This is a genomic window from Streptomyces sp. NPDC054863 (assembly GCF_053610825.1).
This window is the reverse complement of record NZ_JBSGZD010000022.1, coordinates 1-54489: the sequence shown is the minus strand read 5'-3', so window position 1 is coordinate 54489 and position 54489 is coordinate 1. Positions and strand designations below refer to the sequence as shown.

Annotated in this window: 44 protein-coding genes; 24 read left to right on the top strand and 20 right to left on the bottom strand. The window is 69.7% G+C overall.

Annotated elements, in window-relative coordinates; genetic code table 11:
* Positions 1-1058, bottom strand: a 1058-nt coding sequence (locus ACWGIG_RS07240) for an AMP-binding protein (RefSeq protein WP_453320538.1), incomplete at its 3' end; no start/stop codon positions are given.
* A complete protein-coding gene (locus tag ACWGIG_RS07235) occupies positions 1055-1345 on the bottom strand; it encodes a phosphopantetheine-binding protein (protein ID WP_453320537.1) in 291 nt (96 codons plus the stop codon). The genes ACWGIG_RS07240 and ACWGIG_RS07235, both read right to left, overlap by 4 nt.
* A gap of 406 nt (positions 1346-1751) precedes the next feature.
* On the opposite strand from ACWGIG_RS07235, the gene ACWGIG_RS07230 reads away from it, so the two are divergent.
* Complete coding sequence (locus ACWGIG_RS07230) at positions 1752-2096, top strand: acyl carrier protein (RefSeq protein WP_453320536.1); 345 nt, start codon at positions 1752-1754, stop codon at positions 2094-2096.
* Complete coding sequence (locus tag ACWGIG_RS07225) at positions 2093-3841, top strand: acyl-CoA dehydrogenase family protein (protein ID WP_453320535.1); 1749 nt, start codon at positions 2093-2095, stop codon at positions 3839-3841. The genes ACWGIG_RS07230 and ACWGIG_RS07225 overlap by 4 nt, the downstream gene beginning before the upstream one ends.
* A 75-nt stretch (positions 3842-3916) precedes the next feature.
* Here the strand turns inward: ACWGIG_RS07225 and ACWGIG_RS07220 are convergent, their stop codons facing one another.
* A complete protein-coding gene (locus ACWGIG_RS07220) occupies positions 3917-5281 on the bottom strand; it encodes a helix-turn-helix domain-containing protein (RefSeq protein ID WP_453320534.1) in 1365 nt (454 codons plus the stop codon).
* 927 nt (positions 5282-6208) lie between these two features.
* Here ACWGIG_RS07220 and ACWGIG_RS07215 point away from each other — a divergent pair.
* From ACWGIG_RS07215 to ACWGIG_RS07205, 3 genes are all read left to right on the top strand, one after another.
* A protein-coding gene (locus tag ACWGIG_RS07215) for an IS5 family transposase (RefSeq protein WP_453320533.1) occupies positions 6209-7017 on the top strand; the annotation gives its coding sequence in 2 pieces (ribosomal slippage) (positions 6209-6557 and positions 6557-7017; 810 coding nt in all).
* A gap of 1072 nt (positions 7018-8089) precedes the next feature.
* Positions 8090-11608, top strand: coding sequence for an AAA family ATPase (locus ACWGIG_RS07210; protein WP_453320532.1), 3519 nt, complete (start codon positions 8090-8092; stop codon positions 11606-11608).
* A gap of 278 nt (positions 11609-11886) precedes the next feature.
* Positions 11887-12132: a UDP-N-acetylmuramoylalanyl-D-glutamate--2,6-diaminopimelate ligase gene (locus tag ACWGIG_RS07205; protein WP_453320531.1), complete on the top strand. Its 246-nt coding sequence runs from the start codon at positions 11887-11889 to the stop codon at positions 12130-12132.
* 52 nt (positions 12133-12184) lie between these two features.
* Here the strand turns inward: ACWGIG_RS07205 and ACWGIG_RS07200 are convergent, their stop codons facing one another.
* Together ACWGIG_RS07200 and ACWGIG_RS07195 are read right to left on the bottom strand one after the other, a co-directional pair.
* Entirely contained in the window at positions 12185-12676 is a 492-nt protein-coding gene (locus ACWGIG_RS07200; protein ID WP_453320530.1) for a hypothetical protein, read from the bottom strand.
* Positions 12677-12687: 11 nt separating this feature from the next.
* Positions 12688-12963 (bottom strand): hypothetical protein, encoded by a 276-nt coding sequence (locus tag ACWGIG_RS07195; RefSeq protein WP_453320529.1) that lies wholly within the window; start codon positions 12961-12963, stop codon positions 12688-12690.
* A gap of 307 nt (positions 12964-13270) precedes the next feature.
* Here ACWGIG_RS07195 and ACWGIG_RS07190 point away from each other — a divergent pair, with 307 nt between their 5' ends.
* On the top strand, positions 13271-14947 hold the full coding sequence (locus ACWGIG_RS07190) for an Eco57I restriction-modification methylase domain-containing protein (RefSeq protein WP_453320528.1): 1677 nt from the start codon (positions 13271-13273) through the stop codon (positions 14945-14947).
* 13 nt (positions 14948-14960) lie between these two features.
* Positions 14961-15710, top strand: coding sequence for a PaeR7I family type II restriction endonuclease (locus ACWGIG_RS07185; protein ID WP_453320527.1), 750 nt, complete (start codon positions 14961-14963; stop codon positions 15708-15710).
* Positions 15711-15798: 88 nt separating this feature from the next.
* Here ACWGIG_RS07185 and ACWGIG_RS07180 read toward each other — a convergent pair whose 3' ends face one another.
* On the bottom strand, positions 15799-16305 hold the full coding sequence (locus tag ACWGIG_RS07180; protein ID WP_453320526.1) for a hypothetical protein: 507 nt from the start codon (positions 16303-16305) through the stop codon (positions 15799-15801).
* Between the two features lie 431 nt (positions 16306-16736).
* Between ACWGIG_RS07180 and ACWGIG_RS07175 the strand changes: the two genes are divergently transcribed.
* Entirely contained in the window at positions 16737-16877 is a 141-nt protein-coding gene (locus tag ACWGIG_RS07175) for a hypothetical protein (RefSeq protein WP_158740469.1), read from the top strand.
* A gap of 383 nt (positions 16878-17260) precedes the next feature.
* Here the strand turns inward: ACWGIG_RS07175 and ACWGIG_RS07170 are convergent, their stop codons facing one another.
* Both ACWGIG_RS07170 and ACWGIG_RS07165 read right to left on the bottom strand, forming a co-directional pair.
* A complete protein-coding gene (locus tag ACWGIG_RS07170; protein ID WP_453320525.1) occupies positions 17261-17497 on the bottom strand; it encodes a hypothetical protein in 237 nt (78 codons plus the stop codon).
* A 1580-nt stretch (positions 17498-19077) separates the two neighbouring features.
* Positions 19078-19563, bottom strand: coding sequence for an ATP-binding protein (locus ACWGIG_RS07165; RefSeq protein ID WP_453320524.1), 486 nt, complete (start codon positions 19561-19563; stop codon positions 19078-19080).
* 384 nt (positions 19564-19947) lie between these two features.
* Here ACWGIG_RS07165 and ACWGIG_RS07160 point away from each other — a divergent pair, with 384 nt between their 5' ends.
* A complete protein-coding gene (locus ACWGIG_RS07160) occupies positions 19948-20727 on the top strand; it encodes a helix-turn-helix domain-containing protein (RefSeq protein WP_453320523.1) in 780 nt (259 codons plus the stop codon).
* A 41-nt stretch (positions 20728-20768) separates the two neighbouring features.
* Entirely contained in the window at positions 20769-20984 is a 216-nt protein-coding gene (locus tag ACWGIG_RS07155; protein WP_453320522.1) for a DUF397 domain-containing protein, read from the top strand.
* A 209-nt stretch (positions 20985-21193) separates the two neighbouring features.
* Here the strand turns inward: ACWGIG_RS07155 and ychF are convergent, their stop codons facing one another.
* A complete protein-coding gene (gene ychF, locus ACWGIG_RS07150) occupies positions 21194-22282 on the bottom strand; it encodes a redox-regulated ATPase YchF (protein WP_453320521.1) in 1089 nt (362 codons plus the stop codon).
* A 443-nt stretch (positions 22283-22725) separates the two neighbouring features.
* Between ychF and ACWGIG_RS07145 the strand changes: the two genes are divergently transcribed.
* Positions 22726-23310 (top strand): DUF6542 domain-containing protein, encoded by a 585-nt coding sequence (locus ACWGIG_RS07145; protein WP_453320520.1) that lies wholly within the window; start codon positions 22726-22728, stop codon positions 23308-23310.
* 104 nt (positions 23311-23414) lie between these two features.
* Here the strand turns inward: ACWGIG_RS07145 and ppgK are convergent, their stop codons facing one another.
* Both ppgK and ACWGIG_RS07135 read right to left on the bottom strand, forming a co-directional pair.
* Positions 23415-24152 (bottom strand): polyphosphate--glucose phosphotransferase, encoded by a 738-nt coding sequence (gene ppgK / locus ACWGIG_RS07140; RefSeq protein WP_453320519.1) that lies wholly within the window; start codon positions 24150-24152, stop codon positions 23415-23417.
* A 45-nt stretch (positions 24153-24197) separates the two neighbouring features.
* Complete coding sequence (locus ACWGIG_RS07135; protein WP_453320518.1) at positions 24198-25178, bottom strand: 4-hydroxy-3-methylbut-2-enyl diphosphate reductase; 981 nt, start codon at positions 25176-25178, stop codon at positions 24198-24200.
* A gap of 101 nt (positions 25179-25279) precedes the next feature.
* Here ACWGIG_RS07135 and ACWGIG_RS07130 point away from each other — a divergent pair, with 101 nt between their 5' ends.
* The 3 genes from ACWGIG_RS07130 to ACWGIG_RS07120 all read left to right on the top strand — a co-directional run bounded on the left by ACWGIG_RS07130 (position 25280) and on the right by ACWGIG_RS07120 (position 28437).
* Complete coding sequence (locus tag ACWGIG_RS07130) at positions 25280-26701, top strand: APC family permease (RefSeq protein ID WP_453320517.1); 1422 nt, start codon at positions 25280-25282, stop codon at positions 26699-26701.
* A gap of 182 nt (positions 26702-26883) precedes the next feature.
* Positions 26884-28092: an exodeoxyribonuclease VII large subunit gene (gene xseA, locus ACWGIG_RS07125; RefSeq protein WP_453320516.1), complete on the top strand. Its 1209-nt coding sequence runs from the start codon at positions 26884-26886 to the stop codon at positions 28090-28092.
* A 99-nt stretch (positions 28093-28191) separates the two neighbouring features.
* Positions 28192-28437 carry an exodeoxyribonuclease VII small subunit gene (locus ACWGIG_RS07120; RefSeq protein WP_453320515.1) on the top strand — a complete coding sequence of 82 codons (246 nt, stop codon included), beginning with the start codon at positions 28192-28194 and terminating at the stop codon, positions 28435-28437.
* A 12-nt stretch (positions 28438-28449) separates the two neighbouring features.
* On the opposite strand, the gene ACWGIG_RS07115 is transcribed toward ACWGIG_RS07120, so the two are convergent.
* Positions 28450-29577 carry a methyltransferase gene (locus tag ACWGIG_RS07115; protein WP_453320514.1) on the bottom strand — a complete coding sequence of 376 codons (1128 nt, stop codon included), beginning with the start codon at positions 29575-29577 and terminating at the stop codon, positions 28450-28452.
* Positions 29578-29821: 244 nt separating this feature from the next.
* Here ACWGIG_RS07115 and ACWGIG_RS07110 point away from each other — a divergent pair, with 244 nt between their 5' ends.
* Positions 29822-31546, top strand: coding sequence for a sigma-70 family RNA polymerase sigma factor (locus ACWGIG_RS07110; RefSeq protein WP_453320513.1), 1725 nt, complete (start codon positions 29822-29824; stop codon positions 31544-31546).
* Between the two features lie 27 nt (positions 31547-31573).
* Here the strand turns inward: ACWGIG_RS07110 and ACWGIG_RS07105 are convergent, their stop codons facing one another.
* On the bottom strand, positions 31574-32389 hold the full coding sequence (locus tag ACWGIG_RS07105; RefSeq protein ID WP_453320512.1) for an isocitrate lyase/PEP mutase family protein: 816 nt from the start codon (positions 32387-32389) through the stop codon (positions 31574-31576).
* Positions 32390-32614: 225 nt separating this feature from the next.
* Here ACWGIG_RS07105 and ACWGIG_RS07100 point away from each other — a divergent pair, with 225 nt between their 5' ends.
* From ACWGIG_RS07100 to ACWGIG_RS07075, 6 genes are all read left to right on the top strand, one after another.
* A complete protein-coding gene (locus ACWGIG_RS07100) occupies positions 32615-33544 on the top strand; it encodes a DUF4190 domain-containing protein (RefSeq protein ID WP_453320511.1) in 930 nt (309 codons plus the stop codon).
* A 139-nt stretch (positions 33545-33683) separates the two neighbouring features.
* Positions 33684-34436, top strand: a complete 753-nt coding sequence (locus tag ACWGIG_RS07095; RefSeq protein WP_453320510.1) for a GntR family transcriptional regulator — start codon at positions 33684-33686, stop codon at positions 34434-34436.
* Positions 34437-34671: 235 nt separating this feature from the next.
* Entirely contained in the window at positions 34672-34851 is a 180-nt protein-coding gene (locus ACWGIG_RS07090) for an SPOR domain-containing protein (RefSeq protein WP_453320509.1), read from the top strand.
* Positions 34852-34933: 82 nt separating this feature from the next.
* A complete protein-coding gene (locus tag ACWGIG_RS07085) occupies positions 34934-35332 on the top strand; it encodes a (deoxy)nucleoside triphosphate pyrophosphohydrolase (RefSeq protein WP_453320508.1) in 399 nt (132 codons plus the stop codon).
* A gap of 318 nt (positions 35333-35650) precedes the next feature.
* Complete coding sequence (locus ACWGIG_RS07080; RefSeq protein WP_453320540.1) at positions 35651-36088, top strand: ATP-binding protein; 438 nt, start codon at positions 35651-35653, stop codon at positions 36086-36088.
* 532 nt (positions 36089-36620) lie between these two features.
* A complete protein-coding gene (locus tag ACWGIG_RS07075; RefSeq protein WP_453320539.1) occupies positions 36621-39206 on the top strand; it encodes a SpoIIE family protein phosphatase in 2586 nt (861 codons plus the stop codon).
* 42 nt (positions 39207-39248) lie between these two features.
* Here ACWGIG_RS07075 and ACWGIG_RS07070 read toward each other — a convergent pair whose 3' ends face one another.
* The 7 genes from ACWGIG_RS07070 to ACWGIG_RS07040 all read right to left on the bottom strand — a co-directional run bounded on the left by ACWGIG_RS07070 (position 39249) and on the right by ACWGIG_RS07040 (position 47485).
* Positions 39249-39962 carry a PspA/IM30 family protein gene (locus ACWGIG_RS07070; RefSeq protein WP_453320507.1) on the bottom strand — a complete coding sequence of 238 codons (714 nt, stop codon included), beginning with the start codon at positions 39960-39962 and terminating at the stop codon, positions 39249-39251.
* Positions 39963-40021: 59 nt separating this feature from the next.
* Positions 40022-42139, bottom strand: coding sequence for a TPM domain-containing protein (locus ACWGIG_RS07065; RefSeq protein ID WP_453320506.1), 2118 nt, complete (start codon positions 42137-42139; stop codon positions 40022-40024).
* Positions 42140-42532: 393 nt separating this feature from the next.
* Positions 42533-43393, bottom strand: coding sequence for an arylamine N-acetyltransferase family protein (locus ACWGIG_RS07060; RefSeq protein ID WP_453320505.1), 861 nt, complete (start codon positions 43391-43393; stop codon positions 42533-42535).
* Between the two features lie 28 nt (positions 43394-43421).
* On the bottom strand, positions 43422-44222 hold the full coding sequence (locus ACWGIG_RS07055) for a succinate dehydrogenase/fumarate reductase iron-sulfur subunit (RefSeq protein ID WP_453320504.1): 801 nt from the start codon (positions 44220-44222) through the stop codon (positions 43422-43424).
* On the bottom strand, positions 44219-46180 hold the full coding sequence (locus tag ACWGIG_RS07050; RefSeq protein WP_453320503.1) for a fumarate reductase/succinate dehydrogenase flavoprotein subunit: 1962 nt from the start codon (positions 46178-46180) through the stop codon (positions 44219-44221). Before ACWGIG_RS07050 ends, ACWGIG_RS07055 begins: the two co-directional genes overlap by 4 nt.
* Before the next feature lie 19 nt (positions 46181-46199).
* On the bottom strand, positions 46200-47030 hold the full coding sequence (locus tag ACWGIG_RS07045) for a hypothetical protein (protein ID WP_453320502.1): 831 nt from the start codon (positions 47028-47030) through the stop codon (positions 46200-46202).
* Positions 47031-47179: 149 nt separating this feature from the next.
* Entirely contained in the window at positions 47180-47485 is a 306-nt protein-coding gene (locus ACWGIG_RS07040; protein ID WP_453320501.1) for a hypothetical protein, read from the bottom strand.
* 315 nt (positions 47486-47800) lie between these two features.
* Here ACWGIG_RS07040 and ACWGIG_RS07035 point away from each other — a divergent pair, with 315 nt between their 5' ends.
* The 3 genes from ACWGIG_RS07035 to ACWGIG_RS07025 all read left to right on the top strand — a co-directional run bounded on the left by ACWGIG_RS07035 (position 47801) and on the right by ACWGIG_RS07025 (position 54477).
* A complete protein-coding gene (locus tag ACWGIG_RS07035; protein WP_453320500.1) occupies positions 47801-50170 on the top strand; it encodes an ABC transporter family substrate-binding protein in 2370 nt (789 codons plus the stop codon).
* Positions 50171-50460: 290 nt separating this feature from the next.
* The gene (typA, locus tag ACWGIG_RS07030; RefSeq protein WP_453320499.1) at positions 50461-52332 is read left to right on the top strand and encodes a translational GTPase TypA; all 1872 of its coding nucleotides are present in this window, start codon (positions 50461-50463) and stop codon (positions 52330-52332) included.
* Between the two features lie 516 nt (positions 52333-52848).
* Positions 52849-54477, top strand: coding sequence for a peptide ABC transporter substrate-binding protein (locus ACWGIG_RS07025; RefSeq protein WP_453320498.1), 1629 nt, complete (start codon positions 52849-52851; stop codon positions 54475-54477).
* Positions 54478-54489: the final 12 nt, after the last annotated feature.

Sequence of the window (54489 nt, the reverse complement as noted above, 5' to 3'; positions counted from 1 at the left end):
CCACGGGAGTTGGTGTCCGCGCCCGGGGCGGCGGGCGCCGGGGCGGCGGGCGCCGCGCCGTCGCCCCGCCCGGGAGCCAACCGGACCTCGATCCCGTCCAGGATCCTGCCGCAGCCCTTCGGCCGGGCAGGGGTGGCGAAGGAGACGTTGCCCAGCTCGGTACTCCCGTAGCCGTCCAGCAGCGGGACGCCCACCACGGACCGGAACCGTTCCGTCAGCCCCTGGTCCAGCGGGGCACCCCCGGTGCACCAGAGCCGTACGCCCTCCAGCCCTTCGAGCAGAGCCGGGTTCCGCCGGGCCAGATTGAGCAGACTCCGGTACGTCGACGGGGTGGCGTCGACGATGGTGGCGCCGTGCGCCGCACCCGCCCGGATCGCCAGGTCGACGCGGTGGAACGGCGAGACCAGCAGGGAGGCGCCGGAGAGGTGGGCGAGGAAGATCAGCGAGAGCCCGTACTGGTGGGAGAAGGGCAGCAGCGGAAGGAAGGTGTCGGTGTCGCGGTAGCCCAGGTGGGCCACGGTCCGCTCCAGGTTGGTGAGGAACCCGTCGCCCGACTTGACGATCCCCTTGGCCCTGCCCGTCGAGCCGGTGGACCAGGCCACCAGGGCGTCGGTGCGACGCCGCCACCGGGAGAAGTCCAGCACGGCGCCGGCCGGGCCCGCAGCGCCCACCGGGTCCGCCGTGCCGCCCGCGTCCGCCGGAGCGCCGGAGGCCGCGACGAGTGCGTCCAGGGCCAGGAAGCGGGGCGCTCCTGGCCCGGGGAACAGCAGGCCTTCCGGTACGTCACCGATCCCCCAGCGGACCCTGCACTGCTCGATGACCGCCCGGGTGTCGTCGCCGGTCTGGCGGTGGTCCAGGACGACCAGGGACGCGTCGAGGTGCGCGAGGGCCAGCATCGTGTACGCGTACGCGGCGGAGTTCTCCGCCTTGAGCACCACCCGGTCACCGGCCCTGAACCCGTGCCGTGTGATTTCCTCCGCGATCGCGAGGCCCGCGGCCGCCATGGCGGACCGGCTCGGGACCTCGACCCCGTCCGCGACGTCGGCCGGCACACTCATCGCTTCTCCTGAGCGCCACGCTCCGCCGTCTCGCGGATCGCGCGCACCGAGCGGAAGTTGCGCAGGGACAGCGCCCCGGTGGGGACGGTCACGCCGTACCGGTTCTCCAGCCAGGCCACCACGTGCAGCACACCGAGGCTGTCCATCCACCCCTCGGCGAGCAGGTCCTGCTCCGGATCGAGGTCCGTCACGTCGTCGTCGAGGAAGTGGTCGACGACGAACCGGGCGATCTCGTCCTCGGAGACGGCGGGCGTCGTGGCGGGTGCGGCGGGAGGCTCAATGGGCATGGACGTTCCTCTCGAAGGGTGTGGGCCGGTGGGCCACAGAGCTGCGGTCCGCAGCGAGGCATCCGCCGGCGTCCGGGCCGGCGACCGCGCTCGTTGCCACGTACTCCCCGTCCGTCGACTGCCCGACCGGTCACGCCACTTGGCGTGAACCCCGTGATGGATGTTCGGGGATGCCTCACCGCTCGACCAGGCAGAGCACCGGCAATACGGGGGGGCATAGCACCGGCAATTCGGAGGAGGCCGAAAAGGCGGCGTCCGGGCGTCGCGGCTGCCGCTTCCGAGCCCGCCCGATGGCCGGATCCGGCCGCTCACGCGTACGTCACCCCCACGCGGCACCTGGAGTTGCCGTGCTTTTGCCGGGCGCTTTGCCTGGGTGCCGGGCGCGCCCCGCCCTAGCGTCGGCGCCATGACTCAGACCCCTGCCGCCATCGGCAACGAAGCCGTCGCTCCCGTGGTGAGCGGACTGGTGCGGCTGATCGCACCGCGCAATCTCGACGTGATCGAGGCGGACCACCGCCTCGTCGGTGACCTCGGCTTCCACTCGCTCGTCCTCGCGGAACTCGGCTACAACCTTGAGGAGTTGTACGGCCTGCGGTCGCTCAACCCCGAGGAGGCCATGCGGCTGGAGCGCGTCAGCGACGTGATCGAACTGGTCAGCACCGAGGTGGCCGAAGGCAGGGCGGCCCTGCCCGACGACGACGACGTCGCCGGCATGTTCGCCCGCTACGGCTTCGAGGAACCCGCCGCATGACGGACCGCGCCTTCGACCGCCCGGCCTACGCACTGGCCGCCGATCTGGACCGGGCGCTCGGCGACCCGACCGCGGACACCGGCCCGTTCAGCTACGCCGAGATGGTCGCGTACGAGGAGAACGGCGAACTGCCGCCCGGCGCGGTGGACCTCATCAAGTCCTGGGGATTCGCCGAGTACCTGGTGCCCGAGGAGTTCGGTGGCCGGCTGCGGAACCTGGAGCAGCTCTTCCTGCTGACCCGGACCCTCTCGCGCCGCAACCTGACCGTCGCGGTGATGTTCGGCTCGGCGATCCTCGGCGTCAACCCGGTGTGGCTGTGGGGCGACGAGGAGCAGCGCGCGAAGGTCGCACGGGGCATCCTCGACGGCGACCTCGCGTGCTTCGCGGTGTCCGAACCGGACCACGGCAGCGACCTGGGCACCAACGAGACCGCGGCGGTGCCCCACGGCGACGGATATCTGCTGACCGGCGAGAAGTGGCCCGTCGGCAACGCCACCCGGGGCCGCTTCGTCACCGTCTACGCCGCCGTCGACGGCGCGGGTTCCTCGCTGCTGCTGCTCGACAAGGAGCAGCTGGACGAGGGCAGTTGGGACAACCACCCCTTCGTGAAGACCGTGGGCCTGCGCGGACACGACCTCAGCGGCATCACCTTCCAGGACACCCGGGTGCCCGCCGGGTCGCTGCTCGGCCGCCCGGGCGCGGGCCTGGTCGGGATCCTCCAGGTCCTGCAGATCACCCGCACGGCGATCGGCGGACTGTCGCTCGGCACCATGGACTCCGTCCTGCGGATCGCACTGCGCCATGCGCGGGAGCGGGTCCTGTACGGGCAGGAGATCTACCAACTGCCGGTGATCCGGCGGCACCTGGTGAACTCCTACCTCGACCTGCTGATCGCCGAGTGCACGGCGCTCCCGGTGGCCCGCTCGCTGTCCGTCGCGCCGTCCCGGCTCAGCCTGTGGTCCTCGGTGGTCAAGTACCTCGTCCCGACGCTCGGCGAGGAGGTCGTCCAGGAGTGCGCCAGGGTCCTGGGCGCCCGCAGCTACCTGCGCGAGGGCGTGGCCTCGGGCGTCTTCCAGAAGCTCCAGCGCGACCATGCGATCGCGAGCATCTTCGAGGGCACCACCCACGTCAACCTGCACAGCATCGCTTCCCAGCTCCCGGCCGTGGCCCGGGTCGCCGACCGGCCTTCGCCGCGCGGCGACGACGTGCTGCGGCAGCTCTTCGACTGGTCCGAGGAAGCGCCCGTGTGGCACCCCTCGGGACGGGAGATGCGGCTGACCAGCGCCGCCGAGGACGAGATCACCCGCGGTTGGAACCCGGCCGTCGAGGAGACCCTGCGGATCGCGGAGCACGAGCTCGCGGCGCCCGAGGGTGCGGCGCTCGCCAAGGTCGTCGGCGAACTCTCCGCGCGCCGGGCGGTGTTCTACGCACAGATCGCCGCCGCATCGCTCGACGCGGGGACGACGGAGGGCCAGGACCGGGCGGCCGAGCACTGCGTGCACCACGCCGCCGCCTCCTGCCTCTACACCTGGCTGCACAGCTTCGGGCAGGAGCGTGCGGCGGAGGGCGGCAGCGGCTGGCTGGTGCTGGTGCTCCAACGGCTGCTGCAGCGGCTGCAGCCCGACGCCGTACTGGACGAGGCCTCGCTGCCGTGGCTGGAGGAGCAGATCATGTCGAGTCTCGACGCGGCGGACTACTTCTCGCTGCGCACGGTCAAGGAGGCAGCCGGGCGGTCCGGGGCCTGAGCGGCACTCCGGGTGGGGTGCCGGAGCTCTCCCACCCCACCCGGCCCGGGGACCGCCCGGGATCGGCCAGGGCTCCTAGCAGCCCTGGCCGAGCGACGCACCGGTTTTCGCCGGGCCCGGCCGCCGCGCGTGGGTGAGCAGCCAGTGCCGTACGAGCGCGTGGACCCGGTACTTGTAGTGCAGTTGCCGTTCGATGTGGACCAGCGAGGCATCCGCGAGGTCCGCGAGGAGGTGAGCGACCTGAGTCGCGTCCAGATGTCCCTGCTGGACCCTGAGCACGTCCTCCAGGGAGAACGGGCTCTGCACCGTGGCGAGTTCGTGCAGCAGGTCCTGGTGCGGCGCGGGGAGCAGTTCGTAACTCCACCGCACGCTGTCCGAGAGGGTGCGGTGCCGGGACAGGCGGCCCGCGTCGACCTGGTCCAGGAGGGGGAAGAGGTTGCCGCCCTGCAGGAGCGAAGTGAGCGGAAGCGATCTGAGCCGTTGGGCCGCCACCTCCAGGGCCAGCGGTATCCCGTCGAGGAGTCTGCACAGCCGGGTGACCAGGGGCAGTTGGTTGCCCAGGTCGAGGGTCGGCAGGCCGGCCTGCACCCGGCGCAGGAAGTGTTCCACCGCGCTCGGTACGGTCGCCTCGCCGCCGTCCGGCCCCTCCACCCGCAGTGGCTCGACGGCCCAGGTCTCCGTGGCGCCGATGGACGGCGTGCGACGGGAGGTGATGATCAGATGAAGTCCGGGATGCTCGCTGAGCAGGTTCCTCGCGATCCGTGCCGCATGCTGAAGGACGTGCTCCGCGTTGTCCAGCACCAGCAGCCGGTGCCCGGTCCGGGAGCCCCCGCGCAGGAAACCGCACTCGCCGTCCAACTCGCGTACGACACGCGTCAGTTCGCTGCCCGCGAGCGAGGAATCAAGGTGTTCGGGCGGGCAGCTGTGCAGATCGGCGACAGCCACCCCGTTCCGGAAGAGCGGGCGCAGTCGAACCGCCGCCGCATGTGCCAGCCGGGACTTGCCCACACCGCCGGCTCCGGTGAGTACCACGATCGGACTGCGCTGTACGGCGGCCATGACGTGCCGCAGGTCCGTCTGCCGGCCCACCAGCGGATCGTTCAGCGGCCAGGGACCGTGCCAGGGCGGCAGTTCCGGAGCCTGCGAGAAGTGCGGCTCGGCACGCTGCTCGGGCAGTACCGGCCAGCCTTCGCTTCCCCAGGGTGTCGCCGTCTCGGCGATGGTCGCACCGAAGGCGGAGAGCAGCAGGTCCACCGAGGTGCGGCGCGGGTTGGTGTTGGAGCCCGTCTCCAGATTGCGGATCGTGCGGACGCTGACGCCGGAGCGCTCGGAGAGCTCCTCCTGGGTCCATCCGGAGATCTTGCGCTGGTTGGTTAGAAATTCCCGCAGCTGATGGATGTCTTTTCTGTCGAGCAGAAAAAGGCCGTTCGGAACCAGCATGTATGAATCCTCCCCCAAGAATATATATACAGCGCCCGGCATGCCTCACAGCATGCAATTGGACCCCCAAGTACCCGCCCCGTTGGTCGACGGGGCAGTCCTGGGGAGCCGACAAGAGGAATCGCCGAGCTGGGCACCAATCAAAAGCCCCTCGCGGGACGGTTTGCCGAGTGCCAATCCGGATCTTACTCGATCAAACGTGTGGGTCCATAGTTCTCAGTTCCGCAACCCGGGTGCCGATCGCCTCCACGGCGCGTCGTTTCCGCAGGTCAGGGGGGTGCCCCAAGCTCTCATGTGAAGATCCTCCCGAACTCGGGGACATCGGCCCCGGGAAGGAAGCCACCTGCGACGAAGCTGGTTCCGGTACACCGAAGGAAGGCCCCCGCGGGGTCGACGAAGACGCCGACATGGACGCACTCGGGTTTCTCGCGGGGGTTCGGCCAGGTCTGGGACGGTGCCGTTATGCGGATATCGACGGTCTATGCAAAAGGCTCACATGAGCGCCCCCGGAATGGCAGCCCCGGTGGCCGTACCGGGACCACCAGGAAAACACGGCCTTTCACGCCCCGGAATTCCCGGTGCGACCCGCTCCGGGTCCCGCCGCACCCCTGGCCGCTACGGACCGACCGCGCAGCACTCAGCAGCGGCAGCGAGCCGCCAGGACCACACTCGACGTCCGCGACGAGCTTGCGAGATGTCGCGGAGCCAAATTGACAGTGGGTCTGAACGAAGTGTTGATCTCCCTCGTGCGCTGCCATCCGTCCGTAGCTATCGCTGAAACGACGGCGGTGCCAGCCTCACCGGCAACTCCGACGATCTACGGGGCCACGCTTGCCCCCTGGGAGACGCGGGACGATCTCGTGCCTCCTTGCGTTGCCGTGCCCCTAAGAAGTCATCTCATTTGGCATTGCCGGTATTCTGTGGGTCATGGTGGGGATCGTTGAGCGGCTGGTGCCGGACGAGTTGTGGGAGTTGTTCCAGCGGGTAGTGCCGGAGGCGCCGTCGCGACCGCAGGGTGGCGGCCGACGTCGGCACGGCGACCGGGAAGTGCTGGCCGCGATCGTGTTCGTGGCTACGTCAGGTTGCACCTGGCAGCAGCTGCCTTCCGCGTCGTTCGGCCCGTCCGGTGCGACCGCCCATCGGCGGTTCTCGGAGTGGTCGAAGGCCAGGGTGTGGGCCAAGCTCCACCGTCTGGTCCTCGACGAACTCGGTGCCCGCGGCGAGCTGGACTGGTCGCGGTGCGCGATCGACTCGGTGAACATGCGGGCCCTGAAAAGGGGGACCTGACAGGTCCGAATCCTGTCGACCGGGGCAAGTACGGCTCGAAGATCCACCTGATCACGGAACGGTCGGGCCTGCCCATATCCGTCGGCATTTCCGGGGCCAACCTGCACGACAGCCAGGCCCTGATCCCGCTCGTGAAGGGCATCCCGCCGATCCGCTCGCGCCGCGGACGGCGACGGCGCAAGCCCGGCAAGCTCCACGCCGACAAGGGCTACGACTACGCCTACCTGCGGCGATGGTTACGCGGCCGGGGTATCACCCACCGCATCGCCCGGAAGGGAGTCGAGTCCTCACAACGACTGGGACGCCACCGCTGGACCGTCGAACGCACGATGGCCTGGCTCGCAGGCTGCCGCCGACTGCACCGCCGCTACGAACGGAAAGCCGACCACTTCCTTGCCTTCACCAGCATCGCCTGCACACTCATCTGCTACCGCAGGTTCGCCAAATGAGATGACCTCTAAGGCACGTACACAGCAAGTCATCAGCCATGGCATTCAGTTGATGGGGTACAACAGGTCTTTCGTCGCCGCCTCGCGGAGCGGCCCGTGCTCCAGGTCGTTCTGGAGAATCCGGAGGTTGTCGGCTGGCCACTGGACGAGCTACGCAACGTCGAGTTCGACGAAATGGGTGGCACGATGTTGGACCGTGATCCTTCGAGGAGGTCGCGATTGGCCCCGTCACCGCGCCAGTCCTGCTCCTGTCGTGTCTTTGTGAAGCATCGGTCGGGACGACCTGGCCCGCTGCCTGGTCTTGAGCAGCCTGCCGACGGTCGAGCTGGACGAGGCGGAGTGCACCTCCGCATTCCTCGACGTCCTAGCGCTCCTCGGTAGTTCGCAGGACGTGACCGTGTTCGGCCGACGGGCCGTCGAAGAGGTCCGCTCTCCCGTGTCCCCGGGGTGGGCTTCATTGCCCGCTTGCTGCGGCAGCACGACCAGCTGGAAGCAGCCGCAGACCACTTCGAAGCCACTTCCACCGAGCCGCCCGAACCTGCCCCCGGCGCTGAGCCGGCGACGCATCCCGCGCCCTGCCGTGCGCAGCCCGTACGGTCTGGAGACCGACGGGACCCCTGCCTGCCCCTGGTACGGCCTCGACCACTCCGGTCCTTCCTTTCCGCCCTGGCGTCACCGTGACCCACTCTCCCGCACCGACCCGGACCCTCAGCAGGCCGGGGTGCGCCACATCGATAACCCACCTAGGGCCCGCAAGGCACAGGCCGCCCAACCGTGCTCCGTCACACGTGAGATGGCTGTTCGCTGAATGTCTGGGGACTGGCGGGTTCTCCGCCGATCTGGAGTGCAGCACGCCAAAGGCGCTGCTCGTGAGTCCGCCCTTCTGGCCCTCAAAGGGGGTGCGCAATGCAGGCGGTCACAACGCCCTTTCTGGCATGTTTCAGAGGGCGCCTACACGGCAGTTATGAATGGTTGCGACACCGGTCTGTCAGTGGCGCCCTGCATGCTAACGGGGACAAACCGAGGCCAAGGGAGGATGCACCACATGGGTGGAGTCGATACGGCACGGGGCATGGGGTTCCAGACAGCGTGTGCCATTCTGCAGCTCATCCGCACGACGGAGGAGTACCCGGAAGCCGAAGTCTTCCGCGTGGAGGGCGCCGACGAGGCTATCGACTTCGAGGTGCGTGATGGGCAGGGGCGACCGCTTCTGCTCGCCCAGGCGAAGACCCGCGTCGAGCCCCGCTCGTGGTCGGGGCCGGAGTTGGTGCGGCTGGCCCGCCGGTGGGGAGAGGCCGACCCCGACGGTACGGCGGTACTGCGGTTCCTTTCGGATGGACCGGTGCACGCATCGGGGCAGGCCGTGCGCGATGCGGCGGAGCGGGCCCGCGCCGTGACGGACCCCGAGCAGTGGCTGATCGCGTGCGAGAGCCTACGGCCCTCGATCGCGCTGACGGCCGAGGACCATGCGCTGATGCGTCGGCTGGAGATCAACACCCGCACGGGGCCGTGGGAGCAGATCCTGAATGAAGCACGGATGGAGCTGTTGCGACTCTCCCCCACAGCCATGGCCGCGGCCGAGATCGACGGCACCGTCCACGCGTTGTTCGTGAAGATGTTCCAGTGGTCCGGCGAGCGCCGGCTCGATCGTCGTACGGTACGGCTGGACGAGCTTCCGGGGCTGCTGGTCGGGCACCTCACCGCATCCGGGACCGGAACGAGCGTCCCGCTGGGGCCGAGGCGCGCCCTGTTTCGTGACGTCCCCTCGGCCACGGGTCTGCGGGGCCGGGAGAAGGAACTGGACGCGTTGCGGGAGCGGTTCGGCGGTGAGCCCGACGCGGGGACGGCCTGCGTGGTGGTGTCCGGACTCGGCGGCATCGGCAAGTCGAGCATCGCCAGGCTGTACGCCCACCGGAACCGGGGAGCGTACGAGTTCGCCTGGTGGATCCCGTCCGACACACGGGAGAACGTGATCGCCGCATACCGGCGGTTGGTCACCGAGGAACATCAGGAGGCGGCCGAGCCGGCTACCGAGGCAGAGATCATCGACCAGGTCGGCCGCCGACTCGCGCCCTTGGGCACCAGGCTCCTGCTCGTCTACGACAACGTTGTGGACCGGGAGCAGTTGCAGGGTCTACTCCCCACCTGTGATGACGCCCACGTGCTGGTCACCACCCGCGACTCGGCCTGGGCGGCAGCGGACGGCGGGCTGGTCGTGGACCGAATGACGTCGGAGGAGGCCATCGACTGGGCGGCCGAGCGACTGCCCTGTGTCGCCGAGACCGAGGTGTCTGCCCTGGTCGACGCGGTGGAGCGGATCCCGCTCGGCATCGCCCAGGCCACCGGATACATTGCGGCGACCCAGTGTCCGGTCGACGTCTATCTGACGGAACTCGCCGGCTGCAGGGCCCGGTTGCTCGACAACCCGGGCTTCGTGCCGCTGGACTACGCGGAGGGCGTCACGCTGACGGCGGCGGTGACCCTCAGCGTGGGCAGGGTGATCGCACAGGCACTGCACTCGCCCGAGGCCTCGGAGCAGCAGCTCGCCGCCGAGCTGCTCGCTCGCTGCGCCCTGCTGGCACCGGACTTCATCCCGCTCCATCTTGCGGCCCTGGACCTTCCGACCGGCTCCGCCGTCTACGGCGCCGTGGCGGAGCTGCGCCGGTTCTCCCTGGTCGCTCCTCAAAACGGCATGCTGGCGATCCACCGCATCGTCCAGGAGGTCGTCCGGGCGCTGATGGACAGTGAGGCGGCCGACATGATGCACGGGCGCTTCCAGCACGAGCTGGTGGAACAGCTGGTCGATTGCCAGAAGCGGAGCCAGTGGGCCGAGGCGGCGACACTGATCGAGCATGCGGTGCACGTCGCGCACCATGTGCGCGAGAGCGGCCACGCGGACGGCAACACCGTCGCGTTGCTCGCCAATGTCGCGGGAGCCATCTCGAACATCCACGGTGACCTGGCGCGCAGCGAGACCCTGTTGCGCGAGGCGTTGGCGGTCGTGGAGCACGCCGATGGGGAATCCATGGACGACCCTGTGTACCGGCAGGCGGCGACGACGACCACGCTCGCCCAGTGTTTGCAGAATCAGCTGAGGTTCGACGAGGCCGCGGAGGCGGCACGGACGGCCTGGACCCTGCTGGAAGGAATGGACGCGCTGGATGCCGAGGGTGTGGAGCACCTGCTGCTGGCGCACGTCGCTGACATGAGAACAGCTGTGGCAACGGACCGCTTCGCCGACATCGCCCGTGCCGCCATGAGGGTCGAGGCAGTACTGCAGCGTGAGGATGTGGCTCCGTCGATCGCCCTGGGGATTCGGCTGGAACAGGCGCAGATGCTCATATGGATCAAGAACTGGGACGACGCGGCCGCGGCGATCGACATGGCCAAGAGCCTCGTGGGCGCCGAGGAGGAACCACACGCGGAGCTGCTTTTCCTGGACGCCATCGTGAAGGCCTCCACGGGCCTGCTGGAAGAGGCGCTCGCCGTCACCGCGAGCATCCCGGAGCCCGACGCGCAGGCAGCCGTGACAATCATGCGCCACCATGCGGACCAGATGGTGGACGCGGCCCACGGCCTCATGGTCGGCAGCCTCCACAGGCAGGAGAAGGGGATGCCCACGGACGTCTGGATCCTGAACGCCGCGGAGTCGCTGCTCGACCGAGCCGAGGCTCTGCTGAGAGCACACACCGAAGCGGGGCCGGATGTCCTGGCCCACGTCAGGCAGCGGCACGCGGTCCTGGCCTTGACCCGGCATAGGCTGGGGTATCCGGACGGGGACCTCGACCTGTGCCGAGCCCTCATGCGCGAGAGCCTGGAGATGTTCGAGGCGGCGGGACAGGCCCACGCTCCGCTCGCGGTCACCGCCCGCGCGTTCCTCGCGAGGGATGGACAGGACGACGAGGACGACCTAGCCGAACGGGAAGGAGCGGACGGGCCCCCTCGCACTCCGTCGGCGCCGTCGAACGGCGGGGGAATGTACCCGATTTCAGTGTTCCCCTGGCAGACCGCCGTCACCTGGGCACGAGCCGTACCACCGGACGCGCGCTCGTTGTACGCCCTGCTCGGAGCCACCGCCTACCACCTCGGTGAGCAGGAGGCGCCTTCACCCGCCTTCCTCGCCCTGGCGGTCACCGCGGCACTGCGTTCCATGGGCCTGACGAGCCGCATGATCCCGACGACGCTGGGGGTGACCCGCGATGGCGTACCGCTCGAACTGCCGGGCTGGCAGGTCCCGCCGACCGTCACGCGGACCGGGGAGGTCCAGGGCCACGTGACCCTCTGGTGCGAGGAGGCTGGCCGCTTGGTGGACCCGGCCTTGCTGCTCGGCCAGAGCCGATTCCCCCTGGACGCCGAGGAGCGGGAGGTCTTCCGGCTCCCTGCGGTGTTCCCGGCCCCCGACGTGGACGCCCTGCTCGCCTTCAGACCAGCTACTCACCGAGAAGGTCACCTGCTCACGTACGACTTCCGCCCCGACTGGGAGGAACAGCTCGTCGAAGTCCTCGGGCACCTGGACAAGGCGGCCGTTGCGACTTTTGCCCAACAGATCGCCTCCTCAGCGACCCTCGCTACCGACGGCATCACTCGATAGACACACCAAGGGGCCACCCTCGACGGGAGTGGCCCCTCACGACTTCGGTACGGACCGCATCAGCGACGCGGCCCGCTGTCAGCCGCTCACACGTTGAAGCGGAACACCGGAACCAGATTTTTGACCTGCGGAAACGCCGGAGCATCGGTACGGATCCAGCCAGGAGCCAGCCGCCGGAAACGGCGGGGTTGAGGGCTGGCTGTTCCCGCCGACTGCCCCGCCTTTTGCGGCAAGGCTCCCAGCGACTGGGCGACGAAGCCCACCGCGAGGTCGGACGCATGGCAGGCCAGTACGGCATCGACATGCTCATCGGAGTCGGCGGCAACCTCGTCAAGCAAACCGCCCTGTACGCGGGCGAGGCCGGCGTCCCCGACATCGTTCTGGTCGCCGACAACGACACCGCAGCGGCCTGCCTCGACTCCATCCTCCGACCCGGCGGCAAGGTCATCGTGAAGGCCTCGCGCTCAGGGCAGCTTTGGCAGGTAGCTCAACGTCTCACGGGGCAGGCTGTCACCGGAATCTGAGTCGGCCAGGAAGTGTTCAGAGGCTTCCTAGCCCCCAGCCAACAGCGAAGGTTCATGGAGATATGCGAGGGAGCAGAACGAACAGGAGACCCGCGAAGAACACGATCATGCCCCTGGGTAGGACATCCCGCAGAAAGACCGGCCCGCCGCGAGTGAGCAAAGGGTCTTCCCGAGCCTCCAGCCGGTGCCGGGCCCAGAAGAACAAGGCGTCTCCCAGCCAGCCGACGAGCGCCGCGACGAAAAGCCACGGCAGATAGCCTCGAATCAGGTCGACGAGCAGGCCTCCGCCTCGAAGAGCTATGACGATTCCAAAGAGCCCGAGGCCCCCGGCGCTAAAGAAGAAGGCCCAGACCCGAAGAAGGAACTCCTGCTTCATCTGCCAGTACGTGGCCCGCGCAATGCGCTCTCGGTTACGAAGCAAATCATGCGCCGAGGGCTGCGGAATCTGACCACCAATGAAGTTGTTGACCTGCTCCCCTGACACCTGGACAGGACCATGGATGGTGCTGTTGTGCACACTGCTGGACTCGCCCTGATCGATCAACGCACCTACCTTTAAAACGAGTTGTTCTGTACGCCCGACCCTTGCACGGGCCCAATGATCGTGTTGTTGAAGAGTGAGACGGTGGCCACGCCGTCTCCCGGCCCCCCTTCCGGCTCCTCACGCACTGACGCGAGGAGGTCCGCAACTGCAACTGGATCGGCATCGATCATGCTCCGCACGTAGCCCCTCAACTCGCGGGCGAGAACTCGCTGCGTCCTCTCGTCACCACGGGCCACAGCACCCGAGAGGTCATTGCGCATCCGGTCGAAGTGCTCGATGTCCGGCAACTGCCCACCTGACCGTCCGCGCCGGAGTAGACCTGCCAGCCGCGGACGCAGAACGCGTTCGTACGCGTCCGTTGCCAGTAGCCCACCCAAGGCCGTCGCTCCGCCGTCCACCAAACGGGCAACTTCAGCATCCATACATCCCCCAACCCTCAGTTGAACACTGAGAGTACCGAGAGGGTTGCCCTCTGTCAGGGCCTTCGCGAGCTTTACTCTCCCTGTTCTTGAACGGTCATCGGCCTTCCGGCTCGCGGACTACAGCTGCCGTGACAGGACCTGCGGCGAAAATCCTCCCTAGTATGGTCAGAACGTGGCTACTCCCTTGTTCATCGACACAGACCTGCGTACCCTTCCCGACCTCCCCGTGGAGGTCGTGGAACACGGCGAGGTCTTCACGCGACGCTGGGTGGTCGACCTTGCCCTCGATCTCCTCGGCTACACCGCGGACAAGGACCTCACCGAGGTAAGGCTGGTCGAGCCAGCCTGTGGCGCTGGCGCATTCCTGGTCGCGATCGCTTCGAGGGTCAGTTCGTCCTGCCGCGCGCACAATCGCCCCATTACGGACGCACTCTCTGCAGTTCGCGCCCTGGACCTGTTGGACCGCAACGTGCTGCGGAGCCGCGTGACTGTCGAGGCGCAGTTGGTTGCCGAGGGTTGGCTGGCAGAGGAGTCGCAGAAGGTGGCTGCGGCTTGGGTCGAGCAAGGTGACTACCTACTGCAAGCCGACGCTGACCATCGAGCTGACTACGTAGTCGGCAACCCTCCATACATCCGCCTCGAAGACGTTCCCGATGCCCGGATGACTGCATACCGGCAAGCCTGCACCACGATGGGTGGTCGAGCAGACATCTACATCGGCTTCTACGAAGTAGCGCTGCGGAGCCTCACCCCAGGGGGGCGGCTCGGCTTCATCTGTGCGGACCGCTGGATGCGGAACCAATACGGTCGTCGACTCCGGCAGATGGTACGCAGCCGCTTCAGTATGGACGTGGCGCTTGTCATGCATGACGTAGACGCCTTCGACGATCAAGTTTCGGCCTATCCGGCCATCACGATCATCTCCAACCAGGCTCAGGGCCGCGCAGTGGCAGCAGACACCACCCGGGAGTTCGGCAGCGCGCAGGCCCGTGACTTTGTGTCCTGGTGTGCACAGGAATCCTCGGAGTCGATCACCACAACGGCATTCCAAGCAGCCCGCATGCCTAACTGGTTCCCGGATGAGGATTCCTGGCCAGCCGCCTCCCCCGCCAGGCTGGCGGTACTCGAGGAACTCACAGAACGCTTCCGGCTGCTGGAAGATGACAAGACAGGCACTCGGGTCGGCATCGGCATTGCCACCGGTGCCGACAAGGTCTTCCTCACGGGAGACAAGGGGCTCGTCGAGAGCGATCGACTCCTTCCCATGGCCATGGTTCGCGATACGACCAGCGGTGCCCTCGACTGGCACGGCACATATCTGGTCAACCCATGGACAGCCGAGGGCCGCCTCGTCGATCTTGCCGCGTATCCCCGCCTCGCCTCATACTTCGAGGAACATGGAACCGCGCTGCGGAAGCGCTACATCGCGACCAAGCAGCCTGATCGCTGGTACAAGACGATCGACAAGGTCGATCACCGCCTGATTGGTCGGCCGAAGCTGCTGTTGCCGGACATGAAGCTGACGATCCATCCGGTCCTCGACGAAGGCGGACTGTACCCTCACCACAACCTGTACTTCATCGTCTCGGAAGCCTGGGACATGCGCGTTCTCGGCGGCCTGTTGCTGTCGAAGGTTGCCGAGGCTTTCGTGGAAGCGTATGCGGTCAAGATGCGAGGGGGAACGATCCGCTTTCAGGCGCAGTACCTCCGCAAGATCCGCGTGCCCGATCCGCAGGCGATCAGCGAGAGCGACCAAGTCGCACTCAGAGAAGCCTTCGACAAGCGCGATGTGCAGGCTGCCACTGAAGCAGCTCTACGTGTCTATGGGCTCGCCGAACTGCCTGACTAGAAAGGAACGGATCTTGACGGTCACCCGCCAAGACTTCGAGGGCGCCATAGCTGCGTACTGGGATGCCAAGAACACTCAGCGTGAGCTATCCGTCATCAAGGACGCCGTGGGAGCGGGAACGGCTGGCTCAGTGCGAGGAGGTAAGCATTTCGACCATATTGCTGCGCTGCTCGCCAAGTTCTTCCTCGACGCCGGCTACGCACCGGAGGACATTCGAGTAAACAAGCAGCAGGGGCTGGAGCTCCCTGGGTACTATCGACCCCAAAAGCAGTGGGATCTCGTGGTAACCCGCGGCAATACCTTGGTTGCTGCCTTCGAGCTCAAGGCCCTGGGCGGGCCTTCATTCGGAAACAACTACAACAACCGGGTCGAGGAAGCACTAGGCAGCGCCGTGGACCTGCGCCGTGCTGCACTCGCTGATGCCTTCCCTGGCGAGAAGCCGTGGCTCGGATATTTCTTCATCATGGAAGATCATCCCAAGTCCCGCAGCCCGGTTTCGGTCCGGAAGGGGCCCTTTCCAGTCGAGCGGATCTGGCTGGGGAAGTCCTATCAGGATAGGTTCGCCATCTTCTGCGAGCGCCTGATGGACGAGGGACTTTACGACTCCGTCTGCTATATCACGTCCTCAAAGGACGAGACTAAGCCAATCGAGCTCGTCACAAGCCTGGACTGGCGCCACTTCTCGGCAGCGATCAACGCTCGCATTAGGTACCTAGAGGACCTAGGGCTGCCGGGCCCTGATCAAGACACGATGCAGCTGTAACCGCCTCGCGGCGCCACCGGATTTGGCGCCGCGATCCACCTCGGTGGGCCTACCGGGAACCTTCTCCCCGATTAGACGAGTGCCGACCTCAGCCGCTCGGCGCGTCACCAAGTGCGCCGAAGAGTATTCGTAGCTCGCGTGGACTTCCACCGCAGGCTACCTCCGCTGATTTGATCAGGGCCTTTAGGCCCTCCAGGGAAGATTTGCTGCGAACGTACTCCACTATTCCAGCCCAGTAGTCAATCGTCCCCGGAGCGCCTCCGACATAGATCTCCTTGGGCAACTTTGCGCTGTCCAAGAACTCATAAGCCTTGGTCTTCACAGGAAAAAGAGACAAAAGGGCAGCAGATAGCGCCAACTGTATGATATCTAGCCAAGCTGTATCGTCGAGCTTCGAGGCAGCCGCCACTGCATCAGAGTCACCCTGCAGCCTGCCCCTCCGAGGCGGAAGCACCCATGAACCATCCCCGCCGTGAGGCTCCCGCGATCCAGGTGGTTTGACCTCAGGAACTGTCTCCAGCGACTGCTCTTCACCGCCCCCCGCAACGTAATGCACCCGGGCGGCAGAAACCCACAACTCGTTGAACCGGCGCACCTCTGCTTCCTGGTCCTGACCAGCCAGACCGGCAAGTAGATGCGCTAGGTCACGAACGACTGGCAGCGCGGGCAGATCCGACTGGCGGAAGACCGCATGGATGGTGCTCTTGGAGCGGGGGAATGGCGGTCGCGCCATCTCCGGACAACTCGGCCACCCAGCCAGCAAGTGCAGCTCGTGGAGAGCGTCGTTAAGTTCCCTGTGAGCGCCCGGGGGAAGCCCCGGCTTTCGCAAGGCCCTGGCCACCGCATACCCCCGACCGTCCGGCACCGTCCAGAAACGTCCAGCAATACTCGCACGACGTCCAAACGTGTGCTCGGGCGCCCTAAGTTGTCGAAAGGCAGCCTCAAACATCCTGGCCCGCAAGGGAGGGGTGACTCTAGGTGCGGGGCGCCCAGCCAGGGGTGCACGACCAGGAGGGTCTCGAAAGCATGTCGAAGAAGTCCACTTCCGAGAAGTCCACCTTCGAGCGCTTGATCCGCACCGCACTGTTCGCATCCGTCCGTGGGGCGGCGTACACCGCAGGCGCTGTCATGGTGACGGCGACCGTCTGGTGGCTGCAGAGCCTGTAGCTACCTACTCAGTTCACAAAACACGGACGCCGAGCTCTGTCTCGCCGGGCCACGGACGCTCACGGCGAGCACCCCGAGGGATCGGTGCCATTCGTTACCTGGTGTGACAACGATCTACGCGCGGACGATCGCGGCCTCTCCCTGTGTGCAGAGGAACCCACCCCGCCAGCGCCTGATGGCAGGTCCATAGCATCAGTGAGCCGAGGAAGTAGCCCTCGTACTTGTCGCGTTCGAGGCGTGCGGCGAAGGCGTCGGCCTGGGTCTTCTTCTCGAAGGTCGGCTGGCGTTCGGCCCGGGTCCCGCCGGGCTCGCGGTAGCCGGACGGTCCAGGCGTGACCGCAGCGGGGCGTGGTGCAAGGGTAGTTGGCGTTGCGTTTGTCGTTCTAGCAGCGCTGGTAGACGGTGGCCACCGGTTCTCCTTCGGGCAGGGGCGAGCGCCCCGGGGTCAGCCGTAGTGCTCGTCGAGGTAGGAGGCGTCCGACCTTCTGCGGCTTGATGCCCCAGGCGCGGTACTTGTTCCTGACCGCGGTCTCGCTGCCCCGGAGCCACGCCGCGACCTCTTCCACGGTCAGCAGCCGCTCCCGGCTGTGCCGCGTCGGCCGCCCGTACCCCCGGGCCACGGAGGGAATGCCAGCGTGGTGGCTCGGGGGTACGGGGGGCCGGGTGTGGCTCGGCAGTGGGTCGGCTGTCGTCCCGGGCGTCGACCATGGACGCATCGTCTCGGCCGCGACTTCAAGCCCGAACCCGGCCTCTGCTCGGGCAGATCTTCGGGAGCCTGTGCGGTCGGCCGTTTCCGGCCGCTGCGGGTGGAGCGGGTGCTCCGGTTGGGTGAGGAAAAGGAGTTGGGCATAACGGGTGCGTCTCCAAGGGGGCGGGCCGGGAAGGTCCCTTCACCCCTTATGGAGAAAATCCAGGCCGATCGTGCTAGTGGCCGACCTCAAAGGTGCTGGCTGTCGCCCGATCTGCCACGAGGGGTACGGGATCGTCGGCGAGCGCTCGGTCAGTCGGTCGCCGATCTGCGGCGACCGGATCTGGGTCGGCCGCGCCCGTTCCGGGAGCGGGTGCCGTGCGGGGGCGACGCGGGCCCACGGTGCGCCCCACATCGCGTCGCCCGCCCCGGTGGGGCTGGATGCGACCAGGGTGCGGGCAGACGCCGACGTGGGCGATCGGCGGGTCGGTTCGGATGGTGCGCGCATCGCACGGGACCGAACGGATCTGGGAACTGGACCGACCGCGCCCGCGCTCCTGGGGCTGTCGTACGCGCCGCGGCACCGCAGCTCTGTGGGCGGTACGGACGCGAGCGGGGGCCGACATGAAGGCGGGCAGAGCACCGCTTCGAAGGACGGATAGGGAGCGGTCGGCGGAATTGCGGTCATGGGGCTGCGGGGCGGCCCGGCACGCGAATGCAGATCGGGACAACTACACGCACCGATATGCAGGCTGGCCCGGTCTGCGGTGGCAGATTGGGACTTGACCTGCGAGGACAGGGCTACAGGGGGTGCTCCCATCCAAGCGGGACCCCGGATTCGACGCCCGTGGGTGGACCCCAGATAGGACCCCGGGTGGGCCATCGGGCCATACGCCACGGACGCCAGCCGTCCCGTCCCGTCCTTCGGCGGCAGAACGAACGTCACCGTACGGCCTTCACCGCAGTTTCCGCTCGCTGCGACCGGTGCGGACTCCTCACGCGGGTCGGCGGTGCCGGCCGCTTCCCGGCGTCACACAGAAGGCCGCCACACGAAGCACTCGCGGGCGGGACAGGCAAGGAAAGGGAAGGGCGGGGAGCAGCGCAGTCGGCGATAGCCGGGAGTGCACGGCGGTGCCGGGCTGGGCCTGGTGGCCGGTCAGTAGATCGGGAAGCTTCTCTGCACCGATATACAGTCGCCCTCGCCCGCTGGTGGCTCGCTGCCCCGATGGTCTGCGGTGATGGGTGGCTCGGGGGTGTCGCATCCAAGAGCGGCCGCCGATACGGCCCCGGGATCGGCCCCGGATACGGGGGGTGGAACGCCAACGGGCATTCCGGCGTGTTTCCCTCGGCTTCCCTGGTGGCTTGCAGGGCGCTGACCTGCGGTTCAGGTGCAGGTCCGGGTGCAGAGGAGAGTCTGCGGGGGCGGATTCGGGTGTGATGCCCCATGCTCCAGAGGGAACGGCTTCTGCCGTCTCAACGAGTGTCAGACGCCGTGCGAGATCGGCATTCCTGTCACACCCCACCAGGCACAACCATCCAGGTCACCTTCACCGCCGCCCCGCCCGCATCACACCTGAATCCCCAGGCACCCTGGGTTAGTTGATAGACGATCCGCATCCCACGACCGCGCTCAGCAAGCAACTCCAGCAAGGTATCCAGCCCGCCGCCACGCGCTTCTGGGTCCGGCTCGAAGGGAGCCACGGCCGGGAATGAGGGAATCTCCGGGATCTGCGGGTCGCCGTCCTGGACTTCGCAGAGCAGCTCGGCGGCGGTGCGGCGCAGCCTCAGCTCGTACGGGCCCACCGCATGCTCGGTCGCGTTGGCGACCAGTTCGGATGCGGCGAGCACCGCGTCGCTGATGGCCGCGCCTTCGCAGCCGAGTTGAGCCAGCACGCGCCGCAGCACGGTGCGCGCCTGGGAGACCGCGTTGGGGGTGCAGGCGTTCCAGAGGAACAGCACCACCGTGGTGCCGATCTGAGCGTGGGGCGTGTATGTCATCGCCGCCCCCCGTGTGCCGCGTGGCGGCCCCGGGCGATGCGGCGGTGCCGTCCGTGCCCGGGGCGTACGCAGACACGCGCCTCCGTCAGCGCGATCGGGCCGGCCGACACCACAAACGGCATCAGCAACACAGCGAGGAACAGAATCGATGCCACGGCAAGAACCTCCCGATGATCGCGATGGGGAACGCGACCACCACACCTCGACTCTGCGAAGAGCGGAACCCCGCTCTGACCAGGTCCTTGACAGCGCGGTGTGTTCGCTCCGGGCGTGGCCCCGGTGGGACCGGCCGCCACCAGCGTTGCCTACGGGGCGTAGCGGGCCCAGGCTTTCTCCGTCACCAAACCGGGCTGGTGGACAGCGAGTTGTGGGTACGTTCACCACGTGGAGCTGAACAACGAAGACGACGGAGAGCCCACCCCGTGCGCACTGCTGGGGCGTCGGCTGCGCCGACTCCGCGAACAGGCGGATCTCTCCCTGCGGGGCCTGGCGGACAAGGTCGGCTACCCGCACACCTACCTCAGCCGTATCGAGCGCGGCGAGCAGCTGCCGTCCGAGAATCTCGCCGAGGACCTGGATACCTACTTCACCACCGACGGGCTCTTCGTCGAGCTGCTGAGCCTGGCGCACGACCCCTCGATACCCGACTACGCACGAGTGGTTGTCGACAGCGAGAACCGGGCAGCGCGCGTCCAGGTGTTCAGCAGTAGCCTCGTCCCCGGGCTGCTGCAGACCGAGAACTACGCGCTCGCCGTGTTCCGTGCCTCACTCCCCGGGGAGCCCAGAGAGAAGATCGACGAACGGGTCGCTACCCGGATGCGCCGCAAGAAGGTCTTTGAGAAAGCAGACCGGCCCTTGTACTGGGCCATCGTGGATGAGGCGGCGCTCAAGCGACCCGTGGGAGGCGCCGCCTGCATGGCGGGGCAACTTCGCCACATTCTCGACGCCGCCGAGGACCCGAAGATCACCGTTCAGGTACTTCCGTTCACCCAAGGTGAACACCCTTTCCTGGGTGGGACCTTGAGTCTTCTCACTCTCCACAACGGCGCTACGCTCGCCTACGTCGAGAGCTTCGCCTCGGGCGAACCGGCCGATTCACCGCAACGCATCATCGACCTCACCCAGCGTTTCGACCTCGCGCGCGAAGGCGCTGCTCGAAAGTGAATCCCTCGACGTCATCCAGAGCTATTTGAAAGAATACGAAGATGACGACGATTCCTGACGCCTCCGCCCTGACCACCTGGCGCAAGTCCAGCTACAGCAACGGCGAAGGCGGCGAGTGCGTCGAGATCGCTGACGGATTTCCCCGAGCCGTCCCCGTACGCGACTCCAAGGAACCGCACGGCCCCGCACTCCTCGTCCCGGTCGACGGATGGACCACCTTCATCACTGCCGTCAGGGACGGAACGCTTGCTCCCTGATCCCCCCCGTACGCCCGAAGCTGCCCGGGGCTATCCAGCCGAAATCCAGCACCGGTACGGATATCCAGAGATGACGACAGGTGACGACACGTCAGATCGTCCAGCCAATATCCAGCCACGGGTACGCGAACGGGGTCGACCCTGAATCGGGCCGACCCCATCTGACCTGCGAACTTGACTAGTTCGCGCGATCCACGCTAACGCGTGCCCTATACATTGAAGCGGAACTCCACCACATCGCCGTCCTGCATGACGTACTCCTTGCCCTCCATGCGGGCCTTGCCCTTGGCGCGGGCTTCGGCGACCGAGCCGGTTTCGACCAGGTCGGCGAAGGAGATGACCTCGGCCTTGATGAAGCCCTTCTGGAAGTCGGTGTGGATGACACCGGCCGCCTCGGGGGCCGTGGCTCCCTTGGGGATCGTCCAGGCGCGGGTCTCCTTGGGGCCTGCCGTGAGGTAGGTCTGGAGGCCGAGGGTGTCGAAGCCGACGCGGCCGAGGGTGGCCAGGCCGGGCTCTTCCTGGCCCATGGACTGGAGGAGTTCGAGGGCCTCCTCGTCGTCCAGCTCGATGAGCTCGGACTCGATCTTCGCGTTGAGGAAGATCGCCTCGGCGGGGGCGACGAGCGCGCGCTGCTCGTTCTTGAAGTCCTCGTCGACCAGCTCGTCCTCGTCGACGTTGAAGGCGTAGAGGAAGGGCTTGGTGGTGAGGAGGTGCAGCTCGTGCAGGAGGTCGCCCTGCTCGGTGCCCTTGGTGATGCCGGCGGAGAAGAGGGTCTCGCCCGCTTCGAGGATCTTCTGGGCCTTCTCGACGGCGGCGAGGACCAGGACCTTCTCCTTCTGGAGGCGGGCTTCCTTGGTGAGGCGGGGCACCGCCTTCTCGACGGACTGGAGGTCGGCGAGGATCAGCTCGGTGTTGATCGTCTCGATGTCGTCCTTGGGGGACACCTTGCCGTCGACGTGGACGACGTTCTCGTCCTTGAAGGCGCGGATGACCTGGCAGATCGCGTCGGACTCGCGGATGTTCGCGAGGAACTTGTTGCCCAGGCCCTCGCCCTCCGACGCACCGCGCACGATGCCGGCGATGTCGACGAAGTCGACCGTGGCCGGGAGGATCTTCTGCGAGCCGAAGATGCCGGCCAGGACCGCGAGGCGCGGGTCCGGGACGCCGACGACGCCGACGTTCGGCTCGATGGTGGCGAACGGGTAGTTGGCCGCCAGCACGTCGTTCTTGGTCAGGGCGTTGAACAGGGTCGACTTGCCGACATTCGGCAGACCGACGATTCCGATCGTGAGCGACACGTTGGCGACTTCCCGTTGCGGAGAGGGGGTGGGTACCGGTCCGGAGTGGACCGACCGATCCCCCAGTTTACGGGCGGGGGGTGGGGGTGTCGTACGGGGAGGAGCGCCACCCGCTTCGGTACGCTGCCGGGCCCGTCAGGGACGGACGGCAGGCGTGCGGGGGGCGGGCGGCGGGCATGGGGCGGGACGGCCGGCCCGGCATGTGGCGGGGTGGGCGGCAGGGCACGCGGCGGGTGGGCGGCAGGGCACGCGGCGGGTGGGCGGCAGGGCACGCGGCGGGTGGGCGGCAGTGCGCGCCCCGCCTGGCCGTCGGGGCGTACGCCCGGGCCGTCGGGGCGTACGCCCGGGCCGTCGGGGCGTACGCCGTCGAACTCAACGCCAAGCTCGTCCAAAGGGCGTGTCCAAGCCCGGAATCCGCCAGTCCGGCGACCTACGTTGGTCCGGTGGAGCAACCCAGGACCCGTCCCCGCCCCCCGCAGCGCCGACCGCACCACATCGCCGCGCGGGGGATCACCGCCGAGACCAAGACCGAGACCGCGACCGTCTACCGGGGTGCGGGACGGCCCGTGGCCCCGGTGGTGCTGGCGCTGCGGCGGCTGCCCAACCCGCGGCTGACCGGGCTCGGCGGCGGACTGTTCGCGTCGCTGACGATGGTGGTGCTGGCGTTCCTGGACCGGCTGCTGTTCGACGGGTCGCCCGTCGTGTACGGGGTGCTGTTCCTGCCGGTCAGCCTGGTGACCGCGCTGTGGGTGCGGCCCGCGGACCTGGTCACCGCGCCGATCAGCGTGCCGATCGCCTTCGCCTGCGGGCTGCTGCCCCTCGCGGGAGGCTCGGACGGTATCGGCAGCCGGCTGATGGCCGTCGTCACCGCGCTCGCCGTGCACGCGGGCTGGCTGTACGGCGGAACGCTGATCGCCGGGCTGGTCGCCAGCGTCCGGAAGATCCGGCAGATGGGGCGGCGGCAGGCGGCCCAGCCGGCGGCTGCCCCCGCACCCGTACGGCGACAGCGCCCGCGCAGCGCCCCTTAGGGGCGCGGGGCTCCATCAATGTGCGGCTCCCGCAGCGTGGCGCGACCAGCCACGAACGACCCGCACCTGAATCACCGCGCCCGGCACCGCGCCCGGCGGAGCCCTCAGCGCTTCGCGGCAGCCATGGCCGCGCCCACGATTCCCGCGTTGTTCTGCAGCTGCGCCGGGACGATCTCCGCGCGGATGCCCTCGATCAGCGGAATGAACTTCTCGGCCTTGCGGCTGACGCCGCCGCCGATGATGAAGAGGGACGGCGAGAAGAGCATCTCGACGTGGGCGAGGTACTTCGTCACGCGCTTCGCCCAGTGCTCCCAGCTGAGGTCCTCGTCCTCCTTGGCCTTCGTGGAGGCGTGCTTCTCGGCGTCGTGGCCGTGCAGCTCCAGGTGGCCCAGCTCGGTGTTCGGGACGAGCTTCCCGTCGAGGAAGAGGGCGCTGCCGATGCCCGTACCGAAGGTGAGCAGGAAGACCGTGCCCTTGCGGCCGGAGCCCGCGCCGAAGGTCATTTCGGCGACGCCCGCCGCGTCCGCGTCGTTCAGCACGGTGACCGGGAGACCGAGGCGCTCGCCGAGCAGGGCCTGGGCGTCCAGATCCACCCAGCCCTTGTCGACATTGGCGGCCGTGCGGGTGATGCCGTCCGTGACGACGCCCGGGAAGGTGATGCCGACCGGACCCGACCAGCCGAAGTTGCCGACGACTTCCTTGACGCCGTCGATCACGCTGTCCGGCGTGGCCGGGTGCGGGGTCAGTACCTTGTGCCGCGGCTCGGCAAGGTCGCCCCGCTCCAGGTCCACGGGAGCGCCCTTGATGCCCGAACCGCCGATGTCCACTCCGAACACGTTCATGGACACCACGTTACGACGCACCACCGGCACGGGTGGGCGGAAGCGCTACTTGCTGCCGAGGGCCGCGGCCTCCGCGCGCAGGTCGCGGCGCAGTTCCTTGGGGAGCGAGAAGGTGATCGACTCGTCGGCCGTCTTGACGGTCTCGACGTCGCCGTACCCGCGCTCGGACAGCCACTCCAGGACGCCGTCCACCAGCACGTCGGGGACGGAGGCGCCCGAGGTCAGGCCGACCGTCGTCACGCCCTCCAGCCACGCCTCGTCGATTTCGGAGGCGAAGTCGACCAGGTGTGCGGCGGGGGCGCCGGCGTCCAGGGCGACCTCGACCATGCGGATCGAGTTCGAGGAGTTCTTGGAGCCCACGACGATGACGAGCTCGGCGTCCTCGGCGAGCTTCTTCACCGCGATCTGGCGGTTCTGGGTGGCGTAGCAGATGTCGTCGCTGGGCGGCGAGAGGAGGTTCGGGAACTTCGACTTCAGGGCGTCGACCGTCTCCATCGTCTCGTCGACGGAGAGCGTGGTCTGGGAGAGCCAGACGACCTTCGACTCGTCGCGGACGGTGACGTTTGCGACGTCGTCCGGGCCGTCTACCAGCGTGATGTGGTCGGGGGCCTCGCCGGAGGTGCCGATGACCTCTTCGTGGCCCTCGTGGCCGATCAGGAGGATGTCGTAGTCGTCGTTCGCGTACCGGACGGCTTCCTTGTGGACCTTGGTGACCAGCGGGCAGGTCGCGTCGATCGTCGCGAGCTTCCGCTCGGCGGCCTCCGCGTGGACGGTCGGGGCGACGCCGTGCGCGGAGAACATCACGATGGAGCCCTCGGGGACCTCCGCCGTCTGCTCGACGAAGATCGCGCCCTTCTTCTCCAGGGTCTGTACGACGTACTTGTTGTGGACGATCTCGTGACGGACGTAGACCGGCGCACCGTACTGCTCCAGCGCCTTCTCGACGGCGATGACGGCGCGGTCCACGCCCGCGCAGTAGCCACGGGGGGCGGCAAGCAGGACACGGCGGGCGGGAGTGGAAGTCATGCGTCCATCGTAAGGCCGTGCCCGGGAGGCCAAAGATCGCGTACGGGGCAACACTGGGACGGGTAGTCGACGGTGCGCACACACGTACGTACGGAGGAACGATGTCGGGGAGTCCTGACGGTACGACAGGGGCGACAGGCGCGACAGGTGCGACAGCGGCGGGAGGGGCTCCCGGGACCAGGTCGTCGGGGCTGAAGCGGAGTCTCGGCTTCAGGGATCTGGTCGTCTACGGGCTGCTGTTCATCGCGCCCATGGCCCCGGTCGGTGTGTTCGGCACCCTCGACGCCAAGTCGCACGGCGCCGTCGCGCTCGTCTATCTCGTCGCGACGGTGGCGATGGCCTTCACCGCCTTCAGCTACGCGCAGATGGTGCGGGTGGTTCCGCAGGCGGGCTCCGTCTTCGCGTACGCGCGCACGGCGCTGGGGGAGGGGCCCGGCTTCGTCGCCGGGTGGATGGCGATGCTCGACTACCTGCTGATCCCCGCCGTGGCCTATCTGTTCTCCGGGATCGCGCTGCACGCGCTGATCCCGTCGGTTTCCCAGTGGGTGTGGACGGCGATCGCGGTGGTGGTGACCACCGCGCTCAACATGTGGGGCGTACGGGCCGCAGCCCGCGTGGGCTTCGCGGTGCTCGCGCTGGAGATCGTCGTACTGCTGGTGTTCGTGGTGGCCGCGGTGGTCGTTCTCGTACGGGACGGAGCACAGCGGGACTGGCTGTCGCCGCTCACCGGGGACGGGTCGATGGGGTCGTTCTCGATGGCGGCGGTGCTGGGCGCGGTGTCCGTGGCCGTGCTCTCGTATCTCGGATTCGACGCGATCGCCTCCTTCGCGGAGGAAGTGACGGGGGGCTCGGCGAAGGTCGCGAGGGCCGTGCTGCTGTGTCTCGCGCTGGTCGGCGTGCTCTTCGTCGTACAGACGTATCTGGTCGCGCTGCTCTCGCCGGTTCAGGCGGCGGAGCTGGCTGCCGATCCGGAGAAGCAGGGGACGGCCTTCTACGACGCGGTGGACGGCTCGGTCGGGGCGTGGCTGCACGACCTGGTGGCGGTGAGCAAGGCGATCGGGGCGGCGTTCGCGGCGCTGGCAGGGCAGGCGGCGGCGGGTCGGCTGCTGTTCGCGATGGCACGGGACCGGCGGCTGCCGAAGGTGCTGTCACGGGTGGACGCGAAGTCCGGGGTGCCGAGGGTGGCACTCGGGTTCGCGGCGGTGGTGACGCTGGTGGCCGCGGTGTGGGCGGCGCGGCGGGGGGACGGCATGGACCACCTGGTGTCGGTGGTCGACATCGGCGCGCTGACGGCGTTCGTGCTGCTGCACGCTTCGGTGGTGAGCTGGTTCGCGGTACGGCGTCAGGAGGGGCCGCCGGTGTGGTGGCGCCACGTCCTGGCACCGGTGATCGGCGCGGCGATCGCGGTGGCGGTCATCGTGGAGGCGAGCAGGACGGCGCAGGTGGTGGGGGCGGTGTGGCTGGTGGTGGGGCTGCTCGTGCTGGTCGCTCAGCGCGGGCGGCGGGGGAGGGCCAGGGCGTAGGGGGCGTCGGCATTGCTGCCCCCGCCGGTGGGGGCTGGGGGTCGGGGCTGCGCCCCGTGCCCGGACTGCGTCCGCGCGTCCTCAAACGCCGGACGGGCTGGGAGTGCTCGTGCGTCCTCAAGTGCCGGACGGGCTGAAGATGCGTCCGTCCTCGACCGGGGACGACCGTTAGCCTCACTCTCATGGCTCTCAACACATCAGCGGAAGCTCCCCTCCCGGTAGGCGAGGTCTCCCGGCTGATCGGTGGCTGGATCGACCGTCTCGGTGCCGTATGGGTCGAAGGTCAGATCACTCAGCTCTCCCGCCGCCCCGGCGCCGGCGTCGTCTTCCTCACGCTCCGCGATCCGTCGAGCGACATCTCCGTGTCCGTGACCTGCTACCGGCAGGTCTTCGACGCGGTCGCCGACGTCGTCTCCGAAGGCGCCCGCGTCGTCGTCCACGCGAAGCCCGAGTGGTACGCGCCGCGCGGCCAGCTGTCGCTGCGGGCCGGTGAGATCAAGCCGGTCGGGATCGGTGAGCTGCTCGCCCGGCTGGAGCAGCTGAAGAAGTCCCTCGCGGCCGAAGGGCTCTTCGCGCTCGACCGGAAGCGCTCCCTGCCCTTCCTGCCCCAGCTGGTCGGACTCGTCACCGGCCGCGCCTCGGCCGCCGAGCGGGACGTACTGGAGAACGCCAGGCGACGCTGGCCCGCCGTCCGCTTCGAAGTGCGCAACGTCGCCGTCCAGGGCGTGCACGCGGTCCCTCAGGTCGTCCAGGCGGTCAAGGAGCTGGACGACCTGCCGGACGTGGACGTGATCATCGTGGCGCGGGGCGGGGGGAGCGTGGAGGACCTGCTGCCCTTCTCGGACGAACAGTTGGTACGGGCCGTGGCCGCCGCCCGTACCCCCGTCGTGTCCGCGATCGGGCACGAGCCGGACTCGCCGCTGCTCGACCTGGTCGCCGACCTGCGGGCCTCCACGCCCACGGACGCCGCGAAGAAGGTCGTACCGGACGTGGGCGAGGAGCTCGACCGCGTGCAGGGGCTGCGCGACCGTGCGCTGCGTACGGTGCGGGGGCTGCTCGACCGGGAGGAGCGCGGGCTGGCGTCCGCGCTGGCCAGGCCCGTGATGGAGCGGCCCCGGCGGATGGTCGAGGAGCGCGAGGCCGACATCGACGCACTGGTGGCGCGCAACCGGCGGACGCTGGGGCACCTGCTCGACCGCGCCGAGTCCGAGCTCTCGCACACCCGGGCCCGGGTGGTCTCCCTGTCGCCCGCCGCGACGCTGGAGCGCGGGTACGCGGTGCTCCAGCGCGGTGACGGCGCGGTGGTGCGGTCGCCGGACGAGGTGTCCGCAGGGGACGAGCTGCGGGCGCGGGTGTCGGACGGGGAGTTCGCGGTGAGGGTCGCCGAGTGAGGCGGCCGGTGAGCGAAACGGTGGCCGGGGCCGCACTGCCGGCGAACTGTGGGCACCGCCGTACCGCTCCTGTCGGACCTCGCACATAAGGTGGAACGCATGGCCAAGACGGATGAAGCCGCGACCGACGCCGGAGCCGAGGTCGGCTACGAGCAGGCGCGGGACGAGCTGATCGAGGTCGTACGCCGGCTCGAAGCGGGCGGCACGACCCTGGAGGAGTCCCTCGCCCTGTGGGAAAGGGGCGAGGAGCTGGCGAAGGTGTGCCGCCGCTGGCTGGACGGCGCCCGCGCCAGGCTCAACGCCGCCCTCGCCGAGCCGGGCGAGCCCGCCGCCGGGCAGAGCTGACACCGCACCCCGTCAGCGGACCGCCAGCCGCCACAGCGAGGTCACTTCGGCGCTCCGTGCCGCGTGCAGCGGGTCCGTGGTGTCCTTGGCCCGTGGATGGCGCGGGGTGATGTCCAGACGGTCCACGACCCGCAGGCCGGACTTCTCGAAGCGCTCCAGGAGCTCGGCGCGCGTCCGCAGGCCGAGGAGTTCGGCCAGGTCCGAGAGGATCAGCCAGCCCTCGCCGCCCGGCTCCAGATGCGCGGGCAGCCCGTCGAGGAAGCCCTGCAGCATCCGGCTGTCCGGGTCGTAGACCGCGTGGTCGACCGGGGTGCGCGGGCGGGCGGGCACCCACGGCGGGTTGCAGACGACCAGGGGCGCGCGCCCCGGCGGGTAGAGATCGGCCTGTACGACCTCCACCGCGTCGCCGAATCCGAGCCGCCCGAGGTTCTCCCGCGCGCACTCCAGTGCCCGCGGGTCCTGGTCGGTGGCGACGACCCGCCGCACCCCGCGCCCGGCCAGCACCGCGGACAGCACGCCCGTGCCGGTACCGATGTCGAAGGCGCTGGTCAGCGCGGGCAGCGGGGCCTCGGCGACCAGGTCGACGTACTCGCCGCGGGCCGGTGAGAACACCCCGTAGTGCGGGTGGATGCGCTCGCCGCCGAGGGCGGGGATCCGCACGCCGTTCTTGCGCCACTCGTGCGCGCCGACCACCCCGAGCAGCTCACGCAGCGAGACCGTGTACGGCTCGTCGGCGGGGCCGTACGCACCCGTGCAGGCGTCCGCGACCTCCGGCGCCCGGCGGAGCGGAATCAGGTGTCCGGGCTCCACCTGCACCACCAGCATGCCGAGGATCCGGGTGCGCCGGGACTGGGCCTGGCGGTGCAGGTGGAAGCTCTCCGCCGGGGTCTGTCCCGGCTTGGCGCCCTTGCGGTCGACCCGCCGGGCCAGGGCCGTCAGCAGCTGCCGGGCGTTGTGGAAGTCGCCGCGCCACAGCAGGGCCGTGCCCTCGCAGACGAGCTTGAACGCGGCGTCGGCGGTCGTCCGGTCGTCGGCGACGACGACACGCCGGGGCGCCGGAGCACCGTTCTCCGACCGCCAGCGGTTCTGCGCCGTGGTGCCGTCGGTCTCGGTCCACCGGAAAAACTCCTGAAGGGTCACCCGTCCAGTGTCCCAGGGCGCGGACGGACCGCTCCGCCACCCTCACCCGGGACTGCCGGGATCCGCCGTGGGAGCATCGTGCCGCGCGGCCGGGTCCGGGTCCCGACGGGGCCGGGGCCCGCGCGGAGATTGCCGGCCAGATTTCTGTTATCCGCCGCCCGGCCCGCGGTCTCCCAGGTGTCGGAGCAAAGAAGTGTGTGCGTACGGGCCCAGGGGCCGACCGGACGAAGAGGGGCGGGCAACCGTGAACAGGGAACACGGAGTCGCGAGAGTCGTGGCGGCGCAGAGCGGCGACGTGCAGGCGCAGGACGAGCTCGTCGCCGCGTACCTGCCTCTCGTCTACAACATCGTCGGCCGGGCCCTGGGCGGCCACGCCGACGTCGACGACGTCGTGCAGGAGACCATGCTGCGCGCCCTCGACGGCCTCGGCACCCTCCGCATCCCGGAGAGCTTCCGGTCGTGGCTGGTGGCCATCGCCATGAACGAGGTACGCCGCCACTGGCAGCGCGAGCAGCCGGTGGCGGGCCCCGTTTCCGGCGAGCGGGAGCCCGCCGACCCCGGGGCCGACTTCGTCGGTCTCACCCTGGTCCGGATGGGGCTCTCCGGGCAGCGCAAGGAGACCGTCGAGGCGACCCGCTGGCTGGACGGCGACGACCGCGCGCTGCTGTCCCTGTGGTGGCTGGAGGCCGCGGGCGAGCTGACCCGGGCCGAGGTGGCGACCGCGCTCGAACTGTCGCCCGACCACACCGCCGTACGCGTACAGCGCATGAAGGCGCAGCTGGAAGCGGCCCGGGTGGTCGTGCGGGCGCTGGCCGCCGTACCGCTGTGCGGGCAGCTGCGGGAGGTGCTCGCACCGTGGGACGGAGCGCCGTCCGCGCTGTGGCGGAAGCGAATATCGAGGCACGCGAAGGAGTGCGCGGTGTGCTCGGGCCACCGCAGCGGCCTGATGCCGGCGGAGGGCCTGCTGGCCGGATTCGGTCTTGTGCCGGTGACGGGCGCGCTGGTGGGACTGGTGGGTCTGGCGGTACGGGGCGCGGCACCGGGGCAGTCGCTGGGAGCCGCCGGATCGGTGGCGCACACACAGCCGGTTCCGTACGGGAACCCGGGACCGTACGCGGCCCACGGCCAGTCCCCGCTCCCGCACGCGGACCGGGCATCGGCCCACCCGAGCACCGGGGCGACCACGGCCACCACCGCGCCGACCGGTACGGGGGCCCGCGCCGCCCGCCGTCAGCAGCGGACCCGGCGGAGGCGTCAAGTGATCGGTGCGGCAGCCCTGTTGGCGCTCTTCGGCGGCGGGTTCGGGGTGTTCCGGATCTTCTCCGGCGGGACGGACGGCGGGGCCGGCACGGTGGTCGCCGAGGCCGGACGGCAGGGCGGCCCCGCGCTGCCGAGCGCGAGCGGCAGCGGCAGTGCGGCCCCCGCGCCGAGCACGGCGTCGCCCACCGCTTCCGCGACCCCCACCAGGACCCCGGCGAGCAAGACCCCCACTCCCACCCGGACCACGGCGAAGCCGAAGCCGCCGCCCGCCCCGAAACCGAGCAGGACCGCGGCCCCCACCAGGACCGCCCGGCCGCCGGCGCCTCCCGCCGGGCCCGCCCAGGAGGTGGTCAGCCTCCTCAACTCCGAGCGGTCGAAAGCCGGTTGTGGTCCGCTGAGCAGCAACGGGCTGCTGGCCACCGCCGCCCAGCGGCACTCCGAGGACATGGTCGCCCGCGGTTTCTTCGACCACTCCAACCCGGACGGCGAAGGACCCGGCGAGCGCGTCACCGCCGCCGGGTACAAGTGGAGCACGTACGGGGAGAACATCGCCTACGGCCAGTCCACCCCCGCCGCGGTCATGGAGACCTGGATGAACAGTCCGGGCCACCGGGCCAACATCCTCAACTGCTCGTTCAAGGAGGTCGGCATCGGCATCAAGGACAGCGCGCGCGGCATCCACTGGACGCAGGTGTTCGGCGCCAGGTAGCCCCGGCTGCCGCCGAAGGGCTCGACGTCAGTTGTCGAAAAGGGCGTTGAGCTCGTGGTGCGGCACCGCGTCCGCCACCGAGTCGTACGTCCCCGAGGTCAGCAGCTCCCGGGTGGCGCGGCGCACCGCCGCGTACGCGGAGCCCGCGACCGCCCCGCCCAGGCTGACCCTCGCCACACCCAGCTCCGCCAGCTCGGCGGTGGTGGGTGCGCCGGGGCCCGCCAGGATGTTCAGCGGTACGTCGACGGCCGCGACCAGCGCCGCGATCGTCTCCGGGTCGGTGACGCCGGGCACGAAGACGCCGTCGGCGCCCGCGCCCACGTACGCGCGCATCCGCCCGATCGTCTCCTCAAGCCGTCCGGACTCCTCGCCGAGGCCGAACAGGAAGGTGTCGATGCGGGCGTTGACGTACAGCGGTACGCCGCTCTTGTCGGCGGCGGCCCGCGCGGCGGCGATCCGGCCCGACTGCTCCGCCGGGCTGCGGTTGCCGTCCTCCAGGTTCACACCGACGGCGCCGGCGGCGATGACCGCGGCGACCGTCTCGCCGACGCCTTCGGCGGTGTCCGCGAAGCCGCCCTCGATGTCCGCGGTGACCGGCACCTTCACGGCCGCCGCGACCCCGGCGATCAGGTCGAGCGCCCGGTCCCGGTCGAGCGCGTCGCCGTCCGGCGAGCCCAGGCTCCAGGCGACTCCGGCACTGGTCGTGGCGACGGCGGTCGCCCCCGCCTCCTCGATCAGCAACGCGCTTGCCACGTCCCACGCGTTGGGGAGCAGGAGCGGGGCCTTGGGAGTGGTGTGCAGGGAGCGGAGGAGGGTCGCCTTGTCGTGCTGCGCAGTCGTCATGGGAGCAGTCCACCAAATTCCGGCGGCGGTGGCTGGCAATTTTCCGACACCGTCGCCGAGCGCCTTGCCGGGCGCCGTCGCCGACCGCCGTCGCCGGTCGTGGGCCGTCCGTGCGGGCCACCCGCAGAGCGTCCCTTTTGTCCTGCCCTGAGCTCCTGTCCGAGCAGCCACGTACGATGCGCGCGGCACCCCCCCCGCACAGCCCCGACGAGGAGCACCGTACTGATGGCGATACCGCCGCCCCCGGAACAGCCCTGGAACCAGCCGCAGCAGCCCGGCGGCCCCCCGCAGCAACCGCCGCCGCCTCCGCACCAGGCGTACGGCACGCCCTACCAGCCGTCCCCGTACGGTGCGCAGCCCTACGGCGGCCCCCAGCCCTACGGGATGCCGCCCGCGCCGCCCAGGACCAACGGGCTGGCCATCGCCTCCCTCGTCACCGGCATCGTCTGCTGCATCCCGGTCCTCGGCCTGATCCTCGGCCTGGTCGCCCTGTCGCAGATCAAGAAGCGCGGCGACTCGGGGAAGGGCATGGCGGTCGCGGGCATCGTGCTGTCGTCGCTCAGCGTCGTGCTCGTACTGGTCGGCATCCTCACCGGCGGGCTGGCCAACTTCAAGCAGGGCTTCGAGGACGGCATGCGGGAGAACGCGCACTCCGTCGAGGACCTGCGCACCGGGCAGTGCTTCGACACCGCGGACGGTTCGCTGGAGGGCACCACGTACGACGTGACGCTCCTCGACTGCGGGAAGGCGCACGACGCCGAGGTGTTCGGCACCTTCGACCTGGCCGACTCCGGCGAGTACCCGGGCGACGCGAGGATCAGCGCGATCGCCGACAAGAAGTGCGCGACCGCGGAGCAGGACTACACCGGCGGCGCCAGCATCGAGACCGACTCGTACTACCTGATGCCGGACGCCCGCGGCTGGCGGCTCGGCGACCGGGGCGTCACCTGTGTCTTCGGCAACGAGTCGGGCGAGAAGCTCACCGGATCGCTCCGCGACGCGGGGACGGGCACCGGCGACGGAAGCACCGGGGGCACCGGAAGCACCGGGGGTGGCGGGGACAGCGGGGGCACCGAGGACGGCGGGAGCACCGGGGGCAGTGGGAGCACCGGGGGCGGCGGGGACGGCGGGGCCGGAGCGGGCGAAGAGGTGTAAGCCCCCGGCCCCATTACCCGGGGAAACATGCCTGCGTAAAGCCGAATCATCACATCGAGTGAAACCCTGGCCTTTGCTTGTGCTCAACAACCGTCGGTTGCCAGGCTGTTGCTGTCTGTCAACCTGATGGGAGTGGCCAGTGACTTTCGGTGAGCAGCCGGCCTATCTGCGCGTGGCGAAGGATCTCCGGCAGCAGATCGCCGACGGGAAGCTGCCGCCGCACACCCGGCTCCCGTCGCAGGCCCGCATCCGGGAGGTCTACGGCGTCTCGGACACCGTGGCCCTGGAGGCCCGCAAGGTGCTGATGGCGGAGGGGCTCGTCGAGGGCCGCTCGGGTTCGGGGACGTATGTGCGGGAGCGGCCGGTGCCGCGCAGCGTGGCCCGCTCCGCCTACCGGGGCGGGGGCTCCTCCACGCCCTTCCGGCAGGAGCAGGCGGCCGAGGGTGCCCGCGGCACCTGGGAGTCGCGCAGCGAGCAGGTGACGGCGTCGGAGGAGGTCGCGGGACGGCTCGGCATCGAGCCGGGCGAGTGGGTGATGCAGACCCGGTACGTCTTCCGGGACGCGGGGGAGCCGATGATGATCTCCACCTCGTGGGAGCCCCTCGCGGTCACCGGCCGCACACCGGTGATGCTGCCCGAGGAGGGCCCGCTGGGCGGCTGCGGGGTCGTCGAGCGGATGGCCGCCATCGACGTCGTCGTGGACAACGTGGCGGAGGAGGTCGGCGCCCGCCCCGGACTCGCCTTCGAGCTGGCCGAGTTGGGTGGCGTGCCGGGCCATGTGGTGCTGGTCATCGAGCGGACCTACTTCGCGTCCGGGCGGGCGGTGGAGACGGCGGACCTGGTGGTTCCCGCGGACAGGTACCGGGTTTCGTACCGCCTCCCCGTGAAGTGAAGCGAGCCACCAACTCCCCTACGTAATCAGCTCAGTTGACAGCCCTCGGGGGCGCGTCCAGTCGGACGCGCCCCCGAGGGCTTCGTCAACTCCCCGGTGTTTCTTGGCCAGATCGGTGTCTCTTTGTAAAAAGTCATATCCGGTGAGTAAAGGTCAGGCGTAGGGTCGGGCATATGCGTACTGAGGTTTCCTGGGGATCCCTGGCGGCGTGCGGGCCGGCGGACGGAGGCGCGCGATGAATGACGCTGGTGCACAGCTTCCGTGGCTGGTGGTGCGGCAGGACGACAACGGCAACCGCTATCGCGTCGGCGCGTACGCCACGCGGGCGGAGGCCGAGAAGAAGGCCGACCAGCTCGACAGCCGCGGCCACAAGCAGCTCTACCTGATCGAGCAGGCCGCCACCCGGCAGCAGTGAACGGGTCCGCCGGGTCCATCGGGTCCGCCGGGTCCGCCGGGTCCATTGGGTCTGCCCGCCGGGCAGGTCCTAGGCTCCGCCCATGACGAATCGACTTGTCGTGGGTGGAGCCCTCTGTCACGACGGACGGCTGCTGGCCGCGCGCCGCAGCGCCCCGCCGGAGCTGGCCGGCCGCTGGGAGCTGCCCGGCGGAAAACTGGAACCGGGCGAGACGCCCGAGCAGGCGCTCGTGCGCGAGCTGCGCGAGGAGCTCGGCGTGGAGGCCGAGCCCGTCGAGCGGATCCCGGGGGAGTGGCCGCTGAAGCCCGGGTACGTCCTCCAGGTGTGGACCGCCCGGCTGCTGTCCGGCGAGCCCCGCCCGCTGGAGGACCACGACGAGCTGCGCTGGCTCGGCCCCGAGGAGAGCGACACGGTGGACTGGCTCGACCAGGACCGCCCGGCGGTCGCGGAGGCGGTACGCCTGCTGCGGGCGGATGCGTAGCGCGCATCCGTAGCGCGCATCCGTGGCGCACATCTGTGGCGCACATCTGTGGCGTGGATCTGTGGCGCTCGTCCGCGGCGCGGGCGCGCGGCGCGAATTCGTACGACCGCGCGGGAATCATTTCGTACGGGCTAACGCGGCCGGTCCGCAGGGGTCTGAACGGGGCAACGGGACCCAGCGCACGGGCGACCTCGTACGCCGTTCGTGCCACAGTGCGCCCATTCCCGGGATAGCCGGAGTCCGATATCGGGTATGTGCTGATTAACCCCCCGAAAAAGGATGCTCCCTTTTTGGGGTCCGCTGCTGCTGTTCAGGGATGTGGTCGGCGTGCTCGACACCGAAGGCGCCTGCGCCGAGTGGACCTTCCCGGCCCGGCCCCATGCCGTCCGCACCGCGCGGCACGCCGTCCGCGACACCCTGCGAGCCTGGGGTCTCGACGAGGTCAGCGATGTGAGTGTGCTGCTGGTCAGCGAGCTGGTGACCAATTCCCTGACGCACGCGTCCGGGCCCATCGGCGTTCGGTTGGTGAGGCTCGACACCCCCGGCCCCCTCGCCGGAACCGCCGGGGCAGCCCACGCCGTCCTGCGGGTGGAGGTCTCGGATCCGCTTCCGGATCCGCCCCGCGAGCGGACCGCGGGCCCCGACGACGAGGGAGGGCGCGGAATCCAGCTGGTGGCGTGCTCCGCGCAGCGCTGGGGCACCCGACGCGGAAAGACCGGCAAGACGGTGTGGTTCGAGCTGGCTCTGCCCGGTTAGAAGTGTGAAGGGACTTGAACGATCACGACGGCACCCGGAAGGGCGTCGCCGCACCTCGGGCGAGCGGCGAACTACGGCCGAAAAGGGCCGGGGGAAGGCCGGGAGGACGTCGCGATCGTGAACGCCGTGCCGACAGGGGCCGTGGTGCTGAATACTGCGGTCAAGGCCGGTTCCGGTGAGGTGAGCTGGAGGGGACGGTCGTGTGAACGAGATACCAGCGAAGGCGCAGCTGCCCGGCGCGGGTGAGGGCGGTGCTTCCGGTGTGCCCGGTGCTTCTGGTGCTTCAGGGACGTCCGGCGCTTCAGGGACGTCCGGTGCTTCAGGTGTGTCGGGTGCGTCCGGACGGGCCGGGGCGGATGCTGCCGGTGGCGCTGACGTACCTACCGGTGGCGAGGGCGCTGACGCACGTACAGGCGGTGCGGGCACAGGCGCCGGCACACCTGCGGGCGGTGCGGGTACAGGTGCCGGCACGTCTGCGAGCGCGGGCCGTGCCGCAGGGGCTCCGGGGGTGGTGCGTGCCGCGGGCGGAGCCCTGTGGCAGAGCAGCCCGCCGGGTTCGATCTACGACTACATCAAGGTGGCGTCCTTCTCGCTGGGCGCCGACGGCTGCGTCGAGCAGTGGAGCAGCCGCGCCGAGGAGCTCTTCGGAGTCGTCGCGCGCGACGTCGTGGGCCGCGACCCGGTCGACGTCTTCATGCCCGAGGAGTACCGGGGGCGCGGGCACCGCGAGGTGGCCGAGATCCTCGACGGCAAGGAGTGGACGGGCCTCGTCCCGTTCCGGATGCCCGATCCCGCCACCGGTGCCGCCGGGGCGGAGGGGGTCGCCGAGATCTATGTGATGCCCAGCGAGACACCGACCGGCGAGCGCGGTGCGCTCTGCCTCGTCGTGGACGTACGGGCACTGCGCCGGATCGAAACCGACCTCGCCGCATCACAGGCCATTTTCGGTCAATCTCCCTTCGGTTTCCTGCTGTTCGGCACGGACCTCGCGGTGCAGCGCACCAACCGCCGTTTCGCCGCCGTCTTCGGCGGCGCAGCCGACGACCACCGCGGCCGTACGGTGCACGACTACCTCGCCCCGCCCGAGGCGGACCGGATGTCCGCCGCCCTGAAACGGGTCCTGGAGACCGGCGAGTCCATGACCGACATCCAGATCACGGGCACGGAGCCGGGCAGCACCGAAGCCCGCCAGTGGTCGGTCAACCTCTACCGGGTGCACAGCGGCTCCGGCCGCCCCGTCGGTGTCGCGGGCCTGGCCACCGACGTCACCCGCCGCCACCGGGCCGCCCGCGAGGCCGCCGACGCCCGGCGCAATCTCGCCCTCCTCAACGAGGCGGGCGCCCGCATAGGGAATTCGCTCGACCTGGAGACCACCGCCCGCGAACTCCTCGACGTCGCCGTGCCCGGCTTCTGCGACCTCGCCTCCGTCGACCTCTACCAGGGGCTGCTCCGCGGCGAGGAGGCCCCGCCGGGCGTCACCGACGTCACCGACGGCAGCGCCGAGCTGCGCCGGGTCGCCTTCGCCAGCGCCGTCTCGGACGCACCGCTGGCCGCACCCGGGTGCGTGGGACCCGGCGAGGACCCCGCCGACATCACCGTCGGCTCGGTCCACCGCTATCCGTTCGGCACGCCCTGCGCGAAGGCGCTGCGCACCGGGCGGGCCCGTGCGGTGCACGGCGAGGACGGCGACCTCGTGCACTCCACGCTCGCCGTGCCGATGGTCGCGCACGACACCGTCATCGGGCTCGTCCAGTTCTCCCGTACGAAGGGCAGCGAGCCCTTCGGCGAACGGGACCGGGCGCTGGCCACCGAACTGGCGTCCCGGGCCGCCGTCTGCATGGACAACGCCCGCCTCTACCGCCGGGAGCACGAGCGCGCACTGATCCTCCAGCGCAGCCTGCTGCCGCCCGGCGACCCGGAGGCGGCCGGGCTCGACATCGCCTGCCGCTACCTCCCCGGCAACACCGCCACCGAGGTCGGCGGCGACTGGTTCGACGTCATCGAACTCCCGGGGCACCGGACGGCGTTGGTGGTGGGGGACGTCATGGGTCGGGGCCTGCGGGCCGCCGTCGCCATGGGTGAACTCCGTACCGCTGTGCGGACCTTGGCGCTGCTCGACCTGGAACCCGCCGAGGTCCTCTCCGCACTGGACGAGATCGCCCGCGGACTCGGCGCGCCCGGCGGCGCCCAGCAGGCGTCCCGCGCCGCGCACAAGTCCCGCGAGGCGGACCTGTCCGAGGTGTACCTCGCGACCTGCGTGTACGCGGTCTACGACCCGGTCACCCGCCGATGTACGTTCGCCAACGCGGGCCACCTGCCGCCGGTCGTCGTCGAGCCGGGGGAGGAGCCGCTGCTCCTCGACGTGCCGCCGGGCATGCCGCTGGGCGTGGGCGGCGAGCCCTTCGAGGAGGTCGAGGTCGAACTGCCCGAGGGCTCTCTCCTCGCCCTCTACACGGACGGCCTGGTCGAGTCCCGCGAGCATCCGCTCGACGAGGGACTGCGCGACTTCCGTACGGCGATGAGCGGCCCGGCCCGCCCGTCGCCCGGCCACCACCCCTCAACGACGTCGCTGCGCGCCGGTCCCTTCCATTCGCTGGAGGACGTCTGCGACCACGTCCTGAACACGCTCAACACCCGGCACGGCGAGGACGACATCGCCCTCCTCATGGCCCGTATCCAGGGCCTTCCGGCGGCGTCGGTCGGCGACTGGCGGCTGCCGCGCGAACCGCGCTCGGTGGGCCGGGCGCGCGAACTGGCCCGGGCCCAGCTCCAGTCCTGGGACCTCGAAGACCTCGTCGACACCACGGAGTTGCTGGTCAGCGAACTGGTCACGAACGCACTGCGGTACGGCGAGGGCGAGGTGCGGCTCCGGCTGCTCCTCGACCGCACACTGGTGTGCGAGGTGTGGGACGCGGGCCTCGTCCAGCCCAGGCGGCGACGCGCCCGCGACACCGACGAGGGTGGTCGCGGACTCCAGCTCGTCGGGCTGCTCAGCGCGGCGTGGGGGGCGCGGCGCACCCCACGGGGCAAGACGGTGTGGTTCGAACTCGCCCTGCCGGACGGGGAGTCGCAGGCCCCGGCCGAGCTGAGCGTGGACCAGCTGCTGAGCATGTACTGAGTGCGCAAGGAGCAGCGCTGAGCAAGTGTGGAGCGGGATCTCTCAGGTCGTGCTCTTGAGGGCGGCCAGCCTGGCGGCGATCTCCGCATCGTCGCCCAGGCTGTCCAGCTGCTCGAACTGGGCGTCCAGCGAGGACGCGGCCAGCTCCTGCTTGCCCATCGCCCTCGCCTCCTCGCGCCGCACCTTGTCCTCGAACCGGCTCAGCTCGCTCGTCGGGTCGAGGACGTTGATGTTCTTGACGGCGTCCATCATCGAGTTCTGCGCCTGGGCGGACTTCGCGCGCGCCACCAACTCGTCGCGCTTGGAGACGAGTTCGCCGAGCTTGGCCTTCATCTTGGTGAGACCGTCCTTGAGTCCGGCGACGACCTCGGTCTGCGCGGCGATCGTCGGCTCGGCGGTCTTCGCCTCCTTCTCCGCCTGGAGCTGCCGTTGCAGGGCGACCTTGGCGAGGGCGTCGAACTTGTCCGCGTCGGCCGCCGAACCGCCCGTCCGCAGCTCGTCGGCCTTCCTGCTGGCGGCGAGCGCCTTGCTGCCCCACTCGCCGGCGGCGTCCACGTCCTCGCGGTGATCCTGCTCCAGGAGCCGCAGATTGCCGATCGTGGCGGCCACGGCCTCCTCGGCCTCCGCGATGTGGGAGGTGTAGTCGCGGATCAGCTGGTCGAGCATCTTCTGCGGGTCCTCGGCCTGGTCGAGGAGGGCGTTGATGTTGGCCTTGGCGAGCTGGGTGACACGGCCGAGGACGGGCTGCTTGGACATGGGGGCTCCGTAAGTTGTTAGTTGGTCCGGGAGGGCCGGATGTGGCTGTACGTACGTGTCTAGAAGCGGCCTCCGCCGCCCCGGCGGCCTCTGGTGCCGCCGCCGCCGAAACTGCCGGGGCTGCCGCCGAAGCCGCCCCCGCCGAAGCCTCCGCTTCCGCCGAAGCCGCCTCCGTAACCCCCGCCGCCACGGCCGCCGTTGAGGATTCCGCCGAGGATGATGCCGCCCAGGACGGCGCCGTTGAGCCCGCCGCCCCCGCCGCCGCTCCCTCCGCCTGCGCCGCCTCCGTATCCGCGTACGTCCTGTTCGGCCAGGCTCTGGGCCTGCCGGGCCAGTGAGTCCGCCTGCTGGGCCTCGGTGAGCGCGGCGGGGGCGTCGGCGGACGCGGCGAGTGCGCCCGACTGCTCCAGGTGGCGCTGTGCCTCCGCGAGGCGGGTGCGGGCCTGGCTGCCGACGGCGCCGCGGTGGGTGGTGATGTAGTCGGAGGCGGCGCCGATCGCGGCGCGTGCCGTCAGGGTGGCCTGGCCCAGGAGGTCCCGGGCCCGCCGCCCGGAACTCTCCCGCTCGCGGACCCCGGCGAGGGCCTCGTCGAGCGCGGCGTCGGCCTCCTCGATGCGGCGCAGCGCGTCGATCGGGTCGTACCGCCCCGCCCGCATCTCCTCCCGTACGTCACGCACGACGGCCTCCGCGCGGGCGATGCGGCCCCGGAGGTCGGCGGTGCTCGTGCCGGGCGCCGTACCGCCGAGGAGGCCGCGCGCATCGGCGAGATCGGCGTCGGCCTCGGTCAGTGCCCCCTCCAGGTGGCCTGCGGCTTGGGCCAGTTCGACGGCCCGGCGCTCCACGGAGTCCACCAGGGTCGCCGCCTGGTCGACGGCGCCCTCGGCGGCCCGTACGAAAACGGCCGCCTTGCTGTTGTCGCCGGAGACCAGTGCCTGCCGGGCCTGGTTGAGGTTCGTGGTGGCGAAGACGAGCCGGTCCTTGGCCTGCTCGGCGTGGTCGGCGACGGGGGCGGCGGCGGAGTCCGCGTAACGGCCGGCCAGTGCGGTCAGGGTGGCCTCGGCGGTACTCGTACGGCCGGTGAGGTCGCGGAAGGCGGCCTCGGCGGCGGCGAGCGCGGCGGGTGCGTTGCGCTCCAGCTCGCGCAGCCGGTCGAAGGAATCCGACTCGGCGTCGAGCCGCCGGTCGGCCTCGGCGCACCGGGCCAGGATCTCGTCGAGCATCCGCCGCCGGGTCGGATCGTCCTCGGGGAAGGCGTCGTCGAGCTGCTGGCGCAGCCGGAAGGCGGCGGTCAGCTCCCCCTTCGCGTACGCGAGGGCCTCGGCGAACGGCCGGGCGGCTTCGTCCCCGAACTGGGCGGTGGCGAAGCCCAGTTCCTCCTCGCTGGTACGGACCGCGTCGTCGGCCCCGACGAGGGCCTGCTTGGCGCGGCTGTCGAGCTCGGGGAGGGGCGTGAGGGCGGGGGCGGCCCCGGGCTGCTGCGCCGCCGGCGATCCGGCCCCGCGCCCGTTCTGCTTCTTCCTCCTCCTGCTGAACGCGTACGCCGCGAGCGCACCTGCGCCGCCGATCGCGACGATGGGGAGGACGAGGTCGCCCCCCACGCCGTCCTCGGCGCCGGGATCGTGGACGCCGGGGGTGAGGGTGGGGGTGGGGACGGGCTCTCCGCCGAGCACGGCGTCGTACCCGTTGGCGGCGCCGACGGCGGCACCGGCCCAGTCGTTCTGGCGCAGGGCGGGCTTGACGGCGGTGGCGGAGACTTCGGCGAGCTGGGCGTCGGTGAGACGGGAGTCGTTGTCCACGGTGTACGCGAACTGCCGGTCGCGGGTGGCGATCGCGAGGAGGACGTCGTCGCGGCCGAGCCCGTTGCGGGTGGCGGTGGCGTCCGCCCAGCTCTGCGCGGACCGTCCGGAGAAGTCACGGACGTACACGACGAAGAGCTGGAGGCGGTGGCTGGAGTACAGCCGGTCGAGAGCCTTGGCGACCACGCCGCGGTCGTCGCCGAGGGCGCCGGCCTTGTCGGTGATCTGGCCGTCGGTGGAGAGGGGGAGGGGGTCGGTGGCGGGGGCTGCGGGGTGCACCGCCGGGTGCACGGCGGTGGCAGCAGCGGCCTGCGGACCGGCGAGACACGAGAGGGCCAGGGCCAGCGGGACGGCCAGCCGGACGGCGGGGCGTCCGGACATCCGGGCACGACTCTCGGGAGGCGTCACATTTGGGAGGCTATGCCGGGGCGATGCCGGGCGCGACCGGAGCCTGAGGCGGCTGGCGGCGGGGCGGGGCGGTCGCGGGGGTGTGCGGTCGGGGGCGGGGCTCCGCGTGGAGGGCCGCCCCCTTGCCCACCCGCCCCCAAGCTCTCAGCTTCGTTCGAGCAGGGGGGACCCCCGCCAAGCTCTTAAGGAGCAGGGGAGACCCCACTGCCCCCGGGGGGCGGCCCCGCTGCCCAAGGGGGCTAGGGGCAGGTAGTCAGGGGCGCGGGGAACTGCGCGACCAACCACGACGTACCCGCACGACGCCCCCCGTCCCCCCGTCCCCCCGGCCCCCACCTCCCCCGGGTTCCCCCCGCCCCAGCCCCCCCGCTACACCCCTCCCATCCTCCGCACCAGCAACTCCTCCTCCTCGCCCTGCTCGATCCCGAAGACCTCCGCCAGCACCTTCGGCACTTCGTGAGGCTCGAAGTCGCGGGTCTCGGGGGCCGGTCGACCCCCCGGCCAGGTGGTCGTCAGCTTCAGCTCGTCCAGGATGTGCATGCGGTCCGGCAGCACACGCTGCACGAAGAGGCGGTGGCTGAAGGGCGAGTGGGGGTTCGAGGCGACGAAGTAGTTCGACATGCGGAAGTCGACCGGGTACTGGGGCGTCTCCGTGAAGGTGTGCCGCACCATCCACCCGTCGCCGTCCTGGTCCGTCCCGGGGCCCGTGGCGGGCTGGTGCAGGGCCCATCCGCGCGCCCCCGGCGAGACCTCCTGCTCGCGCAGCCAGTACCGCCACGCGTCCTGCGTCACCTCGGTGCCCGCCTCGCCCGCGACCATCTCGATCGGCTCCAGCTGGCTCGCCCCGAAGCCCACGTCGCACAGCCAGCGCCGCCCGTCGAGCTCCACCACCAGCATCGCGTGGGTGGTCGGCAGCAGCTTCTCGCTGCCCATGGCGACCCGGCCCTGCACGGCGAAGAAGTCGAAGCCGACGGCTTCGAGGGCCGCCGCGAAGAGCGTGGCGTGCTCGAAGCAGTAGCCCCCGCGGCCACCGGCCACCATCTTGGCCTGGAGGGTCTCCAGGTCGAGCGGCACGTCGTGGTGGAGCATCGCGTCGACGGTGCTCCAGCGCAGGTTCAGGACATGGCCGCGGTGCAGGGCGCGGAGGGTCGCCAGGGTGGGTGCGCGGTCCCCTTCGTAAGCGATCTTGGTCAGGTAGGCGTCGAGGTCGAGTGAGTCGCTGTTCCACATGACCGGTGCAGCGCCGGTACCGCCGGAGCTATTCCGTCCGCCTGCGGATCTTGTTGCCGAGCCAGACCAGCGGATCGTACTTCCGGTCGGCCGCCCTCTCCTTCAGGGGAATCAGGGCGTTGTCCGTGATCCGGATGTGCTCGGGGCACACCTCCGTACAGCATTTGGTGATGTTGCAGAGGCCGAGACCGTGCTCCTCCTGCGCGCTCCTCTTCCGGTCCAGACCGGCCTCGCCCGCCGCGTCCAGCGGATGCATGTCCAGCTCGGCGACCCGCATCAGGAAGCGCGGCCCGGCGAAGGACGCCTTGTTCTCCTCGTGGTCGCGCACCACGTGACAGGTGTCCTGGCACAGGAAGCACTCGATGCACTTGCGGAACTCCTGCGAGCGCTCCACGTCCACCTGCTGCATCCGGTACTCGCCCGCCGCCACGCCCTGCGGCGGTACGAAAGCCGGCACCTCCCGCGCCTTCGTGTAGTTGAACGACACGTCCGTCACCAGGTCCCGTACGACCGGGAAGGCGCGCAGCGGCGTCACGGTGATCGTGTCGGACGGCGCGAACGTCGACATGCGGGTCATGCACAGCAGCCGGGGACGCCCGTTGATCTCCGCGCTGCACGAACCGCACTTGCCCGCCTTGCAGTTCCAGCGCACCGCGAGATCGGGCGCCTGGGTGGCCTGGAGGCGGTGCACGATGTCGAGGACGACCTCGCCCTCGTTCACGGCGACCTTGAAGTCCTCCAGGCCGCCCCCTTCCGCGTTCCCGCGCCAGATGCGGAAGTCGGCGACGTACTTGGCGGACGCGGCCCCGTTGGACCCAGTCGTGGTCACTCGTGGAGCTCCTCTTCGGCGAGGTACTTGACCAGCTCCTCCTTCTCGAAGAGGGCGAGCAGGTCCGGGCGGATGGGCTCGGTCGTCGTCGATTCGAGCTCGATCTGGCCGCGCACCGGATCGGTCGCGGCGAGACCGCCCGTCGGGTCGGCGGGACGGCACAGCAGGTTCACCGGCCGCCAGGACCGCTCCATGGCGGGGAAGTCCTCACGGGTGTGGCCGCCGCGGCTCTCGGTGCGCTCCAGGGCGGCGCGCGCGATGCACTCGCTGACCAGCAGCATGTTGCGCAGGTCCAGGGCCAGGTGCCAGCCCGGGTTGAACTGGCGGTGCCCCTCGACCCCGGCCCGCCGCGCCCGCACCCTCAGCTCGGCCAGTTTGTCGAGGGCCCGGGTCATCTCGGCCTCCCGCCGGATGATGCCGACGAGATCGTTCATGGTCTGCTGGAGCTCCTGGTGGAGGGTGTACGGATTCTCCGGCGGCCGTCCCTGCTGCGCCGCGTGCAGCGGCGGCGCCTCTTCGGGCCCCTCCGCGCTGAACGGCCGCAGCGCCTCGGCCGCCGCCGCGTCCACCTGCTCCTCGTCCACCCGCGGGCGGGCCGCGCCCGTGTGCTCCAGGGCGTGCTGCGCCGCGTGCAGTCCGGCCCGGCGGCCGAAGACGAGCAGGTCGGACAGTGAATTGCCGCCGAGCCGGTTGGACCCGTGCATGCCGCCCGCCACCTCCCCGGCCGCGTACAGCCCGGGCACCGTGCGGGTGGCGGCCGTGTCGGAGTCGACGGCGATGCCGCCCATCACGTAGTGACAGGTCGGCCCGACCTCCATCGCCTCGGCCGTGATGTCGACGTCCGCCAGCTCCTTGAACTGGTGGTACATGGACGGCAGCCGCCGCCTGATCGCCTCGGCCGGCATCCGCGTGGAAACGTCCAGGTAGACGCCGCCGTGCGGAGTGCCCCGCCCGGCCTTCACCTCGGAGTTGATGGCGCGGGCGACCTCGTCGCGGGGGAGCAGCTCGGGCGGACGCCGGTTGTGGTCCGGGTCCTCGTACCAGCGGTCGCCCTCCGCCTCGGACTCCGCGTACTTCTCCTTGAAGACGTCCGGGACGTAGTCGAACATGAACCGCTTGCCGTCGGAATTGCGCAGTACGCCCCCGTCCCCGCGCACCGACTCGGTGACCAGGATCCCCTTCACGGACGGCGGCCAGATCATCCCCGTCGGATGGAACTGCACGAACTCCATGTTCAGCAGCGGCGCCCCCGCGAGCAGGGCCAGCGCATGCCCGTCGCCCGTGTACTCCCACGAGTTCGACGTCACCTTGAAGGACTTGCCGATGCCACCGGTCGCCAGGATCACGCTCGGCGCCCCGAGTACGAAGAACCGCCCCGACTCGCGCTCGTAACAGAAGGTCCCCGCGACCTCTTCCCCTTCCTTCAACACCCGTGTCACGGTGCATTCCTGAAAGACCTTCAGCCGGGACTCGTAGTCCCCGGTCTCCCGGAAGTCCTCCTGCTGGAGCGACACGATCTTCTGCTGGAGGGTGCGGATCAGTTCGAGTCCCGTGCGGTCGCCGACGTGCGCCAGCCTCGGGTACTCGTGCCCGCCGAAGTTGCGCTGCGAGATCCGCCCGTCCGCCGTGCGGTCGAAGAGCGCCCCCCAGGTCTCCAGTTCCCAAACCCGGTCGGGTGCCTCGCGCGCGTGCAGCTCCGCCATCCGCCACTGGTTGAGGAACTTCCCGCCGCGCATCGTGTCGCGGAAGTGCACCTGCCAGTTGTCCCCGGAATTCACATTGCCCATGGACGCGGCGATGCCGCCCTCGGCCATCACCGTGTGCGCCTTGCCGAACAGGGACTTGCAGATCACCGCGGTACGGGCGCCCTGCTCACGCGCCTCGATCGCGGCCCGCAGTCCGGCACCGCCCGCCCCGACCACGACGACGTCCCATTCCTGCCGCTCCAGTTGAGTCATTGCCCAAAAGCTCCATGTGTTAGAAGAAGCGCGGATCCTCGAAGGCGCCGGAAGCGACGAGATAGACATAGAAATCGGCGAGCGCCACGCTGATCAACGAGGCCCAGGCCAGGCTCATGTGACGGTCGTTCAGCCTTCCCACCCAACCCCACATCCGGTACCGCACCGGGTGCTTGGAGAAGTGCTTCAGCCGGCCGCCGACGATGTGCCGGCAGGAGTGGCAGGAGAAGGTGTAGGCCCAGATCAGCGCGATGTTGACGAGGAAGACGAGCGTGCCGAGGCCCATGTGGCCCCACTCGTAGCGCGCGTCGCGGAAGGCGAGCACGGTGTCGTAGGTGAGGATTCCGGCGACCGGCACCGCCGCGTAGAAGAAGTACCGGTGGATGTTCTGGAGCACGAGCGGGAAACGGGTCTCGCCCGAGTACTTCTTGTGCGGCTCGGCCACCGCGCAGGCCGGGGGCGAGGCCCAGAAACCCCGGTAGTAGGCCTTGCGGTAGTAGTAACAGGTCAGCCGGAAGCCGAGCGGGAAGATCAGGACGAGCAGCGCGGGGGAGAGCCCCCACCAGCTGCCGAAGATCTCCCAGTTGGGGCCGCCCTTCATCGGGACGCAGTTCTCCGCCAGACAGGGGGAGTAGAACGGCGAGACGTAGGGGGCGGAGTAGTAGTCGCTGTTGGCGAAGGCCCGCCAGGTGGAGTAGACGACGAAGGCGAGCAGCCCGGCGGCGGTCCCGGCGGGCGCCAGCCACCAGCGGTCGGTGCGGAGATGGCGGGCGCTGATTCTGGCGCGGTCGGGACCGTGGACGCCGGACGCACGTGGCGTACGGGCTGCGGGGTCGGTGCCTGTGGCCAACGGAGGCTCCAGGGGTAGGAGGGACGGATGGCGGGACAAGAGGGCTAGGTCCTCAGGAGCAGGCTTTTAGGGGCGCGGGGAACTGCGCGACCAGCCACAACGCACCCGCACGACGCCCACCGGCCGCACCTACCCCCCCGCGCCCCCCCTCAAGGTGCATGGCGGTCCCGCGCCCCCAGCCCCTCGTCGTCCGAGTCCGTCCACAGCGCGCTGTCGTACGGCGCGTCCGGGATCGTGATCAGCTCCGGCCGCGGCGCGGGCGGCGGTGCCGCCGCCGCCCCGGCCGCCAGGGCCGCCAGCATCGCCACGCTCTCGCGCAGGTGCGCCGCGTCCGTGCGGACTCGCCGCACATCCAGCCCGTGGCTCTCGCCGACGTGCGACGTCACCCGCAGGACGGCCTGGTCCAGCCGGTCGAGGCAGTTCTGAAGATCCGTCAACTCTTCGTGCAGGGACATGAATTGCCCTCACTTCCGCGGTGCGGTAGGAGACGCGTCTGCGCCTTGGAGTGTCGCGCGTCACATCCCCTGTTGTGAAGGGTGCGTACAGCGGTACGCGCAGTGCGCCCGCCCCGCGCGCCCCGTCAGGACCGCAGATTGGGCCGCACGGGTGGGCTTCCCCGGATGCCCGACGTGTCGCCGCCGCCTCCCGCGCGAGAGCCCTTTCAGTGGGTCGGCAGGACAACAAGTGTGATCACCGCAATAAGCCACCAAATGTGAATTTAACGGCCCGTTCCGGTACGGAGGGGCCGGGTCAGCCTGGAGGTACCACCCATGTCCGACGTCGGCGTACCCAACGGGTTCCGGAGATCCCCCCGCCCCCTTCGCGGTGTCGCGCTCCTCACCTCCGGCGTACTCGCGCTCCCCGTCCTGACCGGCTGCGGCGGCGGTGCGGACGGCGAGGAGGCCACGGGCGCGAGGGCCGTCGCCGCCGACCTCGCCGCCACCCACCGCGAGCAGGTCGCCGACGGGGGCACGCTGAACTGGGCGGTCGACTCGGTGCCCGAGACCCTCAACGCCTTCCAGGCCGACGCCGACGCCACCACGGCGCGCATCGCGGGCGCGGTGCTCCCCTCCCTCTTCGTACTCGACGAGACCGGAGCGCCGCAGCGCAATCCGGACTTCCTGGAGGACGCCTCGATCGTCGAGCGCGAGCCCAAGCAGGTCGTCCTCTACAAGATCAACCAGCAGGCCGTCTGGGGCGACGGCCGGGAGATCGGCGCCGCCGACTTCGTCGCCCAGTGGCGGGCGCTGCGCGGCAAGGAATCCGCGTACTGGACCGCCCGCAACGCCGGGTACGAGCGCATCGAGAAGATCGAGAAGGGCGCCAACGACCTTGAGGTGAAGGTCACTTACGCCAAGCCGTACGCCGACTGGCGCTCGCTCTTCACCCCGCTGTACCCCAAGGAGGTGATGGGCACGCCCGACGCCTTCAACGACGGCGCCCGTACGAAGCTGAAGTCCACGGCAGGACCCTTCCGCCCGGCGAAGCTGGACCGCGCGGACGGCTCGGTCGTCCTGGAGCGCAACCCGCGCTGGTGGGGACAGCCCGCCAAGCTCGACAAGCTGGTGCTGCGCGCCGTACCGCGCGGGCAGCGTGCCACCGCGCTGGCCGAGGGCAGGGTCGACCTCGCCGAGATCGACAGGGGCGCCGCGGAGCGGATCTCCCTCGCCGTCAAGGACGCGGGCAAGCCGCCCGTCGCGCACGGCCCCGGCTCCACCACCACCGCCGCCGAGGCGCTCCGCTCGTGGGCGCGGGCGCACGGCGCCGTCGACGAGGAACAGGCCGAGGCCGAGCAGGAGGTCCGCAGGAAGGCCAGGGAGGCGGCCCGGGATTACGCGGCCGAGCAGCGCGGGCTGCGCCGCTTCACCGTCCGCAAGTCCCTGGAGCCCGCGTACACCCAGCTCGCCCTGAACGGCACCTCGGGGCCGCTCTCCGACGAGCGGGTGCGCCGCGCCGTGGCCCGCGCCCTGAACCGGCAGGAGCTCGCCGAGTCCGTCCTCGCCCCGCTCGGCCTGCCCGCCGCCCCGCTCGGCAGCCACCTCGCGCTCGCCGGACAGCAGACGTACGCCGACGGCAGCGACGCCCTCGGCAGCCAGGACACCCAGGCCGCGCAGGCCCTGCTCGCCGACGCGGGCTTCACGCCCGGCGGCGCGGGCAGCCGCACGGCGGGCAGCAGCTCCGACGCGGAGCAGAAGAAGCGCGAGCAGGCCGCGAAGAAGAAGGAGACCGGCGACGAAGCGGCCTCGGACGACGGCATGTACATCGTCGGCGACGACAACAAGCCCGGCAGCGGGGCCGCCGACGGCAAGCTCGACGACAAGCCCGGCAGCAAGCCGGGTGACAACGGCAACAACGCCTTCCGCACCGAGTCCGGGATCTACGTCCTGGCCCCCGCCATGGGCCCCCGCGGCCTGGGGCAGAGCTCCGGCAGCGAGGCCGACGGCAAGGCCGAGGCGAAGGAGAAGAAGGGCGGCATGGCCGGTGCCTACGCCCCGCGCGGCACCGCGGCCCCGGCCGCCCGCGCCGCCGGAGCCGGTGACGCGGGGCCCGCCGGAGCCGGTGCGGCGAAGGCCCCCCGCCTGGTCGGCAAGGGCGGCAAGCCGCTGACCCTGCGCTTCGTGCTGCCCTCCGACGCGGGCTCGGCCGCCCTGCGCACGGTCGGCGAGCGGATCTCGAAGATGCTCCAGAGCATCGGCGTACGCACCGAGGTCACCAAGGTCGACGACGCGAGCTACTTCAAGGACCACATCGCCTCGGGCGACTACGACCTGGCGCTCTACTCCTGGCCCGGCACCGCCTACCCCGCCACCGACGGCCGGCCGATCTTCGCCAAGCCCGAGCCCGCCGCCGACGGCTCGCTGCTCGTCGAGCAGAACTACACCCGGGTCGGCACCGACCACATCGACCAGCTCTTCGACAGGGCGGCGGCCGAGCTCGACGACGAAACCGCCCGTGACCTGGTGAAGCAGGCCGACGCACGGATCTGGGCCGCCGCCGGATCGATCCCGCTCTACCAGCGTCCCGAACTGGTCGCGGTGAAGCCGCAGCTCGCCAACGCGGGCGCCTTCGGATTCTCCGCACCCCGCTACCAGGACATCGGATTCAAGAAGCCCGATTCGGCCAAGGATGAGCGCAAGTAATCGGAAATATGGGCTCCGCCGCAGGTCAGTGGCCATCTCGCGATCTGAGAATCAGCTCAGTTTCGGCTCAAATTCCTTGCCCGCCGCGCCTTGGGCGGGCAAGGTCGACCGGGACTCCTTGACCCGGAGCGCGGTATCCCCCCACCCCTGAAACACCCCCTCCCGATCGGCCCGGGAAGCCCGTCCCGCGTCCGCCACGTACCATGGGGTAAGCCGTGGCGCGTCCGCCCGGTGGGCGTACGAGGAACGAGACGCCGCATCCCACGATCGAGAGAAGCGTTAAGCAACCCATGCCCACGCGCCACGACATCCGTAACGTCGCCATCGTCGCTCACGTCGACCACGGCAAGACCACCCTGGTCGACGCCATGCTCAAGCAGGCCGGCGCGTTCGCCGCGCACGCCGCTGAGTCGCTCGACGACCGCATGATGGACAGCAACGACCTGGAGCGTGAGAAGGGCATCACGATCCTGGCCAAGAACACCGCGGTGAAGTATCACCCGAAGGATGGCGGCGACGTCATCACCATCAACATCATCGACACCCCCGGCCACGCCGACTTCGGTGGCGAGGTCGAGCGCGGCCTGTCCATGGTCGACGCCGTCGTCCTGCTGGTCGACGCGTCGGAGGGCCCGCTTCCGCAGACCCGCTTCGTGCTCCGCAAGGCGCTGTCCGCGAAGATGCCGGTCATCCTCTGCATCAACAAGACCGACCGTCCCGACTCCCGGATCGCCGAGGTCGTCGACGAGACGTACGACCTGTTCCTGGACCTGGACGCGGACGAGGACCAGATCGAGTTCCCGATCGTCTACGCCTGTGCGCGTGACGGTGTCGCCTCGCTGACCAAGCCGGAGGACGGTACCGTCCCGCCGGACAGCGACAGCCTGGAGCCGTTCTTCTCCACGATCCTCCAGCACGTCCCGGCCCCCGAGTACGACGAGGACGCCCCCCTTCAGGCGCACGTCACCAACCTCGACGCCGACAACTTCCTCGGCCGCATCGCGCTCTGCCGTGTCGAGCAGGGCGAGCTGCGCAAGGGCCAGACCGTGGCCTGGATCAAGCGTGACGGCACGATGTCCAACGTCCGCATCACCGAGCTGATGATGACCGAGGCCCTCACCCGGCTGCCCGCCGAGAAGGCGGGCCCGGGCGACATCTGCGCCATCGCCGGTATCCCGGACATCATGATCGGCGAGACCCTGGCCGACCCCGAGAACCCGATCGCGCTGCCGCTGATCACGGTCGACGAGCCCGCGATCTCGATGACCATCGGTGCCAACACCTCGCCGCTGGTCGGCAAGGGCGGCAAGGGCCACAAGGTCACCGCGCGCCAGATCAAGGACCGCCTGGACCGCGAGCTGGTCGGTAACGTCTCGCTGCGCGTCCTGGACACCGAGCGTCCCGACGCCTGGGAGGTGCAGGGCCGCGGTGAGCTGGCGCTGGCCATCCTGGTCGAGCAGATGCGCCGCGAGGGCTTCGAGCTGACCGTCGGCAAGCCCGAGGTCGTCACCAAGCAGATCGACGGCAAGAAGTACGAGCCGATCGAGCGCATGACGGTCGACTCGCCCGAGGAGCACCTGGGCGCGATCACGCAGCTCATGGCGACCCGCAAGGGCCGCATGGAGACCATGACGAACCACGGTTCGGGCTGGGTCCGCATGGAGTGGATCGTTCCTTCCCGTGGCCTCATCGGCTTCCGTACGGAGTTCCTGACGCAGACCCGCGGCACCGGCATCGCGCACTCGATCTTCGAGGGTCACGAGCCGTGGTTCGGCGACCTGCGCACCCGTCACAACGGCTCGCTCGTCGCGGACCGTTCGGGCACGGTCACGCCGTTCGCGATGGTCAACCTCCAGGAGCGCGGTGTCATCTTCACCGAGGCCGGCACCGAGGTGTACGAGGGCATGATCATCGGCGAGAACTCGCGCGCCGACGACATGGACGTGAACATCACCAAGGAGAAGAAGCTCACCAACATGCGTGCGGCTTCCGCGGACACCACGGAGAACGTGGTTCCGGCGCGCAAGCTGTCGCTTGAGCAGTCGCTGGAGTTCTGCCGCGAGGACGAGTGCATCGAGGTCACGCCGGAGACGGTGCGGATCCGCAAGGTCGTCCTTGACGCCAAGGAGCGGGGTCGTTCGGCCTCGCGCGCCAAGCGCTAGGCGCTAAGTGGTAGTTGGGGAGCTGCGGGCCGGTGGGGGTTGGCCGCGCAGTTCCCCGCGCCCCTAGGGGGCGCCCCTGAATGGCCCGGTAACCGTGATCGTGCGGTGCCGGGCCATCGGTGTGTCTGGGGGCAAGTCTGGCCAAGATCCAATTGACGTTTTCGTACTGACTGGTCAAGTCAATTTCCGGGGCGGGTGTCCGGATATCGATCGCCGTTCTCCGGAAGTTGCGTGAACAGTCCGTTTCGCGGGTGTCTGTCTGTGATCGGTTTGTCCGGATTTCGGGCACTGAGGGGTAAGTGATGTTGTCAAAACGAGACCCTTTAAGTGTGGTTTACGGTCCGGGCGTACTTAATAGTTGGCTCCATTGAGCTCGGGTCAATGGGTCACGCGCTGTGGGGAGCGCCGACTCACGAGCACACTGGGGCACCAGAATCTTCTCGCCGTCAGGGGTGTCGGCGAGTACACCTGTGCCCCCTCTTGCAGTTAACAAGTGGACTCATGAGGAGGAACCCCATGCGTGGTGCCAAGAGCGCCAAGTGGGTCGCCATGGCAGGTGTCGTTGCGCTCGCAGCGACGGCTTGTGGTGGCGGCAAGGACAGTGGCAGCGACAACGCCAACAAGACAGTCGACCCCAAGGGGATCGTCAGCTACGCCAATGGTGAGCCGCAGAACCTTCTGCAGCCGGCCAACACCATGGAGGCGTACGGCAGCGTCGTCATCAACTCCCTCTTCACGGGTCTGGTCAGCTATGACAAGGCCGGCAACATCGTGAACGAGAACGCCGAGTCGGTCACGCCTGACGCCGACAACAAGGTGTGGACGATCAAGCTGAAGGCCGGCTGGAAGTTCCACAACGGCGAGGCCGTCACCGCCAAGTCGTTCGTCGACTCCTGGAACTGGGCCGCCAACCCGGCCAACGGCCAGCAGAACAGCGCCTGGTACCGGGACATCGTCGGCTACGACACCGTGCACCCGGCGAAGGGCAAGGGCACCGGCACGGAGATGTCCGGCCTGAAGGTCGTCGACGAGAACACCTTCACGATCACGCTGAACCACGGCATCCCGTACTACGCCTACAAGCTGGTGTACTCGCCGTTCTACCCGCTGCCCTCGGCGGCGCTGAAGGACCCGAAGACGTACGGCGAGAAGCCGGTCGGCAACGGTCCCTACAAGTTCACGTCGTGGCAGCGCAAGAAGTCGATCAAGGTTGCCGCCTGGGCCGACTACAAGGGCGACAAGCCGAAGAACGGCGGTGTCGACTTCAAGGCGTACACGACGCCGACCGCGGCCTACAACGACCTGCGCTCCGACAACGTCGACACGATGCCGCTGGCCCCGGACAGTGAACTCGCCAACTACAAGCAGGACTTCGGCAAGCGTGCGATCACGTCCGAGTTCTCGGCGATCAACACGATGAACCCGGCGTTCTACACGGACCAGTGGAAGAACATCGACGTCCGGGTCCTTCAGGGCCTGTCGATGGCCATCGACCGCGCCACGATCGCCAAGACCACCTTCTACGGCAACCGCAAGCCGGCCACCGGCTGGGTCGCCCCGGGCGTCAAGGGCTACCAGGAGAACGCCTGCGGCGAGGTCTGCACGTTCAACCCTGAGAAGGCCAAGAAGCTCATCAAGGAGGGTGGCAACGTTCCTGGCAACGCCATGACCATCCAGTACAACGCCGACCAGCCGCACAAGGGCTGGGTCACGGCCGTCTGCAACGACATCACCAAGAACACCGGTGTCAAGTGCACGGGCGACCCGGTGACGGACTTCCAGGCCGACACCGAGATCCGGGACAAGAAGAAGGTCAAGTCCTTCTACCGGTCCGGCTGGACCCTGGACTACCCGTTCAACGGCAACTTCCTGGCCGACCTGTACGGCACGGGCGTCGACGGCAACAAGGGCGGCTTCTCGGACAAGAAGTTCGACGAGCTGTCCAAGAAGGCCGACCAGGCCAAGACGATCGACGAGTCGGCGAAGCTGTACCAGGCCGCTGAGAAGCAGCTGGTCAACACGATGCCGGGCATCCCGCTCTTCTACAACCAGATCAACTCGGCCTACTCGAACAACGTGAAGAACGTTGAGTTCGACCAGGCCGGTGACCCGATCCTCACTGCGGTCGAGGTCTTCAAGAAGTAGTCGCCGGAGATC

Excerpts from the sequence above, each read along its gene's own strand:
- ACWGIG_RS07235 (WP_453320537.1), bottom strand. The coding sequence starts at position 1,345 with ATGCCCATTGAGCCTCCCGCCGCACCCGCCACGACGCCCGCCGTCTCC.
- ACWGIG_RS07230 (WP_453320536.1), top strand. The coding sequence starts at position 1,752 with ATGACTCAGACCCCTGCCGCCATCGGCAACGAAGCCGTCGCTCCCGTG.
- ACWGIG_RS07225 (WP_453320535.1), top strand. The coding sequence starts at position 2,093 with ATGACGGACCGCGCCTTCGACCGCCCGGCCTACGCACTGGCCGCCGAT.
- ACWGIG_RS07220 (WP_453320534.1), bottom strand. The coding sequence starts at position 5,281 with ATGCTGGTTCCGAACGGCCTTTTTCTGCTCGACAGAAAAGACATCCAT.
- ACWGIG_RS07210 (WP_453320532.1), top strand. The coding sequence starts at position 8,090 with ATGGGGTTCCAGACAGCGTGTGCCATTCTGCAGCTCATCCGCACGACG.
- ACWGIG_RS07205 (WP_453320531.1), top strand. The coding sequence starts at position 11,887 with ATGGCAGGCCAGTACGGCATCGACATGCTCATCGGAGTCGGCGGCAAC.
- ACWGIG_RS07175 (WP_158740469.1), top strand. The coding sequence starts at position 16,737 with ATGTCGAAGAAGTCCACTTCCGAGAAGTCCACCTTCGAGCGCTTGATC.
- ACWGIG_RS07165 (WP_453320524.1), bottom strand. The coding sequence starts at position 19,563 with ATGACATACACGCCCCACGCTCAGATCGGCACCACGGTGGTGCTGTTC.
- ACWGIG_RS07155 (WP_453320522.1), top strand. The coding sequence starts at position 20,769 with ATGACGACGATTCCTGACGCCTCCGCCCTGACCACCTGGCGCAAGTCC.
- ppgK (WP_453320519.1), bottom strand. The coding sequence starts at position 24,152 with ATGAACGTGTTCGGAGTGGACATCGGCGGTTCGGGCATCAAGGGCGCT.
- ACWGIG_RS07135 (WP_453320518.1), bottom strand. The coding sequence starts at position 25,178 with ATGACTTCCACTCCCGCCCGCCGTGTCCTGCTTGCCGCCCCCCGTGGC.
- ACWGIG_RS07130 (WP_453320517.1), top strand. The coding sequence starts at position 25,280 with ATGTCGGGGAGTCCTGACGGTACGACAGGGGCGACAGGCGCGACAGGT.
- xseA (WP_453320516.1), top strand. The coding sequence starts at position 26,884 with ATGGCTCTCAACACATCAGCGGAAGCTCCCCTCCCGGTAGGCGAGGTC.
- ACWGIG_RS07120 (WP_453320515.1), top strand. The coding sequence starts at position 28,192 with ATGGCCAAGACGGATGAAGCCGCGACCGACGCCGGAGCCGAGGTCGGC.
- ACWGIG_RS07105 (WP_453320512.1), bottom strand. The coding sequence starts at position 32,389 with ATGACGACTGCGCAGCACGACAAGGCGACCCTCCTCCGCTCCCTGCAC.
- ACWGIG_RS07100 (WP_453320511.1), top strand. The coding sequence starts at position 32,615 with ATGGCGATACCGCCGCCCCCGGAACAGCCCTGGAACCAGCCGCAGCAG.
- ACWGIG_RS07090 (WP_453320509.1), top strand. The coding sequence starts at position 34,672 with ATGAATGACGCTGGTGCACAGCTTCCGTGGCTGGTGGTGCGGCAGGAC.
- ACWGIG_RS07085 (WP_453320508.1), top strand. The coding sequence starts at position 34,934 with ATGACGAATCGACTTGTCGTGGGTGGAGCCCTCTGTCACGACGGACGG.
- ACWGIG_RS07070 (WP_453320507.1), bottom strand. The coding sequence starts at position 39,962 with ATGTCCAAGCAGCCCGTCCTCGGCCGTGTCACCCAGCTCGCCAAGGCC.
- ACWGIG_RS07065 (WP_453320506.1), bottom strand. The coding sequence starts at position 42,139 with ATGTCCGGACGCCCCGCCGTCCGGCTGGCCGTCCCGCTGGCCCTGGCC.
- ACWGIG_RS07060 (WP_453320505.1), bottom strand. The coding sequence starts at position 43,393 with ATGTGGAACAGCGACTCACTCGACCTCGACGCCTACCTGACCAAGATC.
- ACWGIG_RS07050 (WP_453320503.1), bottom strand. The coding sequence starts at position 46,180 with ATGACTCAACTGGAGCGGCAGGAATGGGACGTCGTCGTGGTCGGGGCG.
- ACWGIG_RS07040 (WP_453320501.1), bottom strand. The coding sequence starts at position 47,485 with ATGTCCCTGCACGAAGAGTTGACGGATCTTCAGAACTGCCTCGACCGG.
- ACWGIG_RS07035 (WP_453320500.1), top strand. The coding sequence starts at position 47,801 with ATGTCCGACGTCGGCGTACCCAACGGGTTCCGGAGATCCCCCCGCCCC.
- typA (WP_453320499.1), top strand. The coding sequence starts at position 50,461 with ATGCCCACGCGCCACGACATCCGTAACGTCGCCATCGTCGCTCACGTC.
- ACWGIG_RS07025 (WP_453320498.1), top strand. The coding sequence starts at position 52,849 with ATGCGTGGTGCCAAGAGCGCCAAGTGGGTCGCCATGGCAGGTGTCGTT.